Origin of the sequence: Streptomyces sp. NPDC086989 (genome assembly GCF_044745505.1) — a bacterium.
GTDB lineage: Bacteria > Actinomycetota > Actinomycetes > Streptomycetales > Streptomycetaceae > Streptomyces.
The window spans coordinates 50178-107271 of the sequence record NZ_JBIVAL010000004.1 but is presented as its reverse complement, the minus strand read 5'-3'; the positions used below and the strand labels follow the sequence as shown (position 1 = coordinate 107271).

Here is a 57094-nt window from a genome sequence, read left to right as displayed (position 1 = left end):
GTCGACTCCACCAGGTAGTGGTAGTTGTCGAGCGTCGGTTCCTTCACGAAGTCGGTGGAGATGGCGTACTTCGCGGGCTTGAGGGAGGTCAGCAGGACCCACAGCACCGGGAAGACGGCGATCACGGACGCGACGACGAGGGTGGCGTGCAGGCCGGTGGAGGCGAGCGGCGAACGCTGCCCCCGGGCGCGCGGGCTCCGCGGGGTTCGCGAGGTCGTCATGGTCACCACACCTCTCCCTGCTTGCGCAGCGAGCGCCGGTAGACCAGCGCAAAGATCATGAGCAGGGCGAGGATGAGCACGCCCCAGGTGGCCGAGCCGGCGAAGTCGCGCGGGCTGGACACGAAGGCCTCGCGGAAGGCCTGGGTCACGAGGATCTCGGTGGAGTCGCCCGGTCCGCCCCGCGTCAGCAGGAAGATCACCGGGAACATGTTGAAGGTCCAGATGGTGGAGAGCAGGATCACCGTCATGCTCACCGTGCGCAGCCCGGGCAGGGTGATGTGCCGGAACCGCTGCCAGGCCGTGGCGCCGTCCATCTCGGCGGCTTCGTAGAGCTCCGCGGGGATGGACTGCAGTCCGCCGAGCAGGGCCACCATCATGAAGGGGACGCCGAGCCAGACGTTGACGGCGATGACCGAGAACTTCGCCCAGGTCGGGTCGTCGAGCCACGGGACGGCGGAGATGCCGCCGCCGTCGAGGATCTTGTTGAGGATGCCGCTGTCGCGGTTGAACAGGAACCGCCAGGCGAAGACGGAGACGAAGCCGGGGACGGCCCAGGGCAGGATGAGCGCCATCCGGTAGGCGGCGCGGCCCCGGAAGTCCCGGTTGAGCATGTTGGCCAGGGCCAGTCCGAGCGTGAAGGTGATCGACACGCACAGGACGGTCCAGACGATGGTCCACACCAGCCGCTGCAGGAACACCGGGTCGGCCAGGACGTCGGCGTAGTTGTCGAGGCCGACGAACGTGTAGGTGGCCTCGATGTGGTTGGCGCCGATGGTCCGGGCGACGTTGCGCTCGTTGGCGTCGGTCAGCGACAGGTAGATACCGCGGAAGAGCGGCCAGCCGATGATCACGGCGAGGACGAGCACCACCGGGGCGACCATGGCCCAGGCGTACCAGTGGGTGGCGAGGGCGCGCCCCAGTCCACCCCTGCTCGCGCGGGGGGCCTTGCTGTCAGTCCTGCGGCTCCGGCCGCGGGCGGCGACGGTGTCTTCCCCGTCGCGGCCCGCGGCCTTCACCACCGACTGGCTGGTGTCAGCAGCCATTGTCTTGTCTACTTCCAGCCCTTGAGGATCTTGCGGAACTCGACGCCGGCCGACTTGGCCGCGTCCTCCGGGCTGGCCGCCCCGGTGATCGCCTTGGTGTATTCGACCTTCAGCGGCTCGAAGAGGGAGCCGTTCTCCGGGATCCAGGCGCGCTCGACGGCCTTGTCCACGGCCGGCTTGAAGAACTGGACCATCTCGTTCGACTTGACGTCCGGCTGCTCGTAGGCGGCGGTCCGGGTCGGGAGCAGGCTGAGGTCCTTGGTGGCCTGCACCTGCACGTCCTGCGAGGTCATGTACTCGACGAAGGCGTGCGCGGCGGCGCGGTTCTTGGAACCGGCGTAGACGGCGAGGTCGTGGCCGCCCTGCGGGGCACCGGCCTTGGCGGAGCCCGCCGGGACGGGGGCGACGCCGAGGTTGGCCTTGTCCTTGAACTGGTCGCCGGCGTAGGTGTCGGCGACGGCCCACGGACCGTTGATCATCATTGCGGCCTCGCCCGACTTGAAGGCGGTCTGCATGTTGGTCCAGCCGTCGGTGGCGTTGGTGATCGCCGCGCCGGAGGTGACCAGGTCGCGGGCGGTCTTGAACGCCTTGACACCGGCCGGGTTGTCGACGGTGACCGTCTTGCTCTTCGCGTCGACGAGGTCGCCGCCCTCGCCGTAGATGAGCGGCAGGAACCAGTAGGAGTCGTCGCCGCGCAGGTAGAGGCCGGCCTTGCCGGTCTTCGCCTTGATGGCGGCGGCGGCGGTCTTCACCTCTTCCAGCGTCTTGGGGGGCTGGACGCCGGCGTCGGCGAGCATCTTCTTGTTGTAGAAGAGGCCGAGGGTGTCGATGACCTGCGGGACGGCGTAGGTCTTGCCCTCGTACTTGCCGCTGGCCGCGGCCTGGGGCAGGAACTCGGCGTCGACCTTCTTGGCGGTCTCGGCCGGGACCTCGTCGAGGTAGCCGAGCGAGGCGAAGTCGGCGACCCAGCCGACGTCGGCACGGATCACGTCAGGGGCTTCGGAACCGCTGCTGAAGGCGTTCTTGACCTTGTTCTGCGCGTCGCCGTACGGGACGTTGACGTACTTGACGGTGACCTTCGGGTGCTTCGCGGTGAACGCCTCGGCGATCTTCTGGAAGCTGGCCTTCTCGGCGTCGTTCGAGGTGTCCCACCACGTGACCGTGCCGGAAAGCTCGCCGCCTGCCTTGGTCTCGCCGGCCGCGCCCTTGTCGTCCCCACCGCAAGCCGTCGCCGCGAGCGCCAGGGTCGCGACCAGCGCGGTGGCCGCTATGCCACGCCGCATATGAACTCCTTCGATGATCCCGGCCGCGCCCTCGCGGTCCCGAGTTGCTGGGAACGTAACAAGCCTGAAAGCTGACCGAAAGAGCTTGCGGCAATTTTCTGCAAGTCGGGCCGATCGTTACATCCGTGTGTCCTGACGGTTGCCGCCGCTTGCTGGTTGTTCGAACTTCCTTCGGGTCATCAGCCCCGCAACCAGGGGGCATGTACCCGCGTTGACACCGGTATGACCCATGAGCTGACCGCATCCCGGCTTGCAAGCGCTTCCAGCAAGGTGACCGTAAGCGGCGGCTGGTGGCGCGATGCCGTCATCTACCAGGTGTACGTACGGTCCTTCGCGGACAGCGACGGGGACGGCGTCGGCGACCTGCGCGGGGTGCGCGCGCGCCTGCCCCATCTGGCCCGGCTCGGGGTCGACGCCGTCTGGCTCACCCCCTTCTACGTCTCCCCGCAGGCCGACGGCGGCTACGACGTCGCCGACTACCGGGCCGTCGACCCGCTCTTCGGGGACCTCGCCGACGCCGACGATCTCGTCCGGGCGGCCCACGCGCTCGGGCTGCGGGTCATCGTCGACGTGGTCCCCAACCACACCTCCGAGCGGCACCCCTGGTTCCAGGAGGCCCTCGCCGCCCCCGCCGGCCACGCCGCCCGGGACCGGTACCACTTCCGCCGCGGGCGCGGAGCCGCCGGAGAGCTGCCACCGAACGACTGGGAGTCCGTCTTCGGCGGGCCCGCCTGGACCCGGACCGCGGACGGCTCCTGGTACCTGCACCTGTTCGCGCCCGAGCAGCCCGACCTGAACTGGGAGCATCCCGAGGTCGCGGAGGAGTTCGCCTCCGTCCTGCGCTTCTGGCTGGACCTCGGCGTCGACGGGTTCCGCATCGACGTCGCCCACGGCATGATCAAGGCCCCCGGCATGCCCGACATCGGCCGCGGCGCCCAGGCCACCCTGATCGGCACAGAACCGCTCCCCTTCTTCGACCAGGACGGCGTCCACGAGATCCACCGCGCGTGGCGGCGGCTGCTCGACTCCTACTCCTCCGGCCTTGGGCCGGGAGGTCCCCCCGGCCCGCGCATCGGCGTCGCGGAGGCCTGGGCGCCGACCTCGGAGCGGCTCGCCCTGTACGTCCGGCCCGACGAGATGCACCAGGCCTTCAATTTCCGCTTCCTGAACTGTCCCTGGGACACCCGCACGATGCGGACCGTGATCGACGAGTCCCTGGCCGCCACCGCCTCCGTCGGCGCCACCACCACCTGGGTGCTGTCCAACCACGACGTCGTGCGCCACGTGACGCGCTACGGCGGCGGGGCGCAGGGCCTGGCCCGGGCCCGGGCCGCCGCCCTGCTGATGCTGGCGCTGCCCGGATCCGCGTACCTCTACCAGGGCGAGGAGCTCGGCCTGCCCGAGGTCGTCGACCTGCCCGACGAGGTCCGCCAGGACCCCGCCTTCGTCCGCAGCGCCGGGCAGGACGGACTGCGCGACGGCTGCCGGATCCCGCTGCCCTGGTCCGGCGAGGAGCCCCCGTACGGTTTCGGGCCGGCCGGGACCTGGCTCCCCCAGCCGCGGGACTGGGCCCCGCTCAGCGTGGCCGCCCAGACCGGCGACCCCCATTCCACGCTGGAGCTGTACCGGGCCGCCCTGGAGCTACGCCGCGCGCTGCCCGGCCTCGGCTCCCCCGATGCCGGCCCGCTGACCTGGCTGTCCGCGCCCGACGGCGTCCTGCTGTTCACCCGGCCCGGCTTCGCCTGCACCCTCAACAGCCGCTCCGAGCCGCTCGAACTGCCCTCGCCGGGGCGCCCCGTACTGTCCAGCGCGCCGGTCGAGACGGACGGCCGGACCGTACTGCTGCCCTCGGATTCGTGCACGTGGTGGGCTTTGTGAGCCGGGGACCGGTACAGTCCAATCCCGTGACCGCACGGCTAGCCGACATCGCAGCCCAGGCGGGGGTCAGCGAAGCCACAGTCAGCCGCGTGCTCAACGGCAAGCCCGGTGTGGCCGCAGGCACCCGCGAATCCGTGCTGGCCGCGCTCGACGTCCTCGGTTACGAGCGTCCCGTCAAGCTGCGCCAGCGCAGCGCGGGCCTCGTCGGGCTGATAACCCCCGAGCTGGACAACCCCATCTTCCCGGCGCTCGCCCAGGTCATCGGCCAGGCCCTGACCCGGCAGGGGTACACCCCGGTGCTGGCGACGCAGACACCCGGCGGGTCCACGGAGGACGAGCTGACCGAGATGCTGGTCGACCGCGGGGTCTCCGGCATCATCTTCGTCTCCGGGCTGCACGCCGACACCACCGCCGACATGGGCCGCTACGACCAACTCCGCGGGCAGGGCGTTCCGTACGTCCTGATCAACGGGTTCTCCGACAAGGTCCAGGCCGCCTTCGTCTCCCCCGACGACCGGGCCGCGATGCAGCTCGCCGTGACCCACCTCACCGCGCTGGGGCACACCCGCATCGGGCTCGCCGTCGGCCCCAAGCGGTTCGTGCCCGTCCTGCGCAAGATCGAGGGCTTCCGGCTGGGGATGAGGGAACGGCTCGGCCTGGACGAGGCCGAGGTCGAGGAGCTCATCCAGCACTCGCTGTACAGCCTGGAGGGCGGGCAGGCAGCGGCGGCCGCGCTCATCGCCCGCGGCTGCACGGCCGTCGTCTGCGCCAGCGACATGATGGCGCTCGGGGCGATCCGGGCGGCCCGGCAGCAGGGGCTGCGGGTGCCGCAGGACGTCTCGGTCGTCGGCTTCGACGACTCCCCGCTCATAGCGTTCACGGATCCGCCGCTGACCACCATCCGGCAGCCGGTGCAGGCCATGGGACAGGCGGCCGTCCGCACGCTGCTGGAGGAGATCGGCGGTACGCCGGCTCCGCACGGCGAGTTCGTCTTCCTGCCCGAGCTCGTGGTCCGCGGCTCCACCGCCTCCGGCCCGCGGCAGGGTGCGTCTGCCGGCCGCCGGCCGGCGCAGTAGGGGACCGTCTCGTCCCCAGGGGTGAGCGGCTGCGCCGGAGACCCTACCGAGGGATGATCGAAGGCGGGAACGCATCTGGCAGACTCTGTCCCCATGGGTGAAGCGAGCGTGAAGACACTGGAAACCCGAACGGAAGTCTCGTCACCCCCCGTGACCGAGAGTGAGACCCGTCCGGGAGATCAGCGCGCTCTCCTGCCCCGGCTGCGGGCCCCGCGCCGGCCGCGGATCTGGTTCGAGATCCTGCTCATCGGGGTCAGCTACTGGACGTACTCGCTCATCCGCAACGCGGTGCCCGAGCAGAAGGCGGCCGCCCTCGCGAACGCCGACCGGCTGTGGGACCTCGAACGCACCCTCGGCATCGCCGTGGAGCAGTCCGTCAACCACGCCGTCGACTCGGTGACGTGGCTGATCGTCGGCATGAACTACTACTACGCCACGCTCCACTTCATCGTGACCATCGGTGTCCTGGTGTGGATCTACCGGTTCCATCCGGGGCGTTACGCGGCCACGCGCATGGTCCTCTTCGCCACCACGGGCGTGGCCCTGCTCGGCTACTACTTCTACCCGCTCGCCCCGCCGAGGCTGATGAACGGCGGGCACTTCGTCGACACCGTGCTCGTCCACCACACCTGGGGCTCCATGGCCTCCGGCAACCTCAAGCACATGTCGAACCAGTACGCGGCCATGCCCTCCATGCACATAGGGTGGTCGCTCTGGTGCGGGCTGACGATCTTCGCGGTCGCCTCGGCCCCCTGGGCCCGGATCCTGGGCCTGCTCTACCCGGTGGCGACCCTCGTGGTGATCGTGGCCACCGCCAACCACTTCTGGCTCGACGCCGCGGGCGGCATGCTCTGCCTGGCGTTCGGCTACACGGCCTCCCGCGCCTGGTACGGCTCGCTCCCCCACCGCCTGCCGCGCCACCCCGAGGCCACGGACCCCCACCCGGCGACCGCGGCGGTCCTGAACCGCTTCCGCGCCGCCCGCTGAACGGGTCCGGCACACCGGCCGGCCTTCCCGCACCGGGTCCGGCATACGGGCCCATTCCCGCACCGTGACCGGTCCACCACGTACGGTCCGCAGTTCTCCCGCACCCGCCTTCCACGCCCGCCGCCGATGTCAGTGGGCGTTGTTACCGTGCGCGTCGCAAGGTGAAACGATCAAGGAGGCGGCGTGCAGGACGTGAAGCGGCACGAGGTCAGCGAGCACCGGATGTCCCAGGCACTGGAGGACGTCACCGGTCGGGCCTACGACCACTGGCACGGGCTGCGGTACGGCGGGCTGTCCCTGAAGGGGCTCCACGAGACCCGCGACGACCTCCTCGACCACGTCGGCGCACAGACGCAGACGGATCCCGAGCTGAGCGGAGCCGTCGTACGCCGTGCGCTGCGGACGGCCGCCGAATGCGCGCTCGGCGAACTCTCCCTCGGCTGCTTCCCGGGCGGCGACTTCGAGGTGCCGTTCCCCCTGCTCCACGAGGAGCTCAGCAGCACGGACATCTCCTTCGGCGACGCCGTCGACCAGGCGCCCACCGCCCGGACCTGGCTGGACGCCTTCGCCCTGTGCGTGGCCAGCGGGGCGGTGCGGGAGCGCGACCGGGTCATCGGGCTGCTGCTGCGGGAGGACTACGCGCCCGCCCTCCGCGACGGCGTGCCCTACTCGCCGCTCGACTCGCACTCCGACCCGGCCGAGCTCGCCGAGATGGACGCGCTGTGCCTCTACCTCACCCGGGCAGCCGGGCACCTGCCGCGGGACTGGCCGGACGCGACCCTGTGCAAGCCGGACGCCGCCGAGCGCGCGGAGGCGGCCCGCCGGCTGGACGGCCTCGGCGTGCTCACGCCGGACCAGCGGCTGCTGCGCGTCCTGCTCGACGACGACCAGCCCGCCTTCGAGCGCGCCATGGCCGGGAACCTCGCCGGCATCCGCGAGGGCGCACGCCCCGACGCCGCCCCGCGGACCCTGTTCCCGGCCGCCACGATCGCCGTGGCCGCGCTCGCCGTCCAGGTCCACGGCTGGCGGCTCGGCGTCACCTCCGCGTACCTCCCGCAGAGCCTCCTGCACGCCTGACCGCCGCCCGGCCGCGAGCCGGCCCGCCACCGCTCCTCCCCGGCCGCGCCGAGCGGTCCGCCCCGGGCCACGCGGACACCGCGTTCGGCTGGGACCTGGCCACGTTCGCGGCGTACGCCCGCACTCTGTGGGGTGCGGGCGGGAGCGGTCAGCCGGTGCGCCCTCCGCGCGGGCCCCGCCATCGCTCCACCAGCCCGCGCCGGGCTCCGGGCACGGGCACGGCCCCCGGTATCGGTACCGGGCCGTCCGCGCTCGCGCCGATCCGCGCCATCGCCTCGGTGAGGGTGCGGACGTAGGCCTCGTCGGCCAGGATCCGGACGTGCTCGTACGGGTGGCTGAGCCGCTCGTCCGCCGCCAGGATCCGGCGCAGCAGGGGCGCCGCCGCGGCGGCGGGGGCGCCGATCTCACCGAGACGGCGCACGGCTTCCCGGACCGGCAGGGCGGGGTTCCCGGTCCAGTCGGGGTCCACCTCGGCCAGCAGCACCGGTACGGCGGGTTCGGCGTCCCCGGCGATCCGCCAGTACGCGTGCGCCGCGGCGACGCGGGTCCAGGCGCCGGGCGATTCCATCAGGCGGCGCACGGTGTCGGCGTGGGCGGCGGCCAGCGGGCCGAGATCGGCGAGGAAGGGCAGGCCGTGGCTCGCGCTGCCGGAGGCCGCGGCCGCCCCGCACACGTCGAGGGCGAGCGCCGGGTCGCCGGTGGCCCTCCAGTGCGCCCAAGCGGCCAGCCGCGGGTGGTGGCGCCGGGCCTGCGGGGCCCGGCCGGTGGCGAAGTCGGCCAGCCGGTCGGCGGCGACGGCCGCGGCCGGGCCGATCCGGCCGAGGACGCGCAGGGCGTCGTAGGCGTACGCGGTCTCCAGGTACGGCAGCACCTCGGGCACGGCGGGCGCGGAGGCCGGGCCCCAGAGCGCGAGGAGTTCGAGGGCGGCGGTGCTCGCGTGGTACTTCGGCGGATCCTGGCGCAGCACCGCCCGCATCGTCGGGAGCAGCTCCGCGGCGGGCAGCGCGGCCAGGTGCGGGACCCAGGGGACGTGAAGCGGGACCCAGTCGTCCTCCGCGATGCGCCGGAGGGCGGGCAGCGCACGGAGGTCCCCCATCCCGGCGAGGGCGACCGCGAGCTCCTCGACGTTCCCGAGCCGTGTGGCGAGGGCCCAGGCCAGCCGGTCGGCGTGCCCGGAGACGGCGGAGCCGGCCTGTGCCACCGCCTTGGCCGCGTCCCAGCTGCTGCCCAGGGGACTACAGGCGGCCCTGACGACGACTTCCCAGCACTTTGGATCCGGCCGCCGGTAGCGGATGACGGCCTTGACGGCCGAACCCGTGCTTCTCACGCGGTCGCGTAGGCGACGAACCCGTCCCAGGCGGCGGGGGCGACGGCCAGCCGGCCGTCGTCGGGCCGCTTGGAGTCCCGGACGAGGACGGTGCCGGGGGTCCGGGCGACCTCGACGCAGTCGGCTCCATCAGCGGTGCTGTAGCTGCTCTTGGTCCAGGCGACTTCGACGCAGTCGGGTCCGTCGTTGGTGCTGTAGCTGCTCTTGACCCACGTCAGTGTGGAGAGGCCCTCGGCCGACTGCTTGATGCTCATGTCTCCCCCAGTACCTTCTCGATGAACGTCAGAGATTCGCGAGGCGTCAGAGCCTGCGCTCGGATCATGCCATAGCGCATGTCCAGGACCTGGACCTCTTTGGGCTCAGTGATCAGGCGGCTGACCAGCTGAACTTCGTTGTGCCCAACCGTCGTTCCATCGTTGAGGCGCATGATCTTCAGTGATCCTGCGAGACCGGCGTGCTCCTCCACCGCAGTGGGCATCACCTGGATCTCCACGTTGCGCAACTGGCCGGCCTCCAGCAGGTGCTCCAGTTGGCGGCGCAGCACCATTTTGCCCCCGACGGGCCGTCGGAGCACAGCCTCTTCCTGCACGACGGTCAGCAGCGGGGCCGGATGTCGCCGGAGGATGTCATGGCGCGCCACCCTCGCCGCCACCAGACGCTCGATCTGATCCTCCGAGTAAGCCGGGCGCCTCACCGCGTAGAGGGCACGGATGTACTCCTCGGTCTGAAGCAGGCCCGGGATCACGCCGTTGTCGTAGGACCCGATCTCCACCGCCTCGGACTCCAACTTGGCCAGATCCCGGACCTTCTTGGGATAGCGGGCCTTTTCGACGTCCATCTTCATCGCGGCGATCTTCCCGCCCGCACCAAGAACCGCGTCTGCCTTGTCCAGGAACTCGGGGCGTGGAATGCGGGTGCCGCTTTCGATCTTGCGGGTCAGGTCCGCCCCGTAGCCCATCAGCTCAGCGAATGCAGAACGGTCAAGTCCGGCGGCCTCCCGCCACATTTTCAACTGGCGTCCCACCGCCGCGACGACCGCCCCGGATTCGTCCTCCGGGTCGAGTGCCCAGCTCGACTCGTCGGCGCCCTCTGTGCTCACTGCCACCTCCGTCGACCGTCAACTCCGTTCAGGCTACGCACGGATGGCCACACCAGGTCACGTGAACCGGAAAGTCCGATTTCACCGGATCGAGGTTGCCGCGACCCGGTGGGGCGATAACCGGTGACGCTCGACACCTAAAGACAAACAACCGGGGGAAATGACCTCTCCCCACCTCCCCCTCCCCCTCTCACCCGGACGGATGAATCACCCCAACCCGGCTGGCGCATATGCCAATCCATCGGGCACGCTTGCCCCCGACAACCCCATAACGCAATTCGGCCCTCGCTCGGGACGCCAATCCCGCCGAGGGCCTGACCAACGAGAAGGCAACACCCTTCCCATGGCTGATCAGCAGTTTAGCGCGCCTTCGCGCGTCTCGTCGGGCATCCGACACATCAATCAGGACCACCGCCGCGGCTACGTCAAGATCGGCAATCACCTGGCCCAGCACCGCGAGTTGAGCATGGGCGCGATCGGTCTGGCCACGCACATCCAGTCCCTCCCGGCGGGTGTGAAGGTCACCATCAAGGCCCTCGCGTCCCGCTTTCCCGAGGGCGAAGTGCGCATCGCCGCCGCGCTGAACGAGCTGGAGGCGCACGGGTACCTGGCCCGCTACCGCGAGCGGCTCCCCACCGGCCAGATCGTGACCTGCACGGTCTCGTACAACAACCCGCCCGCGAGGTGGACGGAGAAGCTCCGCGAGCCGTACGACCCGGCATCCGCCGCCCCCGCACCCGCCCCCGAGCCGCAGCCGCAGCCGGAACCGCCCGACGGCCCGGAACCGAGGCCTGACCCGGAACCGACGCCTGAACCGGAACCGGAGCCGGAGCCGGATGCCGTACCGGAAGTCATCGCCCAGGCGCGCGAATTGCTCGCCCGACTGCGGCTGCGGGATCCCCGGCTCGTGCTGTCCGAGCGGGACACCGTACGGCTGGCGCCCGCCGCGGCGGTGTGGCTGGAGCGCGGGCTGCCCCCGAGTGCCGTCATCGCCGCCCTGGCCCGCTCGCTCCCCGCGACGCCCATCCACTCACCGGCGGCACTGCTCGCCCACCGCCTGCGAGAGCTGCTCCCGCCCCGGCTGCCCGACCCCGGCGAGGCCCGCCCCGTACCGCCCGACCGCGAAATCCACCCGCTGCGCACCTGCGACGGCTGCGACCGCGCCTTCCGCTCCCCGGTACCGGGCCGCTGCCGCGACTGCCGACCCCCGGACGCGCGGGCGGCGTAGCCGGACCGGCTCAGCCCACCCGGGCGAGGAAGAGATCGCTGAACAGGGTCATGGGGATGCCTCCCCCGTGGGCATCCAGGACCCGGCCGGTCGCGGCGAGGACCTGCTCGCGCCGGTCGGCGGGCAGGACGCGGTAGGCCGAGAGCGAGGCCAGACATCCCAGGTAACGGGCGGTGTCGTAGTACAGGTCCTGCCGGTACCGGACGGAGCGCAGGCCCGTGAACCGGCCGTCGCGGCGGCACTCGTCCTGCGGCCAGCCGGCCGACGGGCCGCCGCCCCAGTCGCCGGGCACCTCGCCGAAGGCGGACGCCGTGCGGCCGTGCGGTGCACCGGTGATCCCGTGCCGGGCGTCGACCTCGGACAGCGCGGAGTGCAGGTCTGCGTCACGGACCCCCTGCGGGTTCCAGAACAACGCCAGCGCGCCGCCCGGTGCGAGGGCCTCGTGCACCAGGTCCCAGCGCCGCTGCGGATCCGTCCAGTGCCAGGAGGTCGCGGCGAAGACCAGCCCGAAGCCGCGTCCGGCGGGCCGCCAGTCCTCGAAGGCGCCGACGTGCACCCGCACCCCGGGACGGTGCGCGGTGTTGCGGCGCAGCACCTGCGCCATCCGCGGGTCGGGCTCGATGCACACCAGCTCCGTGCCCGCCTCGGCGAACGCCGCCGTGGCCTTGCCGGTGCCCGCGCCGATCTCCACCGCCGCGCGGCCGCCCAGGGCCGCGTACGCCAGCACCTCCGCGACCAGCTCCCGCGCGTATCCCGGGCGTGCGGCGTCGTAGACCTCGGCCACCTCGCCGAACACGCGGCTGCGCGCCATGTCGACCTCTCCCCCCTGGGTCATGTGCGCGCTACGCCCCGTAGAACAGGTCGTCCACGACCGCCCGGGCCCGGCGGGTGATGCGGCGGTAGTCGTCGAGGAGCTCGCCGACCGTGCCCTCCGCGTAGCCGAGGTAGCGTCCGACGGCCCCCAGTTCGCGGGCCTCCGAGGGGAAGGTGTCCCCGGCGCGGCCGCGGACCAGCATCACCGCGTTGCGGACCCGGGTGGCGAGCACCCAGGCCTCGTCCAGGATCTGCGCCTCCTCGGCCGGGATCAGCCCGGCCGCACGGGCGGCGGCCAGGGCCTCGCGGGTCCGGGTGGTGCGCAGAGCCGGCTCCGACCAGGCGTGCTGCATCTGGATCAGCTGGACGGTCCACTCGACGTCGCTGAGGCCGCCGCGGCCGAGCTTGGTGTGCAGGGTCGGGTCGGCGCCGCGCGGGAGCCGCTCGGACTCCATGCGGGCCTTGAGGCGGCGGATCTCCCGTACCGCGTCCTCGCCGAGGCCCTCCGCCGGGTAGCGCAGCGGGTCGATCAGCTCGATGAACCGGGCGCCGAGGTCGGCGTCGCCCGCGACCGGTTCGGCGCGCAGCAGGGCCTGACTCTCCCACGTCAGGGACCAGCGCCGGTAGTACGCGGCGTACGAGGCCAGGGTGCGCACCAGCGGTCCGGAGCGGCCCTCGGGGCGCAGGTCGGCGTCGATGAGCAGCGGCGGGTCGGCGGTGGGCAGCTGGAGCAGCCGGCGCATTTCGGCGATGACGGTCTGGGCGGCCTTCGCGGCCTCCTGCTCGTCGACGCCGTCGCGGGGTTCGTGGACGAACAGGACGTCGGCGTCGGAGCCGTAGCCGAGCTCGTGGCCGCCGAAGCGGCCGACACCGATGATCGCGAAGCGGGTGGGCAGGGTCTCGCCCCAGTGGTTGCTGACGGCGGCGCGCAGGGCTCCGGCGATGGTGGCGGCGGTGAGGTCGGAGACGGCGCCGCCGACCCGGTCGACGAGGGCTCCCGGGTCCTCCTCGGCCGGGCTGTCCTCCGTACCGTACGAGCGGATGATGTCGGCGGCGGCGGTGCGGAACAGCTCGCGGCGGCGGACCCCGCGGGCCGCGGCGACGCCTGCCTCGGCGCTGTCGGCGCGGCCGACGGCGGCGAGCACCTCCTGCTCCAGGGCCTCGTGCGTACGGGGTTGCAGTCCTTCGGGGTCGCCGAGCAGGGCGACGGCCTCGGGGGCGCGCATCAGCAGGTCGGGGGTGAGCCGCCCGGCGGACAGGACGCGGGCCAGGTTCTCGGCGGCGGCGCCCTCGTCGCGCAGCAGCCGCAGGTACCAGGGGGTCTTGCCGAGGGCGTCGGAGACCTTTCGGAAGTTCAGCAGGCCGGCGTCCGGGTCGGCGGAGTCGGCGAACCAGCCGAGCATGACCGGGAGCAGCGTGCGCTGGATGGCGGCCTTGCGGGTGACGCCGGAGGCGAGGGCTTCGAGGTGGCGCAGGGCCGAGGCCGGGTCGGCGTAGCCGAGGGCTTCGAGGCGCTGGCCGGCGGCGCGCGGGGAGAGCCGGGTCTCGCCGGGGGCGAGCTGGGCGACGGCGTCGAGCAGGGGCCGGTAGAAGAGCTTCTCGTGCAGGCGCCGGACCACGGAGGCGTGGCGGCGCCAGGCCTTGTTGAGTTCGGCGACGGGTTCGGTGCGCAGGCCGAGGGAGCGGCCGAGGCGGCGCAGGTCGGCCTCGTCCTCGGGGACGAGGTGGGTGCGGCGCAGCCGGTAGAGCTGGATGCGGTGCTCCATGGCGCGCAGGAACCGGTACGCGTCCCCCAGCTGGGCGGCGTCGGCGCGGCCGACGTAGCCGCCGGCGGCGAGGGCCTGCAGGGCGACGAGCGTGCTGCCGGAGTGCAGGCCGGCGTCGCTGCGGCCGTGGACGAGCTGGAGCAGCTGGACGGCGAACTCGACGTCGCGCAGACCTCCGGGGCCGAGTTTGAGTTCGCGGTCGACCTGGGAGGCGGGGATGTTGTCGACGACGCGGCGGCGCATCTTCTGGACGTCGGCGACGAAGTTCTCGCGTTCGGCGGCCTGCCAGACCATGGGCGTTATGGCGTCGATGTACTGCGCGCCGAGGTCCGGGTCGCCGGCGACGGCGCGGGCCTTGAGCAGGGCCTGGAACTCCCATGTCTTGGCCCAGCGCTGGTAGTAGGCGAGGTGGGAGGCGAGGGTGCGGACGAGGGGGCCGTTGCGGCCTTCGGGGCGCAGGTTCGCGTCGACGGGCCAGATGGTGCCCTCGATGGTGGTCTCGGAGCAGATCCGCATGAGGTGGGAGGCGAGGCGGGAGGCGGCCTGGACGGCCTGGCCCTCGTCCCCTCCGTTGCGGGCGTCCCCGACGAAGATGACGTCGACGTCGGAGACGTAGTTCAGCTCGTTGCCCCCGCACTTGCCCATGGCGATGACGGCGAGCCGGCAGGCGGCGGCGTCCTCGGGGGCGGCGGCGCTCGCGATCCGCAGGGCGGCGCGGAGGGTGGCGGTGGCGAGGTCGGCGAGCTCGGCGGCGGTCTGGGCGACGTCGATGGTGCCGCAGACGTCCCGGGCGGCGATGGAGAGCAGGCACCGGCGGTAGGCGACGCGCAGGGCGACGGGGTCGTGCGCGCCGGCCAGCCCGCGCTCGAACTCGGGCAGCCCCGGGTGCAGGTCGACGGCCTCGTACGTGACGAGGGCGTGCCAGTCGCGGGGGTGGCGGGCGAGGTGGTCGGCGAGCGCCTCGGACGCGCCGAGCACGCCGAGGAGGCGGTCGCGCAGCGGTTTCGCGCTGACGAGGGTGTCGAGGAGCACGGGCCGCTCGTCGTCGGACTGCGCCTCGGCGAGCCGGACGAGCCCGAGGAGGGCGAGGTCGGGGTCGGCGGTGGCCCCGAGGGCGTCGAGGAGCACCGGATCGGTGCGTACGGAGGCCAGCGCATCGGAATCGAGCAGCCGGGCTGCGGCCGAGGGGTCGGTGAACCCGCTGCGCAGCAGCCGGATGAAGGTACTGCTCCTGCGTCCCGGGACCGTCATCCCGCCGCCTCCCGCGTGCGTCGCCGCCGGCCACCGGCCGGGCGTCCTGGGGGGAGCCTAGCCGGAGCAGGCGTTCGACTCACCGGCGTGTCCCGGCACATACCTGACGCAGATTGTCTGATTATCTTGATACTTAATCCGAACAACCTCCCGAACACGTGCCCTTGCTGCGGGCCGCTACCCGCCCGAGGACGCACATGCCCGACGGACTCCCCGCCCCGGGCCCTTGGCACGCCCCGGGCACCCCGGACCCGACCCGGCCACAACCGCAGCCGCAGCCAGGCCACCCGGCCCCGCCGTGGGACCGGGTGCAGCCGGCACCGGCCGGCCCGGCCACGGGCCCGGCCGCCCAGCCGTGGCGGCCCCACCCCGGCCCGGCCGCGGGCCCGGCTCCCGCGCCGTACGCGCAGGCCTGGGGTCCGGCGACCGGCCCGGACACGGACACGGGCCCGGCGCAGCCGTGGGCTGACGCAATGCCGGGCCACTCGCCGCACCCCGGGGCCGGCGGTCCGGGTCCGACCCCGCCGCACCCGGGCCACCCCGGTCGGCCGTGGCCGCAGCTCCACCCCGGACACGACGTCCCCGGCACGGGCCCGGCGCAGCCACGGCCTGACGGGGCGTCGGGACGTCCGCCGCACCCCGCTGCGGGCGGGATCCCGGCCGCCGCGCCGTACGAGGGGGCGAGCGTCCCCGCCCCCCGCCGGGCCGGCGACGCCGAAGCCCCGGCCCCCGACTCCCGCCGCGCCGCGCGGCGTACGCGGGCCGACGGCGGGCGTGGGGGTGCGCGCCGGAGCCGGGCGCGGGCCCGGGTCGTCAAGGGCGTGGCCTTCTGCGCGGCCACCGCCGCCACCTGCATGCTCGTCCTGCGCGGCAACGAAGCCCTCAGCGGCATCGGCCACCGCCCCGCGGCGGCCCCGGCGGCCGCCGTCGACGCACCCGACCCCGGCCGCGTGCTGCAGATCGTCGCCCACCCCGACGACGACCTGTACTTCATGAACCCGGACCTGCGCTATTCCATAGCCGCCGGCCACCCCGTCACCACCGTCTACCTCACCGCCGGCGAGGCGGACGGCATCAACGCCACCGAAGGCAGACAGGCCACCACCGCGCCCAACAAACCCGCCTACGCCGAGGCCCGCCAGAACGGCATCCGCGCCGCCTACGCCAAGATGGCCACCGGCGACCGCGCCAGCGCCTGGAAGCGCACCGTCGTCCCCACCAAGGGCGGCGGCCACGCCGAGGTCGACGTCCTCGTCGCCAAGCCCGAGGTCAACCTCGTCTGGCTGCAGATGCGCGAGGCCGGCACCGTCTACGACAGCGCCCCCGACAGCCTGCACGGCCTGTGGGACGGCAAGGTGGCCCGGCTCGAATCGGTCCTCGCCTCCGGCTCCCCCGTCAAACAGCGGTTCTCGTACTCGAAGGAACAGGTCGTCCAGACCGTCACCGGCGTCCTGGAGCAGTACAGGCCGACCACGGTCCGCGCCCAGGACCCCACCCCCGGCCGGTTCCCCGACACCAAGCGGTACACCGACCACCAGGACCACTTCTACGGCGCCCGCTTCGTCCAGGCCGCGCTGGCCGCGTACGCGAAGGACGTCGGCGCCGGGCAGCGCCCGCACTTCGCCGTGCAGAACTACGTCGGCTACTTCAACGGCTCCCTGCCGAGCGCCCTGGACCCCGACGAGGCCAAGGAGAAGCTGGACATCCTGGGCACCTACGCCTGGCTCGACAAGCAGAACCACTGCGGCAGCGACGCCGGCTGCGGCGACCTCAAGGTCGCCGACCACCCCGCCGGCAACGGCTGGACCTCCACCGTCAACTACGCCCGCGGCACCAGCACCTCCTGGCTGGTCTCCGACAAGGAGCACGGCCTGTGGGCGTTCAAGGTGCTCGACGGCCAGGTCGCCGTCTGGCACCGCTCCGGCCCCATCGGCGCGTGGAGCGGGCCCCGCCTGCTGCCCGGCACCGGGATGGACCCGGGCGTGGCCACGGTCACGCTGCCGGACGGGCGGATAGCCGCCTTCGGCACCCGTACGTCCTTCGGCGCGCGGCCCGCGGACTACCGGCGCGAGGTCGTGTACGCCGTCCAGAAGGGCCCGGGCGCGCAGGAGTTCGGCGACTGGCAGTCCCTGGGCACGCCCGAGACCGCCGACGAGAACTGGACCTCCGACATCAGCGCCCCCGCCGTCTCGGTCGACGGCACGGGACAGCTGGCGGCGTACGTCCGCGACGGCGCGGGCACCCTGCGCGGGCGGGTGCAGAGCGCGAACGGCGGCTGGGGCCCGTGGGCGCAGTACGGTGGCACCGGCCTGCACGGCACCCCGGCCACCGCCACCGACGGCGCCGGGCGGCGCATGGTGTTCGCGGCCACCACCAAGTCGGTGCTGGGCTGGGTGCAGCCGAAGCCGGGCGCGCCGCTCGGTCCGGCCACGGCCACGGGGCTGCCGGACACGACGCTGCCGCTGACCGCGGAGGGGCGCGAGGGCGGGGTGCGGCTGTGGTTCCGGAAGCCGGGCTCGGGCAATGTCCGTACCGCCCTGGTGACGGCGGACGGCGGACTGAAGACGAGCGGCCCGACCGATCTCGGCGGCCTCCAGGGCTTCGGCCCGGTGACGGCGAGCGGGCACGTGCTGGCCGGCCGCTCGGCGGGCGGCCGGCTGGGCTCGGACCTCGGGGCGGGGCGGCCCTGGGAGCGCTCGCCGCTGATGTTCGTCGGGGCCCCGTCGTCCACGATGACGGGCAAGGACATGGTCAGCCTGGCGGTGGTGGGGCTCGACGCACGGCTGTACGTGACCTCGTCGGCGGACGGTGCGCACGCGTACCTGGCGCCGTGGCTGCCGGTGGGCCCGCGCAACGCGGGCCCCTGAAACCCGGGCCCGGGCCGGCCCGAGCCGGTCGGGCTTTGACCGCCGGTCCGGTCGGGCCCGGTCCGGCGGTCAAGTGCGTCCACATCCCGGGCGCATGTCACCGGATCAGAAACCCACGTGCACAATCACGTCCGGTCGTTTCCGGAAAGCATGAGTCATCGAGCGCATCGGTGAACCAAGTCTCCCGATTTGGCCTCTCACTCACTGCAACGACCGTCCGGAACGACCCAAGGCGTGACCGATGCCGATTGCCCGTCGCCGCTTCCTCCTCGCAGCCCTCCTTCCCGTCCTCACCGTCGGTGCCACCGGCGTGCTCGCGGTCGCGACCGGCCAGCAGACGTCGGCCGAGGCCACCCAGGAGAAGAACCCGGCCGTCGCGCTTCCGGTGAGCACCACGTCCGGATCGGTCGTCCAGATCGTCGCCCACCCCGACGACGACCTGTTCTTCATGAACCCGGACCTCAGCCGCTCGCTGGCCGCCGGCCTCCAACTCACCACCGTGTACCTGACCTCGGGCGAGGCCGACGGCCGCAACGAGGCCAACGGCGCGGGCGCCAAGGACCCGGAGCAGCCCGCCGACCGCGCCCACTACGCGGAGGCCCGGCAGAACGGCATCCGCTCCGCGTACGCCCAGATGGCCACCGGGGACCGCGCCAGCCCCTGGAAGCGCACGGTCATACCCACCGCGGGCGGCGGACGGGCGGAGCTCGACGTCCTGATCGCCCGGCCGCAGATCAACCTGGTCTGGCTGCAGCTGCGCGAGGCCCGCAACCCCACCGCCGAGAACCCGGACAGCCTGCGCGGCCTGTGGAACGGGAAGATACCGGCGCTCGAAGCCCAGCTGACCTCCGGAACCCCGGTCAAGCAGCCGTACTCGTACACCAAGGACCAGCTGGTCCAGGCGATATCCGGACTGCTCTCGCTGTACCGGCCGACGACGATACGCATGCAGGACCCGACGCCGGGCCGCTACCAGGACACCGGCAAGTACACCGACCACCAGGACCACATGTACGGCGCCCGCTTCGTGCAGGCCGCCACCGCCGCGTACGCCGCCCAGGCCGGGGAGCGCCCGCGGTTCTCGGTGCAGAACTACCTCGGCTACCACAACGGCACCCTGCCGCACGCGCTCGATCCGCAGACGGCCGAGACGAAGATCGGCTACCTCAAGACGTACGCCTGGGCCGACCACCAGAACTACTGCGGCAGCCCCTCGGGCTGTGGCGACCGCAAGGTCGCCAGCAGCCCCACCGGCCGCAACTGGGCCCAGTCGCTGCGCTACGCCCGCGCCGACAACACGTCCTGGCTGGCGGCGAGCGGCACCGGCCGGCTGTACGCCTTCGCGGCGCTGGACGGGCAGATGGCCGTCTGGACCCGGCAGACCGGCCCGGCCGGCTGGACCGGCCCGGCGCTGCTCCCCGGCACCGGCATCGACCCGGGCGCGAGCACCGCCCGCCTCCCCGACGGCCGCATCGCGGTCCTGGCCACCCGTACGCACCTCGGGCCCGCGCCGGCGGACTACCGGCGCGAGATCGTGTACGCCGTCCAGTCCGCGCCGGACGGCCCGTTCGGGCCGTGGCAGGCGCTCGGCACCCCCGAAGGGGGCGACGACGAGGGCACCTCCGCGATCAGCGCCCCCGTGGCCGCCGTGGCCCCGGACGGCCGGCTGACCGTCTACGTCCGCGACGCCCACCGCAGCCTGCGCTCCCGCGAGCAGCAGCCGGACGGCGGCTTCGGCCCGTGGCAGCGCCTCGGCGGCGAGGACCTCCAGAGCGACCCGGTGACGTCGGTCGACGCCGCGGGACGGCGCCAGGTGTACGCCGCGACCACCAAGTCGGTGCTGGCCTGGACCCAGCCCACCCCGGGCGCCCCGCTCCAGGGGCCGTTCCCGACGGGCCTGCCGGCCACCACGGTCCCGCTCTCGGCGGCCCCGGAGGGCGCGGGCATCCGGCTGTACTTCCGCCGCCCCGACTCGGGGGTCGTCCGTACGGCCCTGGTCACCGCGGGCTCCGGCAAGCCGCAGGTCTCCAGCGTCTCGGAGACCGGCGGCCGGGCGGGCTACGGCGCGATCGCCGTAGCGGGCCGCCTCCTGGCGGGCCGGGCGGAGACGGGCACGGTCGGCACGACGGGCCTCGGCGGCCCTCCCGCGTGGACGGAGTCGAAGCTGCTCTTCGCGGGCGCCCCGGCCGGCGTCCTCGAACTGGCGGGCGCGACGACGACGGCGGTCCTGGGCCTGGACGCCGAACTCCACATCACCACCACCCCACCCGCCACCCCGGACCCCAGCCAACCCACCCGCACCACCTGGCACCCGGCCGTCCCCCGCACGTGACCTCCGGTGCCCCGGGTCCCGACGCCCGTGCGTTAACGTCGCGCGGTACGAAGTCACTCCGAACAGGGGGCAATCGGGATGACGGACCCGGGGAGCCACCCCTCGCGCGCGTCCGGCCGGCCACGGCCGCCCGCGTCCCGCCGGGCGCTGGCCACGGTGAGGACCGCCGTCCGCCGCCGCGCCGTCGACTGGTGGTCGAGCACCCACCCCGACGACCCTCCGCCGCAGCGCACGAGCGAAGTCGCCGACCTCTGGTACGGGGAACGGATCGCGGCGTTCGAGGCGTTGACCGAGAGGCGCACCGAGCAATTGGGGGCGCACGCCGACGCCCGCGCCCGCGGGGTCGACGCTCTGGAGGACCTTTCGCCCGAAGACGCGGCGGCGGTGAGGCGCGCCGTGCGGTCGGCGCACTGGAGCACCCGTTCCAGGGCGAGCTGGGCGATGGTGGTGGACGAAATCCGCTACACCTACCCGGGTTTCGTGCTGCCGGCGCTCTTCGTCACCTGCGCGCTGCCGATGTGGATCATCTGGCCCTGGGTGTTCGCGATATCCGACTTCACCGGCTTCCCCGCCACGGGCGTCATCACCATCGGCCTGCTGTGCGCCCTCCTCCTCTTCGTCCACCGTCTGGCGCTGGCCGCCGCGCGGCGCATCGCCCCCTGGGCGGAGGCCCTCTGGCGCCTCGTCGCCGCCGCTTGCGCGGTCGGCCTGACGCTCCGCCAGGAGTGGCGGCCCTGGATCCTGGAATGGGCCACCACCCCGCAGAGCGCGTACCAGGACCTGCCTCTGGACAATGCGGCCCACGCGGACGTGTGCACCCTCTACGCACTGAAGGCGTTCGCCGTGGTGGTCGTGTGGCGGCTGGTCACGTCCGCCGCGGGGGCGGTGCCTTCGAGAATGGGCCCCCGGGAACCGGCCGGCGCTCTCGCGTCCTCACTGATCCTGCTGGAACTGTTCGACCTGGCACTCCTCGCCCGGTCCGCGGCGGCGCAGTCGGCGCCGGAGGGCGAAGAGGGGTTCCGCCCCTACCTGGCGAGCCCCGACCGGCTGCGGATCCTGGGCGGACTGGAGCGGCTGGCCGCACTGGCGGAGGGGCGCTGGAAGAGGAGCCTGCGCACCGGGGACGGAGCCGCGGACGCGGCGGTCTTCGCCCTGTGCGACGGGGTGGCGGCCGCCGCACGCGCATGGAAGGCCAAAGCCGCCTCGGGCGAAGGCCTGGACGAGATGAGCCACGCCTTCACCCTCGGTCTCGTCGACGCCGCTCACGGGAACTGGGGGAATCTCGCCATCGAGGTCTCCGAAAAGGAGCTGACCCGCAGGAGGGTCGCCCGGGGCCTGCGCCAGGTGACGGGGATCCTCTTCATCCTCGGCTCGGCTTGGGCCATCCTCGCCGACCCGCTCTCCTGGTTCGGAAAGTCCCCGAATCCCGCCGTCGAGACGTTCCTCTTCCTGCTCGTCGGACTCGTGGCGACCACCATCGACCCCACCCTCGTGGACCGCTTCGGAAACGCCGCCAAACTCAGCGGCCACTTCGGCGCCCGAAGCAAGTAGGCGACTCCCCCCGACAAGCCCCCGGACCGGCGGCCGAAGACCCCCGGCCCGGAGCGCAGCCACCCGTGGGTTACAGCACCGGGAGGTTCTTCCGCAGCTCGAAGGCGGTGACCTCGCTGCGGTACTCCTCCCACTCCTGCTTCTTGTTGCGCAGGAAGTCATGACCCACACTGCCCACCAGCCAAAACCCGCACCACCCGCCCGCCAACCAGCACCGGAGAGGCCGTCATTGGTCGTCGCCGGCCACCCCCGACCCCCTCCGACGGCCCAGAGACGGCCCGAGGAGTCAGCTCGTTCGGCAGCGAGGCCGTACGCACCTCCGCTTCAATGTCCGCCATGGAACTCCGCGAGAAGTACCCGTGGGCAGCCGACCACCACAGGGTCGGCACGGCTTCCGCGCGGGGCGAGTGCACCTGGGGAGCTCCGTGCTCCCACCCCGCGGCATGGAGTGTGCGGGTCAGCGACGCTGGCGGCGACAGCTGGTGGGCCGCCTGCCAGGATCACGCCGCCGCATCCACGGTGCTTTCGCCCGACACCACCAGCTGAGCAGTACACGGATCCGGAGGCCCTGTGCATCCCACCGGTATCTGCCGGTCCGCGAGACGGGCCGTGCCCTTGGAATCCTTCAGTCCACGCATAGGCCGCGAGCCTCAACCCCCCATCAGGGGGCGCGGTGGCCCTACAAAACGGTGCTGCGGGCCCAGTACTGACTGGGCAGGGCGAAGGACTCGCGGTAACGCCAGAAGCGCCTGCTTGGTCAGCAGGGAACCAGGTACCTGCTGAGGCTGAGACGGTCCGGCGTAGGACCGAACCGTCTCCCCTTGCTGTGACCGTCTGATCCGTAGCTCTAGCCAGATCGGTCAGCTGCGATCATTCCGGTCGCGTCACGGCCCTGGAGGGACGCTACCGGACAGGGTCGGTTCCTGGGGTTGCGGTACCGCGCTGCTGTACGGCACGGGCATCACCAGTCGCGCCAGCGGTCCGTGATCTCCGACCGATCGATGCCCCGCCTCGCCGCCAGAGCGGCCACGTCCACACCGTGCTCGCTCAGGGTGAGGTCGATGTACTCGCACAGCTGCTCCCGCTCCTCCGTGCAGAAGCCGGCGTCGCCATGCTGGCCGTCCCCGTCGATCCCGTTGAGTGCGAGAACCACCCTCTCAACAGTCCCGAAGACAGCTTCGTCGGCCGGCTCCCGCAGCACGCGCACCTCGGCTTCGAAGGCCTCCAAGGCGGCGCCTGTCGCCCGCAGCAACGACTCGGGGTAGAGATCCGCCACACCGGCGCACTCGGGGGCCAAGGTCCCGGCCGACACATCGCGGGCTGTCTCGGCCATCCAGGCACGCCAGTTGTCAGGGGGTCTGTTCACCATGGGCCAGACGGTATGTCCAGGCACTGACAGCCCGCCGTCCCGCGCGCTTTCCAACTGTGTTGGTGGGATGTTGGGCTGCGTGCGGGGGCGTTCACCTGCGTTCATGTACGGCCCGTGATGGGAGCGGCTGCCCTCCTCGGTCTCGCCTGAACGGCCGTGAACGGCGCTGAATGAGACGGAAACTGAGACGGACGGCGGGGCTGGGTTCGCTAGCACCCTCGCTGTTGACTGTCGTCGCGCAAACAGCCGACCAGCGGAACCCCCTGCAGCGCCCTCCAGTTGCGGCATATGGGTGACCGACGTTGACTGGAATTACCTTGATGACTAGCGAGAGTCGAGTGTGATTTTCGCCGCCCACTCTTCAGCGCGTCGTCGTCAACTCTCCCGTGCTGCGCTAGTCGTACCTCCCACCAAGGGACAAGACCAGCTGGACGTGTCGTGCGACCACGGAATGCTCATGCTGGTACCCGCCATCGGAGGCTCGCAATGCCACACATCGGTTCTGCCCGCAGCCCAATATCCCGGACCATGGCCCTGCTCGTCACGGCCGCTTTGACGCTCTCCCTCGCGGTCACGTTCACGCTCACCTCAGCGAAACAGGCAGCCGCCTGCCTAATCGCAAGTAAGCTTCCAGGCAAGTGGTATTCAAGCAATGACAGGCTGAGCCGCATCGACGTATGGGTTTCAGACAGCTGCGGCCTTTACATGAGGGCCTATTCCACGTGCGACTACGACGCGACGAAGGACTGCCCCTGGGACGGCGGCCGGTCGATGAAGCTGTCCCCCAGCAGGTACGTCGCGGACGCCCAGTACGCCAAGTACACATGGAACAACGCGAGCGAGCAGCTGCGCCTGGCCCGGGATTCGGCCTACTTGTCGGTTCAGGACATCATCAAATGGCAGTCCGGCAAGGAAGAAAACTTCACCGTACGCATGCACAAGTGATCGCCGAAAGTGAATCCGTAGAAGCAAACGACCTGCGAAGGGCCGGAGTCTCTCAGGGTTCTGGGGAGCAGGGCTGATGCGTTCTCAGGTGGCGAGATGAGGGTTCCGCTCCGGTGTGGTGCGCTGTGGTCGATGTGCCCGGCTGAAAATGACCAACGCGACTCCTGATGATCACGGTACCCGAAGCCGCGCTTGGCATCGTGTCGCCCCCGGTGGCTCCCCATCTGGCTCCCTGCTCCCAACTCCGAGCGCCGACCATGCCCCCCGGTTGCCCGTGATACCGAGGGCTCGGCAACGGCGCCGTCAGAGACCGAGACCCGGGCCGGCGGCCTGCCCGGCTTCGCGCGCCAGGAAGAGCGACTAGAGGGGTCAAGTCGCGGTGATCGACCCATTCGGCCCGCATGCGCCCGACGCGCCTCACAGGCAAACTGTCCGATAATACCCGATATGAGAAGCGGAGAGATCCCTAGCTCCGGTGGTTCCGACACAGGCAGCGGCACTCCGGGTGGAACCAACGGACAGGGCAATGACACACGAAGTCGTTGGCTGCGTTTCCGGAGCTGGTTAGCCGAGAACGTAAAAAAGCTGATCGGCGTTGCCATTGTGGCATTCGTAGGAATCGCTGTTCAGCAAGCTGTGACTCAGTGCACCGCATCAGAGCCGGGCTTGGGGCCCACAAAAGTGCACTATCTCCGCTTGTTCGACGAACAAGGCCGGCTACTGCCGCCCTTCAAAGAAGGCCGTCGATACAAAAATGCGAAATGCTTTACGGGTGCGGCTGGCACCCTGGACCCGAATGCCTGGCGCTGCACCGCAGGCAACCAGATCCTCGATCCCTGTTGGTACAAGCCATATGCGGCGCCCGACAACAATGTCGTTGCGTGCATGTCGGCACCTTGGGATCGAAATCCAGTAATCCTAGAGACTCCAGAATGGAGCGGGCCATCGTTCGATCCACGCCCAACCAACAAGCTCACCCAGCCTTGGGCAATCGAAATCAGAGACCCTGTCAAACATAAGCAGACTCTGCACTGCGTTTGGGTTCAGGGTACTGGCGTACAGGAAATCAATGGCATGAGGCTTGACTGGGCGTGTCACACAGATGACCAATCACCTACACATGTCATCGGATACGCTCTAGGCCTTCTCAACAGATCTCACCCTCTCAATACCGTACCTTTCGCTCCTGCCGGGAGTAGCGAAGTACGGGATGCTGAGGTCACCGCCATTTGGCCCTAGAGACTCCCTCGCACGTGCGGCAAGGGCGTGCGTTAGCGCTCTCGGCACAGGGGATCACGGCATCGACGGCCCAGGGACGGCCCAGGAGCTGTGAGACGCCGCGAGGCCGACGGTCCACAACCGCCGACCCCACGGAATCGATTCGTCGGTAACCCTCTCTGACCTGCCGTTACAGGACCGGGAGGTTCTTGCGCAGCTCGAAGGCCGTGACCTCCGAGCGGTACTCCTCCCACTCCTGCTTCTTGTTGCGCAGGAAGAAGTCGAAGACGTGCTCGCCGAGGGTTTCGGCGACCAGTTCGCTGCGTTCCATCAGGGAGATGGCCTCGCCGAGGTTCTGCGGGAGGGGTTCGATGCCCATCGCGCGGCGTTCCGCGTCGGAGAGGGCCCAGACGTCGTCGTCGGCGCCCGCCGGGAGTTCGTAGCCCTCCTCGATGCCCTTGAGGCCGGCCGCCAGGAGGACCGCGTACGTGAGGTACGGGTTGGCGCCGGAGTCGATCGAGCGGACCTCGACCCGCGCGGAGCCCGTCTTGCCCGGCTTGTACATCGGGACGCGGATCAGGGCCGAGCGGTTGTTGTGACCCCAGCAGATGTACGAGGGGGCCTCGCCGCCCGAGCCGGCCGTGCGGGAGGAGCCGCCCCAGATGCGCTTGTACGAGTTGACCCACTGGTTGGTGACCGCCGCGGTTTCCGCCGCGTGGCGCAGCAGGCCCGCGATGAAGGAGCGACCGACCTTGGAGAGCTGGTACTCGGCGCCCGACTCGTAGAAGGCGTTGCGGTCCCCCTCGAAGAGGGAGAGGTGGGTGTGCATGCCCGAGCCCGGGTACTCCGAGAACGGCTTCGGCATGAAGGTGGCCTGGACGCCCTGTTCCAGCGCGACCTGCTTCATGACGAGGCGGAAGGTCATGATGTTGTCCGCCGTGGACAGCGCGTCGGCGTAGCGGAGGTCGATCTCCTGCTGGCCCGGGGCGCCCTCGTGGTGGCTGAACTCGACCGAGATGCCCATCGATTCGAGCATGGTGATCGCCTGGCGGCGGAAGTCCATGCCGACGTTCTGCGGAGTGTGGTCGAAGTATCCGGAGTTGTCGGCGGGCACCGGGCGGGTCCCGTCCAGCGGCTTGTCCTTCAGCAGGAAGAACTCGATCTCGGGGTGGGTGTAGAAGGTGAAGCCCAGGTCGGAGGTCTTGTTCAGGATGCGCTTGAGCACGTAGCGCGGGTCCGCGAAGGAGGGGGAGCCGTCCGGCATCAGGATGTCGCAGAACATCCGGGCGGTCCCGGGGGCCTCGGCGCGCCACGGCAGTATCTGGAACGTGCTGGGGTCCGGCTTGGCGATCATGTCGGACTCGTAGACCCGCGCGAAGCCCTCGATGGCCGAGCCGTCGAAACCGATGCCCTCGTCGAAGGCCTGCTCCAGCTCGGCGGGGGCGACCGCGACGGACTTCAGGAAGCCCAGTACGTCGGTGAACCACAGGCGCACGAAGCGGATGTCGCGCTCCTCAAGCGTCCGGAGGACGAATTCCTGCTGCTTGTCCATGCCTTCATCCTCGCAGTTCAGACGGCCTGTGTACCACCTCCCCCGAGGGCGGGGGCACACTCGGGCGGGCCCAGTATCGCCAGCCGCGGTTTCCGCCACATTACGCACCCTTGAAAGCTGGTGGCACCCCCGCACTGACCTCAGGCCCGTCATGAGCATTACCATCTGCGCCCATGGGGGGCCGGGAGCACACACGACACGCGCGCATCGGGCGTCACGTACGTCGGCGCGCCGTCATCGTGGTCGCCCTTTCCGTGCTGTTCGGAGCGCTGTTCCTGTGCGTCCGGCCGGGCGAGCCGCACCCCGTGGCGGGCGGCGCGTCCGTGGCGGGCGCGTCCGGGGCGGGCGGGCCGGCCGCGGCGGGTGCCGTACGCGGGCACGGGGCGCACGCCGTCTGCGTGTCCCCGGGCGAGCTGCCTGGCTGCTCCCCGTTCTCGCACGTGGCCCGAGGCGTACTGCCCGCGCCGCCGCCCGCCGTGACCGTGCCGGGCTCGGCCCCACCGCCCGCCGCGCGCACGACCGGCGCCGGGCCGGCCCGGCCGTCCGGGACGCTCGCCCGGGCCCCCGACCTCCATGCCCTCCAGGTACTGCGGACCTGACGGGTCCGGGCGCCGTACCGCGCTCCACCGGATCCATCCCTCCACCCCCCTCAGCAGAAGGATTCAGGGCACATGGCCAGCAGGACCCCGTACGACGGCAACTCCCCCCAGGCCCGCATAGCCGAGATGCGCCGCGCCGAACGCTCCCGTGAGCGGCGCAACGCGGCCCTCGCGGTCACGGCCGCGGCGGCCGTCACCGCCGGGCTCATCGGTTTCGGCGCGTGGGTGATGATCGACAAGAAGGACAAGGCGAACACCGCGGCGGCGGCCCGCAAGGCCCCGGTGACCGGTGAGCAGAGCTGGGACGCGAAGACGCTGGGCCGCAACCACGTCGAGACCCCCGTGACGTACCCGATGAACCCGCCGGTCGGCGGCGACCACAGCCCCCGCTGGATGAACTGCAACGGCGACGTCTACAAGAACCCGGTCCCCGAGGTGAACGCCGTGCACTCGCTGGAGCACGGCGCGGTCTGGGTGACGTACAACGAGAAGGCGTCCAAGGGGGACGTGGACACCCTCGCGGGGACCGTGTCCAAGACCCCGTACACGCTGATGAGCCCGGACAAGGAGCAGGCCGGCACGATCATGCTGAGTGCCTGGGGCAAGCAGCTGACCGTGGACAAGGCGGACGACCCCCGCGTCGCCCAGTTCTTCACCAAGTACGTGCAGGGCCCGCAGACCCCCGAGCCGGGCGCGGCCTGCACCAGCGGGCTGGGCGAGAAGTGACCCGTACGGCCCGAACGACCCGTACGGCCCGTACGTACTGGGTGGCCGGGACGGGCGTCCTGATCGCGCTGCTGTTCGCGGTCGCGGCCACGGTCGCCTCCGCGAGCGGCGGCGACGACGGGGACCCCGGTACGTCGGCCCGCGCACCCGGCCTGTACTCGCCGGACGCGGGCTTCGCCCGGGACATGGCCGTGCACCACCAGCAGGCGGTGGAGATGTCGTTCGTCGTGCGGGACCGCACCAAGGACGAGGCGGTCCGCGGGCTGGCGTACGACATCGCCAACACGCAGGCGAACCAGCGGGGCATGCTGCTGGGCTGGCTGGACCTGTGGGGACTGCCGAAGGTGGTGGCCGGCGAGCCGCCGATGTCCTGGATGGCCTCCACGGAGCAGCAGAGCGGGGGGCACGCCGGGCACGACATGAGCGGGCAGGACATGGCCGGGCACGACATGGGCGGCCACGACATGGGCGGCGCCGTCACCAAACCCGGTGCGCTGATGCCCGGCATGGCCACCAAGGAGGAGCTGGCGCAGCTCGGCGCCGCCGAGGGCCGGGACGCGGAGGTGCTCTTCCTCCAGCTGATGACCGACCACCACAAGGGCGGTGTCGCGATGGCCCGGGGCTGTGCGGCGCAGTGCAAGACCCCCGCCGAGCGGGCGCTGGCCCAGGGCATGGTCGAGGCGCAGCAGTCGGAGATCACCCTCATGGCGGACATGCTGAAACAGCGCGGAGCTGCACCTCGCGGGTGAGGGGCCACGCCCGTACGGTGGTGGGAGGCGCCCTCATCAGGCCCTCCCCCCAACCGGCCTCCCGAGGGTGCCGGGACGGGCGCGTCCGCGTCCGGCCGCACCGGCGTGCTCAGGAGGCGGCAATGACCACCGCGGCAGACATCATGCACCCCGGGGCCCAGTGGCTCCCGGCCACCGCGACCCTGGAGGAGGCCGCCCGGCTGATGAGCCGGCTCAATGTGGGCGCCCTGCCCATCAGCGATGCCGACGAGCGGCTGTGCGGCATCATCACCGACCGCGACATCGTCGTGAACTGTGTGGCCCAGGGGCTGAACCCGGCCGAGATGACCTGCGGTGACATGGCTCAGGGCACCCCGCGCTGGATCGACGCGGGCGCCGACGTCACCGATGTGCTGGACGAGATGGAGAGCCACCGGATCAAGCGGCTTCCGGTCATCAGGGACAAGAAGCTGGTCGGCATGATCAGCGAGGCCGACCTGGCCCAGCACCTCGACGAGCACCAGCTGGCGGGCTTCGTCGAGAAGGTCTACGCCAGGCGCTGACCCAGACCGCACGAGCACGACGACCGCCGCACAGCGACACGGCGACGGTCACCGGCCCCGCGACGGCCACCCCCACGGCCACGGCAGCGTGACGGACGGGACCGTGACGGCCACGTGACGGCTACGGCTACGTGACGGCAACGGGGCCGTGACGGCTAAGGCACGGCGGCGTCCAGGACCGCCTGGGCCACCCGGTCCGGGCGGTCCAGCATGACCAGGTGCCCCGCCGGTTCGGCGACCTCGAAGCGGGCGCCGAGCCGGTCGGCCAGTTCCGCCTGGCGCGCGAGCCAGCGCAGCGCCCTCCGCCCCGCCGAGCCGTCGTACCCGGCCAGGACGGTGGCGGGCACGGCCAGCGGGCGCCCGGTCCGCAGCGCGAGGACCTCGGCGGCGGTCTCGGGGTAGCGGGAGTTCTCCAGCAGGGCGCCGCGCCAGACCCGGCCGGTGCGGTAGCAGCGGCGTACGAGGTCCGCCGCCGCCGCTGGAGGTCCCCCCGCCGAGGGTGGGGGACGGTCGCCGCCGCCGGTGCGGGAGGCCCGTACGGCGGCGCGGCGCGCGAGCGGGCCCAGCGCGGCGGGCAGCCCGGCGGCGGTCAGGGCCCGGCCGAACACCCGGGCGGCGCCGGTGCGCACCGCGGCGGGCAGGACGCTCCGGGGGTCCTCCTCGATGCTGGTGTCGACCAGGACCAGGGCGGTGGTGCGGCCGGGGTACAGGCGGGCGAAGGCCTCGGCGTGGAACCCGGCGATCGAGTGCCCGGCGACGGTGACGGGCCCGGTCAGAGCGAGCGCGTCGAGGAGCCCGGCGATCCGGCGGGCCTCCCCGGCGGCGGTCGACGGGGCGGTGGCCGGGGCGCTCAGGCCGTGTCCGGGGCGGTCGAAGCGGACCACGGTGCGGCCCTGCGCGACGAGCAGCTCGGCGACGGGGTCCCAGTCGAACCAGGCCATGGCGAGCCCGGCGCTCAGCACCACGGGAGCCCCGCCGCCCTCCACGACGACGTGCAGCGGGACGCCGTCCACCCGGACGAAACAGCCGGTCGTCATGTGCGGCGCTCCTTGTGGACGGAGTGGGCGAGCAGGCCCAGCCAGAGCGCGACGAACAGCACCTGGAGCCGCTGCCCGGCGCCCAGTGCCCAGGTCCCGCGCCCGGCGGTGAACAGGGCGATGGCGGACAGGGTCCAGACGGTGGCCAGCAGTTCCAGGACGACCAGGGCGGGTCCGCGGCGGGCGAGCGGGGCGTGCCGGCCGTACCGGCGGGCGGCGAAGGTGAGGGCGACGATCCCGACTAGGGCGCCGGTCATGGCGAGGCTGCTGCTGATGGCATGGGCCTGATGGGTGGCCGGGACGAGGCCGGCGGTCTCCCGGGCGGCGCAGCCGGGGTCCACGGTGGGCGTGCAGCTCAGCGGGAGCCAGGCGTCGGCGGCGGTGGCGGCCCCGAAGAGGGTGACGCCGGCCCAGCCGGCGACCGACCACGGGCGCGGCCCGGGGCGCCGGTCCCCGGCGCGGCGCAGCAGTCCGGCCAGGGCGAGCAGGCCGCCGGCGAAGGCGAGCACGCCGGCCGTGAAATCGGTGGCCCGGAACAGCCCGCCGAGCGGCTGGTCCTGGGCCGCGAGCTCGCTGACGTACGTCTCTATGGGGTTCAGGCCGGTCGAGAGGACGACTTCGAGCACCCACGCGGTGTACGCGGCGGCGCCCAGGCCGATGAGGAGGGCGACGGCCCCTGCGCTCCTCGCGGAGAACCCCTTCTCGGGCTCGGTGGACATACTGCGCATCATCCTCAACACGGCGGACCCGGTCCTACGATCAGATACCCACCCGGGGTAGGGTTCCGCGCATGACGCGCTCTGCCCCGCGCACCGACCGGCGAGCAGCCCGGTGGCCCCGGCTGCTGCTGCTCGCCGCGCTGCTCCTGGGCATCGTCACCATGCACACCCTGGGCCATCCGAGTCGGTCCCACGTCATGGAGGACGCGACGACGGCCGCCGCCGTTGCCCCGGCCGTGCGTGCCCCCGCCCACACGACGGCCGCGCCGGACGACCACCCCGCGCCCCCCACCGCCGACCACCCCGCGCCCCTCACCGCCGACCACACCGCGGCCGCCGCCCCGGGCTCCGCCGCGGACCGCGCGCCGCAGGGCGACGTCGGGGCCGCCGGGCGGGGGCCCGCCGTCGAGGCTCCGCCGCACGGCACCGGCATGGACCCCATGTCGGTGTGCCTGGCCGTGCTCGGCGGATTCACCCTGCTGGTCCTGGGCGCCGGACCGGCCGTCCGCCGCGAGGCCGCGCCGCTCGGGGGCGCGGCCCGCGCGCCGGGCCGGTCCGGTGGACCGGACCCGCCCTCACCCCGCGAACTCCTCACCCGGCTGGCGGTACTGCGCGTATAGGGACGGGCCCGCTGCCGCCCCCGCATGCCCGTGACCGCGCGCGCAGACCGGCGGCGGCAGCAGACGGCGCCCTTCCACTCGTTCGACCACACCACACGAGGTGCTTCCATGCGCTCTCTTCCCACCCGCCGCGCCGTTCTCGGCGCCACCGCCGCCCTCGCCGGTTCGGGGCTGCTCGCCGCCTGCTCCGACGGCTCCGGCGGTTCCGGCACGTCCGGCGCGGACCACGCCGCCATGGGTCACGGCTCCATGAACCACGACGGCTCCTCCCCGGCCGCGACGCCGGGCGGCTACGTCGATCCCGCCGGGCCCGAAGTGCAGGCAGCCGAAGCCGCCCGCAAGGCCACCGGACCGGTCTCCGAAGTCAGGCTGACCGCCACCGCCACCCCGCTCGACCTCGGCGGCGGGCTCACCGTCCGCTCCTGGGCGTACGGGGACAAGCTGCCCGGCCAGGAGGTCCGGGTCACCGCGGGCGGCACCCTCGCCCTGACCCTGGCCAACAACCTTCCGCAGGCCACCTCGCTGCACTGGCACGGCCTCGCCCTGCGCAACGACATGGACGGGGTGCCGGGCCTGACCCAGCGGGACATCGCGCCGGGCGCGTCCTTCACGTACCGGTTCGCCGTCCCGCACCCGGGCACGTACTGGTTCCACCCGCACTCGGGGGTCCAGCAGGACCGGGGCCTGTACGCGCCGCTCATCGTCGAGGACCCGAAGGAGCCCCTCTCCTACGACAGGGAGTGGGTGGTGGTACTGGACGACTGGCTCGACGGAGTGGACGGTTCCACCCCGGACGCCGTCCTCGCCGAACTCCGCAAGGGCATGGACGGGGGACCGGGCACCGGCACCGGCTCCGGCTCGGCCCCGGCAGCGGGTGGGCACGCCGGCCACCACGGCGCCGCCGCCTCCCCGCCCCCCGCCGGGGGCGCGCCCGCGCGGATGCTCATGGGCGGGGAGAGCGACGTCCTCGGCAAGGACCCGGGCGACATCGCGTACCCGTACTACCTGGTCAACGGCCGGACGGCGCAGGACCCGTCGGTGTTCACCGCCAAGCCGGGCGACCGGATCCGGCTGCGGATCGTCAACGCCGGCGGGGACACCGCCTTCCGGATCGCCCTCGGCGGCCACGAACTGACGGTCACCCACACCGACGGCTACCCGGTCGAGCACGCGAAGGCCGCCTCCCTGCTGCTCGGGATGGGCGAGCGGTACGACGTCCTGGTCACCGCGCAGGACGGGGTGTTCCCGCTGACCGCGCTCGCCGAGGGCAAGGGCGCGTCGGCCTCGGCACTCGCCCTGCTGCGGACCGGGCAGGGGACGGCGCCCACCGCGGAGACCCGGCCCGCCGAGCTGTCCGGCAGGCCGCTGACGGCGGCGGGGTTGCGTGCGGCGCCGTCGGCCGCCCTGGCGCCCCGTACGCCGGACCGCACGATCGGGCTCAAGCTGACCGGAGGGATGGCGAAGTACGACTGGGCCTTCGACGGCAAGCCGTACACCCCTGACCAGCGGCACCCGGTGAAGGCGGGCGAGCGGGTCCGGCTGGTGTTCGACAACTCGACGACGATGTTCCACCCGCTGCACCTGCACGGGCACACCTTCGCCCTCGCCGGTGACGCGGGCGGCGCCCGCAAGGACACCGCCCTGGTCCTGCCGGGCGAGAAGCTGACGGTGGACTTCGACGCCGACAACCCCGGGCTGTGGATGACGCACTGCCACAACGTGTACCACTCGGAGGCCGGGATGATGACGGTGCTCGGCTACCTGCGGTAGCCCCCGGAGCGGGTGCGGCTCCCGGTCCACGGGCCGGGAGCCAATCCCCTTGGAGCTGTCCGGGGCGCATGGCAGGCTTGGTGATCACCGAGCACACCACCCCCGTGAGGACTTCCGCCAGGTATGAGCACGCCCCCGAACCCGCCCAGCAGCCCGTCCGGCCCGCCGACGGAACCCGAGGGCGCGCCCATACCGGAGCCGGCTTCCGGGCCGGCCCAGCCACTGTCGCTCCACAAGTCCCCGCAGCCCGCGCCCGCGCCGACGCCGGGGTCCGAAGCCCGGCCCGAGCCGGAGCCCGAGCCGGAGCCGACCTCCACGCCCGCACCCGAGGCCGAGCCGGAGCCCGAGCCGACCCCCACGCCTGCACCCGAGCCGGCGGCCACCCCCGGACCCGCCGCGGCCCCCGAGCCGGTCACGGCCCTGGCGCCCGGCCCCGGACCGGCCCCGGCCGACCCGCCGCAGCCCGCACCGGCCGCCGTCGGCCCGTCGCAGCCCGCGCCCGGCCCGGCGCCCGCGCCCGCCCCGGCCCCGGGGCCCGTCGACGCCTTCGCGCCGCCCGCGCCCGGGTCCGTTCCCGCCGGGTCCTTCGCGCCGCCGACCGCACCCGTGCCCGCGGCCCCCTCCTTCGGCGCGCCCGTTCCGCCCCCGAACCCGTGGGGCGCCCACGCCGCGCCCGGTCACCCGTGGGGCGTCGCGCCCGCCAAGCCCACCAACGGCCTGGCCGTCGCCGCCCTGGTCCTCGGCATCGCGGGCATCGTCATTGGCATCCTGCCGATCCTCTTCTGGGCCGGCGGCCTCATGGCGCTCGTCGCCATCGGCCTGGGCATCGGCGGCATCGTCCGCGCCGGGAACGGAGCCCCGCGCAAGACGATGGCGATCGTCGGCGCGGTCCTCGGCCTCCTGGGCCTCGGCGCCTCCGCCGGCGGCCTCGTCCTGACCGCCACCGTCATGGACAAGGTGGCCGAGCACCGCCGCGACGAGGGCCGGGACCTGCCGGCCGACCTCGGCCCGACCAGGCCGCCGTTCGCCAGGCCCACGCCCTCCCCCTCCCCCTCGCCCTCGCAGGTCCCCGGCATGACGACGCCGCTGCCGTTCGGCGAGACGTTCACGTACCCGAACGGCATCAAGGTGACCCTCTCGACGCCGAAGAAGTACGTCACGAAGAACAAGTACTCCGACGTGGGCAACGCCGTGGAGATGACGCTCACCATCACCAACGGCTCGTCCGCCGCGCACAACGTCATCTACGCGATGCCCAACGTCCGTGACGAGAAGGGCATGACCGCCAAGCTCGTCTTCGACGGCGAGGTCCCGAAGATGATCAGGGGCGACATCCTGCCGGGCGAGTCCGCGAGCGGAGTCGTGGCCTTCGAGGTCCCCGAGGGCACCGAGCGCATCAGCGCCGACATCTCGCCCGGAGTCCTGATGCCCAACGCAAAGTTCAGCGGCTCCATCGGCTGATCCGGCCACGATCGGAGCCCGGCGGGAGCCGGCCGGAGCACCGCGGGAGCACACCGGAAGCACGGGATCCAGGACATCGCGTCAGAAAGACGATTAGACTGGGTCCCGTGCCTCAACTTCGCCTCGCTCTGAATCAGATCGACTCGCAGGTCGGCAACATCGCCGCCAACGCCGACTCGGTCGTCCACTGGACCCGGCACTCCGCCGAGCAGGGCGCCCACCTGGTGGCGTTCCCGGAGATGGTGCTGACCGGGTACCCCGTCGAGGACCTCGCCCTGCGCGGCTCGTTCGTCGAGGCCTCCCGCTCCGCGCTGCGCGAGCTCGCGCAGCGGCTGGCGGCCGAGGGCCTCGGCGAACTGCCGGTCGTCGTGGGCTACCTCGACCGTACGGAGAAGGCCGCCCCGCGCCTCGGCCGCCCGGCCGGCTCCCCGGAGAACGCGGCCGCCGTCCTCCACGGCGGGCAGGTCGTCCTCCGGTTCGCCAAGCACCACCTGCCCAACTACGGCGTGTTCGACGAGTTCCGGTACTTCGTGCCGGGCGGCACCCAGCCGGTCATCCGGGTGCGCGGTGTCGACGTGGCGCTGGCGATCTGCGAGGACCTCTGGCAGGAGGGCGGCCGCGTCCCGGCCACCCGATCCGCCGGGGCCGGCCTGCTGATCTCCGTCAACGCCTCCCCGTACGAGCGCAACAAGGACGACCTGCGCCTCGAACTGGTCCGCAAACGCGCCCAGGAGGCCGGCTGCACCCTCGCCTACCTGGCGATGATCGGCGGCCAGGACGAGCTGGTCTTCGACGGCGACTCCATCGTCGTCGACGCCTCCGGCGAAGTCGTCGTGCGCGCCCCCCAGTTCTCCGAGGGCTGCGTCCTGGTGGACCTCGACCTGCCGGCCGCACGCCCCGACGCCCCGGAGGGCGTTGTCGACGACGGGCTGCGGATCGACCGCGTGATCCTCTCCGAGGAGCCGGTGGAACCGTACGAGCCGGTGGTCACCGGCGGGTACGCCGACCGCCTGGACGACGACGAGGAGGTCTACGACGCGCTGGTCGTGGGCCTGCGCGCGTACGTCAGGAAGAACGGGTTCCGCTCCGTCCTGATCGGGCTGTCCGGCGGTATCGACTCCGCGCTCGTCGCCGCCATCGCCTGCGACGCGATCGGCGCGCAGAACGTGTACGGCATCTCCATGCCCTCCAAGTACTCCTCGGACCACTCGAAGGGCGATGCGGCCGACCTGGCCGAGCGGACCGGCCTGAACTTCCGGACCGTGTCGATCGAGCCGATGTTCGACGCGTACATGGGCTCCCTCGGCCTGACCGGCCTGGCGGAGGAGAACCTCCAGTCCCGGCTGCGCGGCACGATGCTGATGGCCGTGTCCAACCAGGAGGGCCACATCGTGCTGGCCCCGGGCAACAAGTCGGAGCTGGCCGTCGGCTACTCCACCCTGTACGGCGACTCGGTGGGCGCGTACGGCCCGATCAAGGACGTCTACAAGTCGGACGTGTTCCGGCTCGCGCAGTACCGCAACCGGGCCGCGGCCGAGCGCGGCGAGACCCCGCCCATCCCGGAGAACTCCATCGTCAAGCCGCCGAGCGCCGAGCTGCGCCCGGACCAGGTGGACACGGACTCGCTGCCGGACTACCCGGTGCTCGACGCGATCCTGGCACTGTACGTGGACCGCGACCAGGGCCTGGACGAGATCGTCGCGGCCGGTTTCGACGCGGAGCTCGTCGCGAAGATCCTGCGGATGGTCGACACGGCGGAGTACAAGCGCCGCCAGTACCCGCCGGGCACGAAGATCTCCGCGAAGGGCTTCGGCAAGGACCGCCGCCTGCCCATCACGAACGGCTGGCGCGAACAGGCCTAGCCGCCGGGCCCGGCCCGGACGGGGAAGGGCCGCGCCGCTCCGGCGGCCCGGCCCTTCCGTCCGTCCCGGGGCGGGCCTACGCGCGTACGGTCAGGCGGGCCGCGACCGGGAGGTGGTCGCTGCCCGTGCGCGGGAGGGTCCAGGAGGCCTCCGGCGTGATCCCGCGGACCATGATCTGGTCGATCCGGGCCATCGGGAACTGGGCCGGCCAGCTGAATCCGAAGCCGTCGCCCGCCGCGCCCTGCGTGGAGCGCATCTGCGAGGTGACCTCGGACAGCGAGCGGTCGTTCATGGTGCCGTTGAGGTCGCCGAGCAGGATGACCTTCTTCAGCGGTTCGGCGGCGAGCGCGGCGCCCAGGGCCCCGGCGCTGTTGTCGCGCTGGTTGGCGGTGAAGCCCGCGTTCAGCTTGACCCGTACGGAGGGCAGGTGGGCCGCGAAGACCGCGATGGGGCCGTGCGGGCTGTCCACGGTGGTGCGCATGGCGCGGGTCCAGCCCATCTTGATGTCGACGGGCGAGCTGGAGCTCAGCGGGTACTTGCTCCACACGCCGACCGTGCCCTCGACGGCGTGGTACTTGTACGTGCCGGACAGGGCCCGCTCGTAGACGGGGACGACACCGCCCTTGAGCTCGGTCAGGGCCAGGACGTCGGCCCCGGACTTCGCGACCTGGGCGGCGGTGCCGCGCGGGTCGGGGTTGTCCGCGTCGACGTTGTGGGTGGCGACCACCAGGTTGCCGCCGGAGCCGGACTTGCCGAGGACGAGGCCGCCGAACAGGTTCACCCAGACGACGGCCGTCAGCAGTATCGCGATCAGCGCGGTCGCCGACTTGCGGACGACGGCCGCGGCGAGCAGGAGCGGCACGGCCAGGCCCAGCCAGGGCAGGAAGGTCTCGGTGAGGCTGCCGAGGTTGCCGACGTCGTTCGGCAGCTCGGCGTGGAAGATCATGATCAGCGAGACCAGGGCGGCCAGGGCCGCCGTCACGATCCCGCGCCGCCAGACGCCCCGGTCATGGCGCAGCCCGGCCAGTCGGCGCCGGAGGCGGGATCCGGAGGGCTCGGGCTCCGAGCCGCCGTTCCCCGTCTCCGTCATGTACGCCTGTGCCATGCCACTGCCCTCGCTGCCGTGCTTGCGCTCCGTCCCCGCATGTTGACCCTAGGCGATCGACGAAGCCTTCCGTGCCGTCATCCGGCCGTACGTCCGCAAGGACGAACGGCCGTGTGGCCGAGGTTCCGCTTGTCACGAAACGCGCACATTCGCTCTCGCGCGCGCTGAACGCCCCGGGAAGGGACCATGAGGGGGCCATGAGTGGGCCATGAGGGGACCATGAGCGGGCCTCGCGAGGGCCGGGAGTGTGACGCACCGGTCCCCGCACCACTTTCGCCACGGCCCGGGCAGGTGCCACCATGGTGGGTGAGTCCGGGGACGCCGTGAGGGCGCCTCGAGATGACACAAGGAGCAGTTGCAATGACGCATGCCGTTTCGCCTGCCCGCGAAGCCGCCTCCCCCACCCTGTACGGAGGCTCGGGCACCCGGCGGATCACCGTCCGCGACCTCACCCTCGCCAAGGAGCGCGGCGAGAAGTGGCCCATGCTCACCGCCTACGACGCGATGACCGCGTCCGTCTTCGACGAGGCCGGCATCCCGGTCATCCTCGTGGGTGACTCCATGGGCAACTGTCACCTGGGCTACGAAACCACCGTCCCCGTGACGATGGAGGAGATGACGCTGCTGTCGGCGGCCGTCGTACGGGGCACCGGCCGGGCCCTGGTCGTCGGCGACCTGCCGTTCGGCTCGTACCAGGAAGGCGCCGTGCAGGCGCTGCGCAGCGCCACCCGCCTCGTGAAGGAGGCCGGTGTCGGGGCCGTGAAGCTGGAGGGCGGCGAGCGCTCGCTGCACCAGACCGAGCTGATCGTGCAGTCCGGCATCCCCGTCATGTCCCACCTGGGCCTGACCCCGCAGTCCGTGAACGCCATGGGCTACCGGGTGCAGGGCCGCGGCGACGAGGCCGCGCACCAGCTGCTGCGCGACGCCAAGGCGGCGCAGGACGCGGGCGCCTTCGCCGTGGTGCTGGAGCTGGTCCCCGCCGAGCTGGCCGCCGAGGTCACCCGGTCCCTGCACATTCCGACGGTCGGCATCGGCGCCGGCGCGGAGTGCGACGCGCAGGTGCTGGTGTGGACCGACATGATGGGCCTGACCGGCGGGAAGATGCCGAAGTTCGTGAAGCAGTACGCGAACCTCCGCGCGACCATGACCGACGCGGCGAAGGCCTTCGCGGAGGACGTCGTCGGCGGAGCGTTCCCGCAGGCCGAGCACAGCTTCCACTGATCGGACGGGCACCCGCCCGACAGCCCGCCGACGTGTCGTCGGCGGGCTGTCGGCGCCCTGTCGGTCGCCTGTCGGTGCGTTGTCGGTGGCGGATGGTCCCATGAGGGACATGACGCGAAACGACAAGAATCCCGTGAACGGCTCGCACGCCGTCGAGGTGCGGGGACTGGTCAAGCACTACGGCGAGACCAAAGCCCTGGACGGTGTCGACCTGGACGTGCGCGAGGGCACGGTCCTCGGGGTCCTCGGGCCCAACGGCGCCGGCAAGACGACCCTCGTACGCTGCCTGTCCACCCTGATCGTCCCGGACGCCGGGACCGCGACCGTCGCCGGCTACGACGTGGTCCGCCAGCCGCGGCAGCTGCGCCGCACCATAGGCCTGACCGGCCAGTACGCCTCGGTCGACGAGAAGCTCTCCGGCTGGGAGAACCTCTACATGATCGGCCGGCTGCTGGACCTGTCCCGCAAGGAGGCCCGTTCCCGCGCCGACGAGCTGCTGGAGCGGTTCTCGCTCACCGAGGCCGCGAAGAAGGCCGCGATGAACTACTCCGGCGGCATGCGCCGCCGGCTCGACCTGGCCGCCTCGATGATCGGCCGGCCGGCCGTGCTGTACCTGGACGAGCCGACCACCGGCCTCGACCCCCGTACCCGCAACGAGGTGTGGGACGAGGTGCAGCGGATGGTCGCCGAGGGGGCCACCGTCCTGCTCACCACCCAGTACATGGAGGAGGCCGAGCAGCTCGCGAGCGAGCTGACGGTCATCGACCGGGGCAAGGTCATCGCCAACGGCAAGGTCGACGAGCTGAAGGCCCGCGTCGGCGGCCGGACCCTGAAGATCCGCCCCGCCGACGCCTCCGACCTGCCGGGCATGGCCCGTGCGCTGGCGGAGGCCGGGCTCGACGGCGTCGCCGGTTCGCAGGCCGTCCCGGACGAGGGCGTGCTGCTGGTCCCGATCCTGAGCGACGAGCAACTGACCGCCGTGGTCGGCCTGCTGGCCGCCCGCGGGTACGGGATCGCCGATCTCGGCACCTACCTTCCCAGCCTCGACGAGGTGTTCCTGGCCATCACCGGCCAGCGGCCCACCCTGGCCGAGGAGTCCCTTCCCACCGAGCAGACCGAGGAGGTCGCGGCATGAGCACCGTCACCACCACCAAGCCCGCGACCGCCACGGCGGCCACGGCGTCCGCCCCGGCCGAGGACGGCCGGATCGGGCTGCGCGCCAACCTGCGCCACATCGGCGCCCTGGTGCGGCGCAACGCCCTCCAGATCAAGCAGGACCCGGAGTCGATGTTCGACGTCCTGTTCATGCCGATCATCTTCACGCTGCTGTTCGTGTTCGTCTTCGGCGGCGCGATCTCCGGCAAGGGCCAGCAGGAGGCGTACGTCAACTACGTCGTCCCGGGCCTGATGGCCATGATGGGCATGAACATCGCCATGGGCGTCGGCACCGGCGTCAACGACGACTTCAAGAAGGGTGTGATGGACCGCTTCCGGTCCATGCCGATCGCCCGGTCGTCCGTACTGATCGCCAAGATCGTCGTCGAACTCGGCCGCATGATGGTGGCCATCGCGATCCTGCTCACCGTGGGCTTCCTGCTCGGCCTGTCGATCAAGACCTCGGTGTTCGACCTGTTCCTGTCCATCGGCCTGTCGGCGGTCTTCGGCGCCTCGCTGATGTGGATCTTCATCCTGCTCGGTCTCACCATGAAGACCGCGCAGGCCGTCCAGGGCATGGCGATGCTCGTCCTGATGCCGCTGCAGTTCGGCAGCTCGATCTTCGCACCGCCGTCGACGATGCCCGGCTGGCTGCAGACCTTCACGGACTACAACCCGCTGTCCAACCTGGCCGACGCGGCCCGTGGCCTGATCAACGGCGGGGCGGTCGCCCACCCCGTGACGGTGACCCTGATCTGGTCGGTGGCCATCACGGCGGTCACGATGCCGCTGGCGGTCCGGAAGTTCCGCCAGAAGACCTGATCCGGGACGTCGGTCCGTTCCGGATCGCGTCCCGGACGGGCCCCGCACGGGGGGCCGGGTCAGATGAGGGCGGTGGCCTCCTCCAGGGTGAGGCCGCCGCCTTCGGCGTACGCCGCCTCGTACGCGGCGTCGCCAAGCGCGGCGCGCGTCAGCTCCTCGGCGCGGGCCGCGTCCTCGCGTTCCGTTCTGACCGGGAAGTGCTGGGCCGGCAGGAGCGCCCGGTACGCGCCGAGCAGCCGCGCGGCGGCGTGCGAGTGCCGCCCGCCGCCGAGGCCGGCGTGCGAGCGGGCCGCCGTCAGCAGGTACACGGCGGGCATCTGCGGAGCGACCATGACGGCGAGGGGGTCCAGGGCGAGCCCCGCGGCCTTCCGGAGGTGGTCGAGGGCGTCCGCGTACGCGCCGTCCTCGTTGTCCAGCCAGGCCATCATGCCGAGCAGGAACCCGTCGAAGACGGCGAAGGCGCCGAACGCGAACTCCTCGCGCAGTGTCCGGAGTTGCAGGTGTGCCTCGGGGATGCGCCCGGTGCGGCCGTAGACGCTCGCGAGGAACATCCGGGCGGCCGGCAGCGCTTCGTTGCCGTAGGTGAGGGGGGTGTCCAGGATCTCGGTGAGGATCTCCTCCGCCTCGGCGATCGCGCCGTCCTCGACGAGGGTGCCGGCCATCCGCGCGCGCAGGACCGCGACCTGGGACAGGGCGCCGAGCCGCTCGGCGTGCTCGATCGCGGCCCGGAAGTCCTCGGCGGCCGCCGCGTACTCGCCCCGCTTCTCGCGGGATTCGGCGCGGGCGGACAGGGCCTCGGCGCAGCCCCAGTCGTCGCCCAGCGACTCGAAGAGGGCGTGGCTCTCGTCCGCGTCGCGGGCCGCGTCCCCGGACCAGGCGGCGCGGTTGGCGAGCCAGTTGGCCCGCACCTGGAGGGCGGCGGCCAGTTCCCAGCGGTAGTCCAGCTCCCGGGCGGTGTCCACGGAGGCGTCGAGGACCTGCTGGAGCAGTTCCGACTCCCCGGCGATGATCACCGCGAAGACCCACAGGCCTGCGGGGTTCCGGCAGGTCTGCGGCAGGCCCGGCCGGTAGGCGGAGACGATCCCCTCGATCTGTTCCCGGACCTCCGGATCGGCCCAGTGCGCGTTGGTCTGGTCGCGGGAGGCGAGCTGGATCAGCCGGATGCCGCGCCAGGCCTCGGCGAGCAGTTCCCCGCTGTACGGCGGGGGCGTGTCCACGATCTGTGCGTACACCGGCTCGGCGGGGACGACGGGCGCGCGGAAGGGGTCGGGGCCGAGCGCGGCGGCGGCGGTGGACCAGTGCCGGGACTCGGTGCGCAGGTCGTGCATCGTCCAGTACCAGGCGAGGGAGTGGACGAGGCAGAGCACCTCGTCGGTGTCGCGGGCGGCGATGGCGCGGCGCAGCGCGGTACGCAGGTTCTCGTACTCGGCGGCGAACCGCCGCGTGGCCTCCCGCTGGCTCCGGCCGCGCAGCAGCGGCTCGGTGGTGCGGGCGAGTTCGCGGTAGTACGTGAGGTGGCGGCGCTCGGCGGCGGCGCGGTCCCCGTCGGCCTCGGCGAGGCGCTCGGCGGCGTACTCGGCGACGGTCTCCAGGAGCCGGTAGCGCATGCCGGTGTCGTCGGGGCCGGGGGCCGCCACGACGACGAGGGACTTGTCGACGAGGGAGCCGAGGACGCCGAGGGTGTCGGGGTCGTCGCACACGGCTTCGGCGGCGGGGAGGTCGCAGCCGCCGGCGAAGACGGACAGGCGGCGCAGCACGGTGCGTTCGCGGTCGTCGAGGAGCTCCCAGGACCAGTCGACGACGGCGCGCAGGGTCTGCTGGCGGGGCAGTACGGTACGGGCGCCGCCGGTCAGGAGCCGGAAGCGGTCGTCGAGCCGGTCGGCGATCTGGCGCGGGGTGAGCAGCCGCAGCCGGGCCGCGGCCAGCTCGATGGCGAGCGGCAGCCCGTCGAGGCGGCGGCAGATCTCGGCGGCGGCCCCGGGGTCGTCGTCGGTGCGGAAGCCGGGCCGGGCGGCGGCCCCCCGCTCGCCCAGCAGCCGGAGCGCGACGGGGTCGGGCAGCGGCTCCACCGGGCGCAGGAACTCGCCGGGCACGGCGAGGGGTTCGCGGCTGGTGGCCAGGATCCGCACGCCGGGGCAGCGGGCGAGGAGTTCCTCGGCGAGTTCGGCGGCGGCGCCGATGACGTGCTCGCAGTTGTCGAGGATCAGCAGCATGCGGCGGCGGGCGCAGTGTTCCGCGAGCCGTTCGAGGGGCTCGTCCCCGGCCCGCTCGGTCAGCGCCCGCAGTTCCTCGGCGGCGCCGCCGCGCAGCTTGGTCTCGCGCGCGCCGAGCGCGGTGAGGGCGGCCTCGGCGACGTCCTCGGGATCGTCGACGGGGGCCAGTTCCACGAACCACACGCCGTCGGGCCATGCCTGGGCGGCGTGCTCGGCGGCTTCCTGGGACAGCCGGGTCTTCCCGGCCCCGCCGGGCCCGAGCAGGGTGACGAGCCGGGCCCGCCCGAGGTCCTCGCCGATGACCCGGATGTCGTCCTCGCGCCCGACGAAGCTGGTCAGCCGCACCCGCAGGTTCCCCGGCCCGGAGAACGGGCTCCGGCCCCCGTCCCCCGAACCGGCCGGACCGGAAACCGGGACGAAGGGCGAACCGGAGACGGGACCGGGGATCGGCACGAGGTGTGAGCCGGAGACAGGACCGGGGGGCGGGACGAAGTGTGCGCCCAGCGCCGGACCGGAATGCGAGCCGGAGGCCGGACCGGAATGCGAGCCGGAGACCGGGCCGGGGTACGGGCCCCCGGCCGGGGCGGAATGCGGGCCGGCGGCCGGGGCGGAGTACACACCGGAAGCGGGGCCGGAGTGCGGGTCCGGAGCCGGGGCGGGGGCCGGGGCGGGGGCCGGGGCGAGGAGTTGGGTGTGGAGGGCGCGCAGGGCCGGCCCCGGGTCGGTGCCCAGGCGGGTGGCGAGGTGCCGCCGGACGGTGTCGTAGGCGGCCAGTGCCTCCGCCGCCCGGCCCGTGTCCCGCAGCGCCCGGATCCGCAGGACCTGCAGCGGCTCGTCCAGCGGGCGCTCCCCGCACAGGGCGGTGAGCTCCGGCAGGGCCCGCTCGGCCTGGCCCAGGGCCAGGGCCGCCGCGAGCCGGCCCCGGCGCGCGTCCATGCGTACGGCCTCCCAGCGGGCGGACTCGGCCGCCGATTCGGGCAGGTCCGCCAGTGCCGGTCCGCGCCACAGCGCCAGGGCCTCGTCGTAGCGGGCGGCCGCCTCGGCGGGGTCCTGCGCCGCGGCTGCGGACCGGACGAGCCGCTCGAAGCGGTACAGGTCGACGTCCTCGCTCGCGGCGACGAGGAGGTAGCCGCCCTCCACCGAGCGCACCGCCCCGTGTCCCAGCGCCCTGCGGAGCCTGCCCACCAGGGCCTGGAGGGCGGCGGGGGCGTCCGCCGGGCGGTCGCCGTCCCACACCTGCTCCACGAGGAGGTGCACCGGCACCGCCCGTCCCGGGCGCAGCGCGAGCGCGGTCAGCAGCGCCCGCAGGCGTGTTCCGCCGACGGCGACGGGGGTTCCGTCGTCGCCGCTTGCCTGGGCCGTACCGAGAATCGCGTAACGCACCGGCCCATTGTCCCCGGCCCCGCCCCCGGACCCGTACTCCTTTTGGCTCCGTGCCCGGGGTAGGTTTCGCCGCATGGGTCATCAGGGCAGCCGCGGCGAGCGGCGGATCAGTTCCGTATTCCTCGGCATCGTCGCCGTCATGGCGGTCACGGGGTGGGCGGTGTGGACGGGGTACTCGACGAGCACCGGGCTCGCGGTGTTCCTGTTCGTGACCTCGGCCTGGGTCGTGTCCCTGTGCCTGCACGAGTACGCGCACGCGCGCACGGCCCTGCACAGCGGGGACCTCACGGTCGGCACCAAGGGCTACCTGACGCTGAACCCGCTGAAGTACACGCACGCGCTGCTCAGCATCGTCCTGCCGGTGATCTTCGTGATCATGGGCGGGCTGGGTCTGCCCGGCGGCGCCGTGTACATCGAGCGCGACCGCATCCAGGGCCGCTGGAAGCACAGCCTCATCTCGGCGGCGGGCCCGCTGACCAACGTGGCGTTCGCGGTCGTGTGCACGGCGCCGTTCTGGCTGAACGCCCTCGACGGGGTCCCAATGCCGTTCCGCTTCGCGCTCGCGTTCCTGGCGCTGCTCCAGGTGTCGGCGGCGATCTTGAACTTCCTGCCGGTCCCGGGGCTGGACGGCTACGGGATCATCGAGCCGTGGCTGTCGTACCGGATCCGCCGCGAGGTGGCGCCGCTGGCGCCGTTCGGGCTGATCGCGGTGTTCGCGCTGCTGTGGATCCCGGAGGTCAACACGTACTTCTTCGACGTGGTGCGCAATCTGCTGTCCGCGCTGGGCGTGTCCGACCTGGAGACGTTCTGCGGCCGCGACCTCTACCGCTTCTGGCAGGACGCGAACGGCTTCTGCGCCGTCCCGCAGCCGTGAGCGGGCGCTGCTAGCCGGCGGAGCGGGAGGCCTTCTCCGCCTTGGCCTTGCGCAGGTAGAACCAGGCCATGTTGGACGTGAGCCCGGCGAGGAGCACCCACACGATCCCCAGGAAGCTGCCCTCCACGAAGGCGACCACGGCCGCGGCCACGGACAGGACGCAGACGACGATGGCGAACACGGCAAGGCGGGGCATGGGGCACAGCTCCTCGGCGACACGGAACGGGGTCGAGCCCCACCAGTGTCCCCCATGCCCCGCAGTGCTCCCGTAAGGCCGCCCCGCGCTTCCGCTTCCGCCCCCGCCGCCGACCCGTTTCCGGCTTTCGCCGATCTCCGGCCCCGCACGCGGCTACGGTTTCGCCGGGAACGGAAGAACGACGGTCCGGCCTGCCCGGTCCGCCTCGGACGACGGGCCGGGCGACTGGGGGGCAGGGACATGCAGGAGATCTCCAAGGGTGCCAACGTCAGCCTGACGGCCCTCAGCGAGGACGCCGGGGCCGTGGTCGTGAGCCTGAGCTGGAGCAGCGCTTCGGGCGCCGGTGACGCCGACGTGTCGGTGCTCCTCGTCGACGAGAACGGCAAGGTCCGCAGCGAGAACGACTTCTACTTCTACAACAACCCGGCGGCCGCCGACGGGAGCGTGCAGCTGCTGGGCAAGACGCCCACCGGGAACGGAGACGAGGACCGCATCAGCGTCGACCTCACCGCCGTGCCCGAGGGGGTGGCCCGCATCGTGGTGGCGGCCAGCCAGTACGGCGGCGCCCGCTTCGGCGACCTGGACGACCTGCGGATGACGGTCGCCGACAGGTCCGGCGAACCGCTGGTCGGGTTCTCCATCCACGACGCGGGCGTGGAGAGCGCGTTCATCTTCGGCGAGCTGTACCGGCGCGGCGAGGAGTGGAAGTTCCGCGCGGTCGGGCAGGGCTACGAGACGGGGCTGGCCGGCCTGGCCACGGATTTCGGCATCGTCGTCCTCGAGGACGGCGATGAGACCGAGGGAGCCGATGAGGCCGAGGGGGCCAGGGCGCCGGGTGAGGCCGAGGGGACCGCGGAGGCCGGGGCTGCGCAAGCCGCGGGGGCTGCGCAGGGCGCCGGGGCCGCCGGGACCTCGGGGGCCGCGCCCACGGCCGGCGACACCGCCGCAGCGGCCGCGGACGGGCCGGCCTCGGCAGCAGCCGCGCCGGCCGGAGGCACCCCCGGCGTGCCGGCCCAGACCCGGGGACGAGGACCCCGTACGACCAGGAAGAAGGTCACCCTCCCCAAGGTGGCCAGGAACTCGCTGGCCGAGAACGACTCCTGGCGCCCCGCCCGACTGTTCCCCGTACCGACGCTGAAGAGCGACAGGGAGCGGGAGGTGCGCGCCACCTCCGTGCTGCTGTCCGTCATGGCGCAGGTACCGGAGTTCGGCCGCCGCCTCACGGCCGCGTTCGGCGCCCCCGCCGGGCGGATGCAGACGTTCACCGAGGTGTCCCTCCCGCACGGCGACACCCCCCGCCGCCCGGACGGTGTGATCCGCGTCGAACGTGCCGGAAAGCTCTGGACGGCCCTGGTCGAGACGAAGACGAACGGCAACCCGCTCAAGGCGGAGCAGGTGCAGCAGTACATGGACATCGCGGCCCGGCGCGGCTACGAGGCCGTGATCACGCTCTCCAACGACGTCGCCCTGGACGGCGCCGCCATGGTCGACGTCAAGATCGACGGGCGTCGCAAGCACAAGGTGAGCCTGTGGCACCTGTCCTGGGCCGAGGTGGCCCACCAGGCCCAGATGCTGATCCGGCACGAGGGCGTGGGCAACGCCGCGCACGCCTGGCTGCTCCAGGAGCTGCTGGAGTACCTCCAGCACGAGCAGTCGGGCTGCCACGGCTTCCAGAACATGGGCGCCGCCTGGGTGCCCGTGCGCAAGGGCATCGAGGACGAGACCCTCGCCCCGGACGACGCCCGCGCCGTCGAGGTCGTCGAGAGCTGGGAGCGGCTGATCCGCCAGGTCTGCCTGCGCCTGGGCGGGGAGCTCGGCCAGAAGGCGCTCCCGGTGCAGCGCGCCCGGCGCGGCGGCGATCCGCAGGCGCGCCGTACGGCGGCGGCGGAGAGGCTGTGCCGGGACGGGCGGCTGACGGCGGAGCTGCGCATCGACGGGACGAGCAGCGTCCTCGCGGTGACCGCCGACCTGCGGACGGGGAAGGTCCGCACCTCGGTCGACGTCCCCGCGCCGGAGGGCTCGTACCCGCTGACCACGGTGAAGCGGCTGGTACGGCTGCTCGCCGAGGCGCCGGCGGACCTGCACGTGGAGAGCCTCGTCGAGGAGGGGAACGGGCCGCGCGGCACCCTGGAGCGGCTGCGTCCCGAGCCGGGCGACCTGCTGCCCAGGGGCGGCGCGCCCCTCACCGGGTTCCGGCTGTCGCTGATCAAGGGCATGGGCAACACCCGCGGGAACACGGAGTCCGGCTTCATCCGCAGCGTCGACGAGGCCGTGGACCGCTTCTACCAAGGGGTCGTGGCGCATCTGGGGCCCGTCGAGGTGCGCGGCGGGCGGCGGGGCTGACGGCCTCCCGGGGCCGCTGCGCCCGGTGGGCGCCGGGCGCAGCGGCGGGGGCTCAGATGTCCGTGACGCGCAGGCCCGTGTGGGCCTTGTAGCGGCGGTTCGTGGAGATCAGGTTGGCGACCAGGGACTCCACCTGGTGGGCGTTGCGCAGGCGGCCCGCGAAGACTCCGCGCATGCCCGGGATGCGGGCGGCCAGCGCCTGGACGATGTCGGTGTCGGCGCGGGATTCGCCGAGGACCATCACGTCGGTGTCGATCTCATCGACCGAGGTGTCCTGGAGCAGGACCGCCGACAGGTGGTGGAAGGCCGCCGTGACGCGGGAGTCGGGGAGCAGGGCCGCGGCCTGCTGGGCGGCGCTGCCCTCTTCGACGGGGAGGGCGTACGCGCCCTGCTTGTCGAAGCCGAGCGGGTTGACGCAGTCCACCACGAGCTTGCCCGCGAGGTCCTCGCGGAGGGCTTCGAGGGTCTTGGCGTGGCCCTCCCACGGCACCGCGATGATCACGATGTCGCTGCGGCGCGCGCACTCGGCGTTGTCCGCGCCCTCCACACCGAGGCCCAGCTCGTCGGCGGCGCTCTGCGCGCGGTCGGCGGCGCGCGAGCCGATGATCACCTTCTGGCCGGCCCGGGCGAGCCGGTAGGCCAGGCCCCGGCCCTGGTCACCGGTGCCGCCGAGGACGCCGACGACGAGGCCCGACACGTCCGGCAGGTCCCACGGGTCCTTGGCGGGGGCCTTGGCCGGTGCGGCGGCGGGCGGGTTCTGAGTGCTGTCTGAGGAGGTCATGGGGGCGAGGGTAATGCCGTGATCCGCAGGTTCGAACGGACACGGGGCCCCACTCTCGGGCGAAGGGGGGCGAAGTGGCCCCGTATGCCCGTTCCGTGCGGCAGGATGCCGCCATGGACGCCGTGAGGGTCGCGCTGCTGCGCGAGGTGCTCGCCGGTACGCAGTGGCCCGCCGACGCGCGCCGCTTCGCCGGGTCGCTGCGCCGCTCCGTGGCTGCGGCCGGCGGGAGCCTGCTGCTGGTGGGCACCGAGCAGTACGAGCCCTGGCACCTGGCTGCGCACCTGGTGGACGAGGCCGCCTGGTCGGGGCTGCCGGAGCTGGCGCCGACGCTGGTGCGCCACCGCGTGCTGCCGGGGGCGCCGCCGCACCTGTCGGTGGGACTGGGCCGGCTGGAGGGGGCCCGGCGCGGGCACACCCTGCTGGTGGTGGCACCGGATCAGCCCGGGGCGGGGCTGCTGGAGCGGGTGCACGACGCCCGGCTCGCGGGGGCGACCGTACTGTCCCTGGACGGCGGTGACGCGGATCTCGCCGCGCTCGCGCACGACGCCCTGTCCGTCCGGGAGGGCGCCGGCGAACTGGACCTGGACACGGTGCAGCACCTGGTCAGCGCGGCGGCCGGGGAGAACAGCCTGCCGGAGCGGCGCGGGCCGCGGCGGCTGCGGGACCGGCTGGCGCGGCTGGCCGACCAGCTGACCGCCCCGCCGCCGAGCCGCTGGTAGGTCCGCCCCCGGCCGGTGGGACTACGGCGCGGCCGTGCCCTCGTCCTCGTCGGGCGTCCTGTCGTTCCACTTGGGGTCGTTCTGCCATTCGAGGTTGCGCTCCTGCGCCGTCTCCATGGCGTGGTTGGCCTCCTCCGGCGTCGCGTACGGTCCGAACCGGTCCTTCGCCGGGCACTCCGGGCCTTCCTCGACCTTGTGGTGGACCAGGCAGTAGTACCACTCGCCGGGTTTGCCCACCTGGCGCTTCTTGAACAGGGCCATCGTCCTCGGGCTCCTCTCGTTACCGCTCTCTGCCCGCCATGCTGCCCCATCCCCGCTGGATACACTCGCTTGCATGTCTGGCCAGTCGCTGCTCGTACCAGGCGAGCTCTCTCCCGCCCGTTCCGTTCCCGGAAACATCCGCCGGCCCGAGTACGTGGGCAGGCCCGCGCCCACTCCGTACACCGGACCGGAGGTGCAGTCGGCCGCGACCATCGAGGCCATGCGCATCGCCGGCCGGATCGCCGCCCAGGCGATGGAGGAGGCCGCCAAGCTGATCGCGCCGGGGGTGACCACCGACGAGCTGGACCGGGTCGCGCACGAGTACATGTGCGACCACGGCGCCTACCCGTCGACGCTGGGCTACCGGGGCTTCCCGAAGTCCCTGTGCTCCTCGGTCAACGAGGTCATCTGCCACGGCATCCCCGACTCCACCGTCCTGCGCGACGGCGACATCGTGAACCTCGACGTCACCGCGTTCATCGGCGGCGTGCACGGCGACAACAACGCCACGTACCTGTGCGGGGACGTGGACGAGGAGTCGCGGCTGCTGGTGGAGCGCACCCGCGAGGCCCTGAACCGGGCCATCAAGGCCGTCAAGCCGGGCCGCCAGATCAACGTGATCGGCCGGGTCATCGAGTCGTACGCGAAGCGCTTCGGCTACGGCGTGGTCCGGGACTTCACCGGGCACGGCATCAACACGTCCTTCCACTCCGGCCTGATCATCCCGCACTACGACAGCCCGCACGCCACGACGGTCATCGAGCCCGGCATGACCTTCACGATCGAGCCGATGCTGACCCTGGGCACGCACGAGTACGACATGTGGGCGGACGGCTGGACCGTCGTCACGAAGGACCGCAAGCGCACCGCGCAGTTCGAGCACACACTGGTGGTGACCGACACGGGGGCGGAGATCCTCACCCTGCCCTAGGTCGTGTCGTCAAAGTCCCGTCTGGCCGGCGGGGCCTGGTACGCACGCTCGCCGCGTTGTCGTCGGTCACCGACGCTCCGCGTCGATTCCCTCCTCCGCCTTGCGATCGCACGCACCAGGCCCCGCCGGCCCCGCCCTTCGGGCGGCCGACGCTACTTTGACGACACTCCATAGGGGCGACGGGGCGGCCGAGGGACGGGGCGAGCGAGGGGCCGGGCGACCGGAAAACCCCGGCCGGGGATGTTTTACCGACAGCGCGTCGGGAACACATCGACTTAGGTGCACCTAAGTCCGAAGTCAGGGGATCGGGCGTGGCGGCCTCACCGTCACGCCCGACGGACCCGTCCCCCTCGTCCCCCCCCCCGTCCCGCCTCCGGAGGAATGTCTTGGACGCCTTCTCCACGGTCATCCGCGTCGCGTCGCACGAGCAGCACACCGCGGCAGAGACCTCGACGTTCATGAGCGACCTGCTCGGCGGCCGGCTCGGGGTGGACGCGTACGCGCGCTACACCGAGCAGCTGTGGTTCGTGTACCGGGCCCTCGAAGACGGGGCCGAGTCCCTGAGGGACGACCCGGTGGCCGGCCCGTTCATACGGCCCGAGCTGATGCGCGTCACCGAGATCGAACGCGACCTGGCGCACCTGCGCGGGCCGTCCTGGCGCGAGACGCTGATCGCGCTGCCCGCGACCGAGGCCTACGCGGCCCGCGTGGCGCAGTGCGCGGCCACCTGGCCCGGCGGGTACGTCGCCCACCACTACACCCGTTACCTGGGCGACCTCTCGGGCGGCCAGATCATCCGCGACAAGGCGGAGCGGACGTGGGGCTTCACGCGCAAGGGCGACGGCGTGCGCTTCTACGTCTTCGCGGACATCTCCAACCCCGCGGCCTTCAAGCGGACCTACCGCGAGCTGCTGGACGCGATCGCCGCCGACGACCTGGAGAAGCAGCGCATCATCGACGAGTGCAAGCGCGCCTTCGACCTCAACGGCGCGGTCTTCCGCCAGCTGGGCGAGGAGTTCCCGCTCAGCGCCTGAACTCCGGCCCGCCCCGGCGTACGGAGCCCCGCACCCGGTGGTGCCGGGGGCTCCGGTGCCGGGGGGCTCCGGTGCCGGGGGGGCTCCGGTGCCGGGCGCGGCGTCAGTCGCCCTGGACCAGCCAGACGACCAGCCCGATGAGGAACAGCGCGGCCTCGACGCCCTTGGCGTAGAAGAGGGCCAGCGCGGCGCCGATGCTGCCCGCCAGGATGCGGTGCGTACGCTGCTCCCGGGTCCGGGGCCGCAGCCAGGTGACGGCCGCCAGACCCAGCGGCACCAGGTACGGGAGCGAGAGCCACAGCGGGGAGCGCGGCAGGTCGGAGGCCGCGTAGCTCAGGCCGCCGGCCACCAGCGTCCCCGCCGTGAAGAGCGCGGGGACCAGCAGCCACTCCTGTGTTCCGGCGGGACGCGGTGCGGCACTCGAAGTCGTGTTCATACCGCCATTCCAGCGCCGGACGGCGTCCTGGCCCAGGGCGCACCTACTCAATCGCGGCTGAGTACCCGCTCGGTCCCGGTGTGCGCCTGCGGGGGCCTGGCGAAGCGGACGCGGCCGCCGATCTCGACGGTGCCGTCCGGGCCGGGGGCGGTGAGGATCTGCGAGCCGGCTCCCTGGGTGATGTTCAGGGCGCGGTTCAGCTCTGCGGTCAGCAGGATCGCGGCCGAGCCGGTGGCCTCGTCCTCGGCGATGACCCCGTCGGGGCGGCGCGGGAAGCCACGGGCCCGGATCCGGCCCGCGGTCTCGTCCTCCCAGGCCCAGGCGTACAGCCAGCCCTCACCGGGCGGCGGCGCGGGCAGGGCGTCGACCTCGGCGGGGCTCGCGTACTGCTGGGTGCGCTTGCCCTCGACCCACTCGGGGAGGGCCGTGATCCAGGTGAACTCGCCGTCGTCGCGGGCCCATACGGAGCCGGCCGGCGGCTGGAGCTCCTCGATGTCGAGCAGCCAGGCGACGCCGACCAGCGGATGGCCCGCGAAGGGCATCCGCGTGCCGGGGGTGCGGATGTCGACGACCCCGCGCTCGGGGTCGTCGACGAACACCGTCTCGCTGTAGCCGAGTTCAGCGGCCAGGGCCTGCCTCGACGCGTCGTCGGGGCAGGACCGGCCGTCGCGCACGACGCCGAGCAGGTTGCCGAACCGCCCGTCGCCCGCGCAGAAGACGCTGAGCACATCGAGATCGTTCACGCTGGAATTGAAGCACGGGTGGTCCGACGGCCCCTAGACGAGCGCACCGCACCCCGGCGCATGCGCGCCACCGGGGGGGCCGGCGCCGAGTACCGGGGTTCCGCTTGTGGTCCCGGGCGGGACGACGACCGCTGCGCCCCTGGGAGCGGCCGCATCGACTTGACCTCCGCTTGACCTTCCCTTGGGGCAGCCCTGGAGCTGCCGTGACGGGCCCGTGTCCGTCGGTCGTATGTGTGGGCTGAATCACTGGACGCGCGGGCATGGGTCAGGTAAGCCTCGGTTAAGTTAGGTCCGCCTCACCGGCTGCCCTCCTGATCGGGGCGGCCGTCTGCCGAACGCCAGACAGCCAGGAGCCCGCCCATGCGCCCCGCCCGCCTCACCGTCCTCACTGCGGCCGCCGCCGTGGCCGCGATCACCGCCGTCACCGGCTGCGCCGAGAAGGGCGGCGCCGGCGACGGGGCCATCAAGGTCGCCGCCTCCGACAGTGCGTGCGAGGTCTCCAAGACGGAGTTCCCGGCCGGCAAGGTCACCATCGAGGTCGAGAACAAGGGCTCCAAGGTCACCGAGGTCTACGTCCTCTTCCCGGACGACCGCATCGTCGCCGAGCGCGAGAACATCGGCCCCGGCACCAAGGCCTCCATCACCGCCGAGATCAAGGCCGGCGACTACGCCATCACCTGCAAGCCCGGCATGAAGGGCGACGGCATCCGCCAGAAGGTCAAGGCCACGGGCAACGGCGCCGCCGAGAAGCGCAGCCCGGAGCTGGACGCCGCGGTCGCCGAGTACCGCAAGTACGTGCAGGAGCAGGCCGACGAGACCCTCCCCAAGGCCCAGGCCTTCGCGGACGCCGTCAAGGCCGGTGACATCGACGCCGCCAAGAAGGCGTACGCCGTGTCCCGCATCGGCTGGGAGCGCACGGAGCCCGTCGCCGAGTCCTTCGGCGACATCGACCCCAAGGTCGACGTCCGCGAGGACGGCCTGGAGGCCGGTCAGGACCCGGCGAAGGACTGGACCGGCTGGCACCGCCTGGAGAAGGCCCTGTTCGCCGACAACAAGATCGGCGACGACGAGAAGAAGCTCGCCGACCAGCTGATGACCGACCTCACCGACTGGCAGAAGAAGGTCGGCCAGGCCGAGATCACCCCGACCTCGATGGCGAACGGTGCCAAGGAGCTGCTGGACGAGGTCGCCAGCGGCAAGGTGACCGGTGAGGAAGAGCGCTACAGCCACACCGACCTGGTCGACTTCAAGGGCAACGTCGAAGGCGCCCAGAAGGCGTACGAACTGCTCAAGCCGGCCGCCGCGAAGAACGACCCGGCCCTGTCCGCGGAGCTGGACAAGCAGTTCGCCGCGATGAACACGCTGCTCGACAAGTACCGCGCCGACAAGAACAGCTACGACTTCACCTCGTACGAGACCGTCTCCCAGGAGCAGCGCAAGGAACTCGCGGACGCCGTCAGCGCGCTCGGGGAGCCGCTGTCGAAGCTCGCCGCCGCCGTCGCCAAGTAACGCGTATCAGGGGTAACGGACCATGTCTGAGGACACCAGCACCACCGACTCGGCCGCCGAGGCCGCCACGTCCGCCACGTCCGCCGAAACCGTGGCGTCCGCCGGCGGCGATGTCGCCGGCGGGCCGTCCCGCCGCTCCGTGCTCGGCTGGGGCGGTGCCGGGCTCGCGCTCGGCGCCGCCGCGGCCGGCGGCACGGTCGCCGCGCTCTCCGTCGGCGGCGACACCGTGCCGGCCGCGCTCAGCGGCTCCGCGGTGCCCTTCCACGGCACCCACCAGGCCGGGATCGCCTCCGCCGTCCAGGACCGGCTGCACTTCGCGGCGTTCGACGTGAAGACGAAGGACCGCGCGGAGCTCGTCCAGCTCCTCAAGGACTGGACGCGGGCCGCCGAGCGGATGACCGCCGGCCTCCCCGTCGGCGAGGGCGCGGTCGGCGGCCTGCCCGAGGCCCCGCCGGACGACACCGGTGAGGCCCTCGGCCTCAAGCCGTCCCGGCTGACGCTGACCATCGGCTTCGGCCCCTCGCTCTTCGCCAAGGACCGGTTCGGCCTGGAGGACAGGCGCCCCGAGGCCCTGGTCGACCTGGAGCAGTTCCCCGGCGACAACCTGGACCCCGCCAAGAGCGGCGGCGACCTCTGCGTGCAGGCCTGCGCGGACGACCCGCAGGTCGCGGTGCACGCGATCCGCCAGCTCGCCCGCATCGGCTTCGGCAAGGCGGCGGTGCGCTGGTCGCAGCTCGGCTTCGGCAAGACCTCGTCCACCACCCCGGACGAGCAGACCCCGCGCAACATGATGGGCTTCAAGGACGGCACCCGGAACATCGCGGGCACCGACACCGCCGCCCTCGACAAGCACGTGTGGGTCGCGGACGAGGCCAAGGGCGCCTCGGCGTGGATGACCGGCGGCTCGTACCTGGTCGCCCGCCGGATCCGCATGCACATCGAGACCTGGGACCGCACTCCGCTCCAGGAGCAGGAGGACATCTTCGGCCGGGACAAGGCCGAGGGCGCCCCGGTCGGCAAGTCCAAGGAGCGCGACGAGCCGTTCCTCAAGGCGATGAAGCCGCAGGCGCACGTCCGCCTCGCGCACCCCGACAGCAACAACGGCGTGACGATCCTGCGCCGCGGCTACTCGTTCACCGACGGGACCGACGGACTGGGCCGGCTCGACGCGGGCCTGTTCTTCCTCGCCTACCAGCGCGACGTCCGCAAGGGCTTCATCCCGCTCCAGCGCAACCTGTCCAAGAACGACGCGCTGAACGAGTACATCCAGCACGTGGGCTCGGCCGTCTTCGCCGTCCCGCCGGGCGTCCGTGACAAGGACGACTGGTGGGGCCGGGCGCTGTTCGCGTAGTTCCCCGGAACGGAAAGGAACCGACGTGTTCAGCAACTACCTGATCGGCCTGCGTGAGGGGCTGGAGGCCAGCCTGGTCGTCTGCATCCTCATCGCGTACCTGGTGAAGACCGGGCACAAGGACAAGCTGGGACCCCTGTGGCTCGGCGTCGGCCTCGCGGCCGCGCTCAGCCTGGCCTTCGGCGCGGCCCTCGAATTCGGCACCTCGGAGTTGACGTTCCAGGGGCAGGAGGCGATCGGCGGCAGCCTGTCGATCGTCTCGGTCGGCCTGGTGACGTGGATGGTCTTCTGGATGAAGCGCACCGCGCGGCACCTGAAGACCGAGCTGCACGGCAAGCTCGACGCGGCGCTCGCGATGGGCACCGGCGCCCTGGTGACGACGGCGTTCCTGGCCGTCGGCCGGGAGGGCCTGGAGACCTCGCTGTTCGTGTGGCGGTCGGTCCACGCGGCCGGCGACGGCGCGGGGCCGCTGGCGGGCGTGCTGCTCGGCATCGGATCGTCGATCCTGCTGGGCTGGCTGTTCTACCGCGGCGCACTCAAGATCAACCTGTCCAGGTTCTTCACCTGGACCGGCGGGATGCTGGTCGTGGTCGCCGCGGGCGTGCTCGCGTACGGGGTGCACGACCTCCAGGAGGCCGAGTTCCTGCCCGGCCTCATGAACAAGGCCTTCGACGTCACCGCGGCGATCCCGCCGGACAGCTGGTACGGGACCCTGCTGAAGGGGACGTTCAACTTCCAGCCCGACCCGACCTGGCTCCAGGTCGCGGTGTGGCTGGTGTACCTGATCCCGACGCTGCTCCTGTTCCTCGGGGTGTTCGCCCGTACGGCCCCCACGGCTCCGGCGGCGGCCCCCGCGGCCCCGGCGGCGGCTCCGGCGGCGGGCGTTCCCGCGCCGGCGGAGGGCAACGGCCCTTAAGGCACCGGCGGCGGGGGGGGGGGGGGGGGGGGGGGGGGGGGGGGGGGGGGGCCGGGGGCGCGGGGCGGCGACGGCGGCGGGGGGCCGGGGGCGCGCGCGGGGCGGGGGGCGCGCCCGCCGCCGCGGGCCGCGG

47 protein-coding genes and 1 pseudogene (1 of these 48 running past the window's edge) are annotated in these 57094 nt (G+C 72.5%); 28 read left to right on the top strand and 20 right to left on the bottom strand.

Annotated elements, in window-relative coordinates:
* The 3 genes in view from ACIPK4_RS10200 to ACIPK4_RS10190 are tightly spaced (at most 8 nt apart) and all read right to left on the bottom strand, a layout consistent with a single transcriptional unit that may run on beyond the window.
* Nucleotides 1-221, bottom strand: the beginning of a protein-coding gene (locus tag ACIPK4_RS10200; RefSeq protein WP_054226351.1) for a sugar ABC transporter permease. 640 nt of this gene lie to the left of the window's left edge; 221 of the gene's 861 nt are visible here — the first part of the coding sequence; it begins with the start codon at nt 219-221; its stop codon lies off the left edge, out of view.
* A 2-nt stretch (nt 222-223) separates the two neighbouring features.
* The gene (locus ACIPK4_RS10195) at nt 224-1264 is read right to left on the bottom strand and encodes a carbohydrate ABC transporter permease (protein WP_376196878.1); all 1041 of its coding nucleotides are present in this window, start codon (nt 1262-1264) and stop codon (nt 224-226) included.
* A gap of 8 nt (nt 1265-1272) precedes the next feature.
* Nucleotides 1273-2547 (bottom strand): extracellular solute-binding protein, encoded by a 1275-nt coding sequence (locus ACIPK4_RS10190; protein WP_054226349.1) that lies wholly within the window; start codon nt 2545-2547, stop codon nt 1273-1275.
* 222 nt (nt 2548-2769) lie between these two features.
* Here ACIPK4_RS10190 and ACIPK4_RS10185 point away from each other — a divergent pair, with 222 nt between their 5' ends.
* From ACIPK4_RS10185 to ACIPK4_RS10170, 4 genes are all read left to right on the top strand, one after another.
* Nucleotides 2770-4425: an alpha-amylase family glycosyl hydrolase gene (locus ACIPK4_RS10185; protein WP_402310840.1), complete on the top strand. Its 1656-nt coding sequence runs from the start codon at nt 2770-2772 to the stop codon at nt 4423-4425.
* A 26-nt stretch (nt 4426-4451) separates the two neighbouring features.
* The gene (locus ACIPK4_RS10180) at nt 4452-5501 is read left to right on the top strand and encodes a LacI family DNA-binding transcriptional regulator (RefSeq protein ID WP_402310838.1); all 1050 of its coding nucleotides are present in this window, start codon (nt 4452-4454) and stop codon (nt 5499-5501) included.
* 93 nt (nt 5502-5594) lie between these two features.
* Nucleotides 5595-6488 (top strand): phosphatase PAP2 family protein, encoded by an 894-nt coding sequence (locus tag ACIPK4_RS10175; RefSeq protein ID WP_082410946.1) that lies wholly within the window; start codon nt 5595-5597, stop codon nt 6486-6488.
* A gap of 183 nt (nt 6489-6671) precedes the next feature.
* Nucleotides 6672-7565: an immunity 49 family protein gene (locus ACIPK4_RS10170; protein ID WP_402310835.1), complete on the top strand. Its 894-nt coding sequence runs from the start codon at nt 6672-6674 to the stop codon at nt 7563-7565.
* A gap of 148 nt (nt 7566-7713) precedes the next feature.
* On the opposite strand, the gene ACIPK4_RS10165 is transcribed toward ACIPK4_RS10170, so the two are convergent.
* From ACIPK4_RS10165 to ACIPK4_RS10155, 3 genes are read right to left on the bottom strand one after another with little or no spacing between them, the layout of a single operon-like run.
* Nucleotides 7714-8892 carry a hypothetical protein gene (locus tag ACIPK4_RS10165; RefSeq protein WP_402310833.1) on the bottom strand — a complete coding sequence of 393 codons (1179 nt, stop codon included), beginning with the start codon at nt 8890-8892 and terminating at the stop codon, nt 7714-7716.
* Nucleotides 8889-9146 carry a DUF397 domain-containing protein gene (locus tag ACIPK4_RS10160; RefSeq protein ID WP_054226343.1) on the bottom strand — a complete coding sequence of 86 codons (258 nt, stop codon included), beginning with the start codon at nt 9144-9146 and terminating at the stop codon, nt 8889-8891. Before ACIPK4_RS10160 ends, ACIPK4_RS10165 begins: the two co-directional genes overlap by 4 nt.
* Complete coding sequence (locus ACIPK4_RS10155) at nt 9143-9991, bottom strand: helix-turn-helix domain-containing protein (protein ID WP_402310830.1); 849 nt, start codon at nt 9989-9991, stop codon at nt 9143-9145. Before ACIPK4_RS10155 ends, ACIPK4_RS10160 begins: the two co-directional genes overlap by 4 nt.
* Nucleotides 9992-10334: 343 nt before the next feature.
* Between ACIPK4_RS10155 and ACIPK4_RS10150 the strand changes: the two genes are divergently transcribed.
* The gene (locus tag ACIPK4_RS10150) at nt 10335-11219 is read left to right on the top strand and encodes a helix-turn-helix domain-containing protein (RefSeq protein WP_402310828.1); all 885 of its coding nucleotides are present in this window, start codon (nt 10335-10337) and stop codon (nt 11217-11219) included.
* A 10-nt stretch (nt 11220-11229) separates the two neighbouring features.
* On the opposite strand, the gene ACIPK4_RS10145 is transcribed toward ACIPK4_RS10150, so the two are convergent.
* Nucleotides 11230-12030, bottom strand: a complete 801-nt coding sequence (locus tag ACIPK4_RS10145; protein ID WP_402310826.1) for a class I SAM-dependent methyltransferase — start codon at nt 12028-12030, stop codon at nt 11230-11232.
* 31 nt (nt 12031-12061) lie between these two features.
* Complete coding sequence (locus ACIPK4_RS10140; RefSeq protein WP_402310823.1) at nt 12062-15049, bottom strand: bifunctional [glutamine synthetase] adenylyltransferase/[glutamine synthetase]-adenylyl-L-tyrosine phosphorylase; 2988 nt, start codon at nt 15047-15049, stop codon at nt 12062-12064.
* Nucleotides 15050-15870: 821 nt separating this feature from the next.
* On the opposite strand from ACIPK4_RS10140, the gene ACIPK4_RS10135 reads away from it, so the two are divergent.
* The 3 genes from ACIPK4_RS10135 (at nt 15871) to ACIPK4_RS10125 (ending at nt 21799) form a co-directional block, all read left to right on the top strand.
* Nucleotides 15871-17916: a PIG-L family deacetylase gene (locus ACIPK4_RS10135; protein ID WP_402310820.1), complete on the top strand. Its 2046-nt coding sequence runs from the start codon at nt 15871-15873 to the stop codon at nt 17914-17916.
* Between the two features lie 241 nt (nt 17917-18157).
* Complete coding sequence (locus ACIPK4_RS10130) at nt 18158-20248, top strand: PIG-L family deacetylase (protein ID WP_402310817.1); 2091 nt, start codon at nt 18158-18160, stop codon at nt 20246-20248.
* 156 nt (nt 20249-20404) lie between these two features.
* A complete protein-coding gene (locus ACIPK4_RS10125) occupies nt 20405-21799 on the top strand; it encodes a hypothetical protein (RefSeq protein WP_402310814.1) in 1395 nt (464 codons plus the stop codon).
* Between the two features lie 70 nt (nt 21800-21869).
* Here ACIPK4_RS10125 and ACIPK4_RS10120 read toward each other — a convergent pair.
* Nucleotides 21870-21956 (bottom strand): annotated as a pseudogene (locus ACIPK4_RS10120) (glutamine synthetase); the annotation flags it as partial.
* A gap of 804 nt (nt 21957-22760) precedes the next feature.
* The gene (locus ACIPK4_RS10115) at nt 22761-23168 is read right to left on the bottom strand and encodes a hypothetical protein (RefSeq protein ID WP_402310811.1); all 408 of its coding nucleotides are present in this window, start codon (nt 23166-23168) and stop codon (nt 22761-22763) included.
* Nucleotides 23169-23696: 528 nt separating this feature from the next.
* Here ACIPK4_RS10115 and ACIPK4_RS10110 point away from each other — a divergent pair.
* Nucleotides 23697-24113 carry a hypothetical protein gene (locus ACIPK4_RS10110; RefSeq protein ID WP_402310808.1) on the top strand — a complete coding sequence of 139 codons (417 nt, stop codon included), beginning with the start codon at nt 23697-23699 and terminating at the stop codon, nt 24111-24113.
* A gap of 1408 nt (nt 24114-25521) precedes the next feature.
* Here the strand turns inward: ACIPK4_RS10110 and ACIPK4_RS10105 are convergent.
* Entirely contained in the window at nt 25522-26883 is a 1362-nt protein-coding gene (locus ACIPK4_RS10105; RefSeq protein ID WP_054223036.1) for a glutamine synthetase family protein, read from the bottom strand.
* A 173-nt stretch (nt 26884-27056) separates the two neighbouring features.
* Here ACIPK4_RS10105 and ACIPK4_RS10100 point away from each other — a divergent pair, with 173 nt between their 5' ends.
* From ACIPK4_RS10100 to ACIPK4_RS10085, 4 genes are all read left to right on the top strand, one after another.
* Nucleotides 27057-27482, top strand: coding sequence for a hypothetical protein (locus tag ACIPK4_RS10100; RefSeq protein WP_402310804.1), 426 nt, complete (start codon nt 27057-27059; stop codon nt 27480-27482).
* Between the two features lie 72 nt (nt 27483-27554).
* Nucleotides 27555-28208 carry a DUF3105 domain-containing protein gene (locus ACIPK4_RS10095; protein WP_376196918.1) on the top strand — a complete coding sequence of 218 codons (654 nt, stop codon included), beginning with the start codon at nt 27555-27557 and terminating at the stop codon, nt 28206-28208.
* Nucleotides 28205-28957 (top strand): DUF305 domain-containing protein, encoded by a 753-nt coding sequence (locus tag ACIPK4_RS10090; RefSeq protein ID WP_402310803.1) that lies wholly within the window; start codon nt 28205-28207, stop codon nt 28955-28957. The genes ACIPK4_RS10095 and ACIPK4_RS10090 overlap by 4 nt, the downstream gene beginning before the upstream one ends.
* A gap of 122 nt (nt 28958-29079) precedes the next feature.
* A complete protein-coding gene (locus ACIPK4_RS10085) occupies nt 29080-29499 on the top strand; it encodes a CBS domain-containing protein (protein WP_402310800.1) in 420 nt (139 codons plus the stop codon).
* A 155-nt stretch (nt 29500-29654) separates the two neighbouring features.
* Here the strand turns inward: ACIPK4_RS10085 and ACIPK4_RS10080 are convergent, their stop codons facing one another.
* Nucleotides 29655-30536 (bottom strand): alpha/beta fold hydrolase, encoded by an 882-nt coding sequence (locus ACIPK4_RS10080; RefSeq protein ID WP_402310797.1) that lies wholly within the window; start codon nt 30534-30536, stop codon nt 29655-29657.
* The gene (locus tag ACIPK4_RS10075; RefSeq protein ID WP_402310794.1) at nt 30533-31255 is read right to left on the bottom strand and encodes a DUF998 domain-containing protein; all 723 of its coding nucleotides are present in this window, start codon (nt 31253-31255) and stop codon (nt 30533-30535) included. Before ACIPK4_RS10075 ends, ACIPK4_RS10080 begins: the two co-directional genes overlap by 4 nt.
* Before the next feature lie 71 nt (nt 31256-31326).
* On the opposite strand from ACIPK4_RS10075, the gene ACIPK4_RS10070 reads away from it, so the two are divergent.
* The 4 genes from ACIPK4_RS10070 (at nt 31327) to ACIPK4_RS10055 (ending at nt 36968) form a co-directional block, all read left to right on the top strand.
* Nucleotides 31327-31875, top strand: coding sequence for a hypothetical protein (locus tag ACIPK4_RS10070; RefSeq protein WP_402310791.1), 549 nt, complete (start codon nt 31327-31329; stop codon nt 31873-31875).
* Nucleotides 31876-31983: 108 nt separating this feature from the next.
* Nucleotides 31984-33645 (top strand): multicopper oxidase family protein, encoded by a 1662-nt coding sequence (locus ACIPK4_RS10065; protein WP_402310789.1) that lies wholly within the window; start codon nt 31984-31986, stop codon nt 33643-33645.
* A 123-nt stretch (nt 33646-33768) separates the two neighbouring features.
* Entirely contained in the window at nt 33769-35106 is a 1338-nt protein-coding gene (locus ACIPK4_RS10060; protein WP_402310787.1) for a hypothetical protein, read from the top strand.
* 107 nt (nt 35107-35213) lie between these two features.
* A complete protein-coding gene (locus ACIPK4_RS10055) occupies nt 35214-36968 on the top strand; it encodes an NAD+ synthase (RefSeq protein WP_402310784.1) in 1755 nt (584 codons plus the stop codon).
* 76 nt (nt 36969-37044) lie between these two features.
* Here ACIPK4_RS10055 and ACIPK4_RS10050 read toward each other — a convergent pair whose 3' ends face one another.
* Nucleotides 37045-38073 (bottom strand): endonuclease/exonuclease/phosphatase family protein, encoded by a 1029-nt coding sequence (locus ACIPK4_RS10050; RefSeq protein WP_402310782.1) that lies wholly within the window; start codon nt 38071-38073, stop codon nt 37045-37047.
* Between the two features lie 360 nt (nt 38074-38433).
* Between ACIPK4_RS10050 and panB the strand changes: the two genes are divergently transcribed.
* From panB to ACIPK4_RS10035, 3 genes are all read left to right on the top strand, one after another.
* Nucleotides 38434-39294 (top strand): 3-methyl-2-oxobutanoate hydroxymethyltransferase, encoded by an 861-nt coding sequence (panB, locus tag ACIPK4_RS10045; RefSeq protein WP_385189449.1) that lies wholly within the window; start codon nt 38434-38436, stop codon nt 39292-39294.
* A 100-nt stretch (nt 39295-39394) separates the two neighbouring features.
* Complete coding sequence (locus tag ACIPK4_RS10040; RefSeq protein ID WP_376196101.1) at nt 39395-40429, top strand: ATP-binding cassette domain-containing protein; 1035 nt, start codon at nt 39395-39397, stop codon at nt 40427-40429.
* The gene (locus ACIPK4_RS10035; protein WP_402310778.1) at nt 40426-41271 is read left to right on the top strand and encodes an ABC transporter permease; all 846 of its coding nucleotides are present in this window, start codon (nt 40426-40428) and stop codon (nt 41269-41271) included. Before ACIPK4_RS10040 ends, ACIPK4_RS10035 begins: the two co-directional genes overlap by 4 nt.
* A gap of 59 nt (nt 41272-41330) precedes the next feature.
* On the opposite strand, the gene ACIPK4_RS10030 is transcribed toward ACIPK4_RS10035, so the two are convergent.
* Nucleotides 41331-44867 (bottom strand): AfsR/SARP family transcriptional regulator, encoded by a 3537-nt coding sequence (locus ACIPK4_RS10030; RefSeq protein ID WP_402310775.1) that lies wholly within the window; start codon nt 44865-44867, stop codon nt 41331-41333.
* 73 nt (nt 44868-44940) lie between these two features.
* Between ACIPK4_RS10030 and ACIPK4_RS10025 the strand changes: the two genes are divergently transcribed.
* Nucleotides 44941-45741, top strand: a complete 801-nt coding sequence (locus ACIPK4_RS10025) for a site-2 protease family protein (RefSeq protein WP_402310773.1) — start codon at nt 44941-44943, stop codon at nt 45739-45741.
* A gap of 10 nt (nt 45742-45751) precedes the next feature.
* Here the strand turns inward: ACIPK4_RS10025 and ACIPK4_RS10020 are convergent, their stop codons facing one another.
* Nucleotides 45752-45937, bottom strand: coding sequence for a hypothetical protein (locus ACIPK4_RS10020; RefSeq protein ID WP_054221878.1), 186 nt, complete (start codon nt 45935-45937; stop codon nt 45752-45754).
* Between the two features lie 240 nt (nt 45938-46177).
* Between ACIPK4_RS10020 and ACIPK4_RS10015 the strand changes: the two genes are divergently transcribed.
* The gene (locus tag ACIPK4_RS10015; RefSeq protein ID WP_402310770.1) at nt 46178-48280 is read left to right on the top strand and encodes a TerD family protein; all 2103 of its coding nucleotides are present in this window, start codon (nt 46178-46180) and stop codon (nt 48278-48280) included.
* A 52-nt stretch (nt 48281-48332) separates the two neighbouring features.
* On the opposite strand, the gene npdG is transcribed toward ACIPK4_RS10015, so the two are convergent.
* Complete coding sequence (gene npdG, locus ACIPK4_RS10010; RefSeq protein ID WP_402310768.1) at nt 48333-49061, bottom strand: NADPH-dependent F420 reductase; 729 nt, start codon at nt 49059-49061, stop codon at nt 48333-48335.
* Between the two features lie 113 nt (nt 49062-49174).
* Here npdG and ACIPK4_RS10005 point away from each other — a divergent pair, with 113 nt between their 5' ends.
* Nucleotides 49175-49780 carry a hypothetical protein gene (locus ACIPK4_RS10005; RefSeq protein ID WP_402310766.1) on the top strand — a complete coding sequence of 202 codons (606 nt, stop codon included), beginning with the start codon at nt 49175-49177 and terminating at the stop codon, nt 49778-49780.
* Nucleotides 49781-49801: 21 nt separating this feature from the next.
* Here ACIPK4_RS10005 and ACIPK4_RS10000 read toward each other — a convergent pair whose 3' ends face one another.
* On the bottom strand, nt 49802-50041 hold the full coding sequence (locus ACIPK4_RS10000) for a hypothetical protein (RefSeq protein ID WP_402310763.1): 240 nt from the start codon (nt 50039-50041) through the stop codon (nt 49802-49804).
* Nucleotides 50042-50114: 73 nt separating this feature from the next.
* Between ACIPK4_RS10000 and map the strand changes: the two genes are divergently transcribed.
* Both map and ACIPK4_RS09990 read left to right on the top strand, forming a co-directional pair.
* Entirely contained in the window at nt 50115-50972 is an 858-nt protein-coding gene (gene map, locus ACIPK4_RS09995; protein ID WP_054221882.1) for a type I methionyl aminopeptidase, read from the top strand.
* 386 nt (nt 50973-51358) lie between these two features.
* Nucleotides 51359-52006 (top strand): heme oxygenase (biliverdin-producing), encoded by a 648-nt coding sequence (locus tag ACIPK4_RS09990; RefSeq protein WP_402310761.1) that lies wholly within the window; start codon nt 51359-51361, stop codon nt 52004-52006.
* Between the two features lie 103 nt (nt 52007-52109).
* On the opposite strand, the gene ACIPK4_RS09985 is transcribed toward ACIPK4_RS09990, so the two are convergent.
* A complete protein-coding gene (locus ACIPK4_RS09985) occupies nt 52110-52442 on the bottom strand; it encodes a hypothetical protein (protein ID WP_402310758.1) in 333 nt (110 codons plus the stop codon).
* Nucleotides 52443-52489: 47 nt separating this feature from the next.
* Complete coding sequence (locus ACIPK4_RS09980) at nt 52490-53185, bottom strand: PhzF family phenazine biosynthesis protein (RefSeq protein WP_054221885.1); 696 nt, start codon at nt 53183-53185, stop codon at nt 52490-52492.
* A 360-nt stretch (nt 53186-53545) separates the two neighbouring features.
* Between ACIPK4_RS09980 and efeO the strand changes: the two genes are divergently transcribed.
* Genes efeO through efeU form a run of 3 tightly spaced genes read left to right on the top strand, consistent with a single transcriptional unit; the run spans nt 53546 to nt 56961 of the window.
* Nucleotides 53546-54694: an iron uptake system protein EfeO gene (gene efeO / locus ACIPK4_RS09975; RefSeq protein WP_402310755.1), complete on the top strand. Its 1149-nt coding sequence runs from the start codon at nt 53546-53548 to the stop codon at nt 54692-54694.
* A 22-nt stretch (nt 54695-54716) separates the two neighbouring features.
* Nucleotides 54717-56045: an iron uptake transporter deferrochelatase/peroxidase subunit gene (efeB, locus tag ACIPK4_RS09970; RefSeq protein ID WP_402310752.1), complete on the top strand. Its 1329-nt coding sequence runs from the start codon at nt 54717-54719 to the stop codon at nt 56043-56045.
* A 25-nt stretch (nt 56046-56070) separates the two neighbouring features.
* Nucleotides 56071-56961: an iron uptake transporter permease EfeU gene (gene efeU, locus ACIPK4_RS09965; protein WP_402310749.1), complete on the top strand. Its 891-nt coding sequence runs from the start codon at nt 56071-56073 to the stop codon at nt 56959-56961.
* The last annotated feature ends 133 nt before the right edge of the window (nt 56962-57094 follow it).

Bases quoted from the DNA above. Each gene is read 5' to 3' on its own strand.
- ACIPK4_RS10195 (WP_376196878.1), bottom strand. From the start codon at position 1,264: ATGGCTGCTGACACCAGCCAGTCGGTGGTGAAGGCCGCGGGCCGCGAC.
- ACIPK4_RS10190 (WP_054226349.1), bottom strand. From the start codon at position 2,547: ATGCGGCGTGGCATAGCGGCCACCGCGCTGGTCGCGACCCTGGCGCTC.
- ACIPK4_RS10185 (WP_402310840.1), top strand. From the start codon at position 2,770: ATGACCCATGAGCTGACCGCATCCCGGCTTGCAAGCGCTTCCAGCAAG.
- ACIPK4_RS10175 (WP_082410946.1), top strand. From the start codon at position 5,595: ATGGGTGAAGCGAGCGTGAAGACACTGGAAACCCGAACGGAAGTCTCG.
- ACIPK4_RS10160 (WP_054226343.1), bottom strand. From the start codon at position 9,146: ATGAGCATCAAGCAGTCGGCCGAGGGCCTCTCCACACTGACGTGGGTC.
- ACIPK4_RS10150 (WP_402310828.1), top strand. From the start codon at position 10,335: ATGGCTGATCAGCAGTTTAGCGCGCCTTCGCGCGTCTCGTCGGGCATC.
- ACIPK4_RS10145 (WP_402310826.1), bottom strand. From the start codon at position 12,030: ATGGCGCGCAGCCGCGTGTTCGGCGAGGTGGCCGAGGTCTACGACGCC.
- ACIPK4_RS10140 (WP_402310823.1), bottom strand. From the start codon at position 15,049: ATGACGGTCCCGGGACGCAGGAGCAGTACCTTCATCCGGCTGCTGCGC.
- ACIPK4_RS10130 (WP_402310817.1), top strand. From the start codon at position 18,158: ATGCCGATTGCCCGTCGCCGCTTCCTCCTCGCAGCCCTCCTTCCCGTC.
- ACIPK4_RS10115 (WP_402310811.1), bottom strand. From the start codon at position 23,168: ATGGTGAACAGACCCCCTGACAACTGGCGTGCCTGGATGGCCGAGACA.
- ACIPK4_RS10110 (WP_402310808.1), top strand. From the start codon at position 23,697: ATGGCCCTGCTCGTCACGGCCGCTTTGACGCTCTCCCTCGCGGTCACG.
- ACIPK4_RS10105 (WP_054223036.1), bottom strand. From the start codon at position 26,883: ATGGACAAGCAGCAGGAATTCGTCCTCCGGACGCTTGAGGAGCGCGAC.
- ACIPK4_RS10100 (WP_402310804.1), top strand. From the start codon at position 27,057: ATGGGGGGCCGGGAGCACACACGACACGCGCGCATCGGGCGTCACGTA.
- ACIPK4_RS10095 (WP_376196918.1), top strand. From the start codon at position 27,555: ATGGCCAGCAGGACCCCGTACGACGGCAACTCCCCCCAGGCCCGCATA.
- ACIPK4_RS10085 (WP_402310800.1), top strand. From the start codon at position 29,080: ATGACCACCGCGGCAGACATCATGCACCCCGGGGCCCAGTGGCTCCCG.
- ACIPK4_RS10080 (WP_402310797.1), bottom strand. From the start codon at position 30,536: ATGACGACCGGCTGTTTCGTCCGGGTGGACGGCGTCCCGCTGCACGTC.
- ACIPK4_RS10075 (WP_402310794.1), bottom strand. From the start codon at position 31,255: ATGTCCACCGAGCCCGAGAAGGGGTTCTCCGCGAGGAGCGCAGGGGCC.
- ACIPK4_RS10070 (WP_402310791.1), top strand. From the start codon at position 31,327: ATGACGCGCTCTGCCCCGCGCACCGACCGGCGAGCAGCCCGGTGGCCC.
- ACIPK4_RS10065 (WP_402310789.1), top strand. From the start codon at position 31,984: ATGCGCTCTCTTCCCACCCGCCGCGCCGTTCTCGGCGCCACCGCCGCC.
- ACIPK4_RS10060 (WP_402310787.1), top strand. From the start codon at position 33,769: ATGAGCACGCCCCCGAACCCGCCCAGCAGCCCGTCCGGCCCGCCGACG.
- ACIPK4_RS10050 (WP_402310782.1), bottom strand. From the start codon at position 38,073: ATGGCACAGGCGTACATGACGGAGACGGGGAACGGCGGCTCGGAGCCC.
- panB (WP_385189449.1), top strand. From the start codon at position 38,434: ATGACGCATGCCGTTTCGCCTGCCCGCGAAGCCGCCTCCCCCACCCTG.
- ACIPK4_RS10040 (WP_376196101.1), top strand. From the start codon at position 39,395: ATGAGGGACATGACGCGAAACGACAAGAATCCCGTGAACGGCTCGCAC.
- ACIPK4_RS10035 (WP_402310778.1), top strand. From the start codon at position 40,426: ATGAGCACCGTCACCACCACCAAGCCCGCGACCGCCACGGCGGCCACG.
- ACIPK4_RS10025 (WP_402310773.1), top strand. From the start codon at position 44,941: ATGGGTCATCAGGGCAGCCGCGGCGAGCGGCGGATCAGTTCCGTATTC.
- ACIPK4_RS10020 (WP_054221878.1), bottom strand. From the start codon at position 45,937: ATGCCCCGCCTTGCCGTGTTCGCCATCGTCGTCTGCGTCCTGTCCGTG.
- ACIPK4_RS10015 (WP_402310770.1), top strand. From the start codon at position 46,178: ATGCAGGAGATCTCCAAGGGTGCCAACGTCAGCCTGACGGCCCTCAGC.
- npdG (WP_402310768.1), bottom strand. From the start codon at position 49,061: ATGACCTCCTCAGACAGCACTCAGAACCCGCCCGCCGCCGCACCGGCC.
- ACIPK4_RS10005 (WP_402310766.1), top strand. From the start codon at position 49,175: ATGGACGCCGTGAGGGTCGCGCTGCTGCGCGAGGTGCTCGCCGGTACG.
- ACIPK4_RS10000 (WP_402310763.1), bottom strand. From the start codon at position 50,041: ATGGCCCTGTTCAAGAAGCGCCAGGTGGGCAAACCCGGCGAGTGGTAC.
- map (WP_054221882.1), top strand. From the start codon at position 50,115: ATGTCTGGCCAGTCGCTGCTCGTACCAGGCGAGCTCTCTCCCGCCCGT.
- ACIPK4_RS09985 (WP_402310758.1), bottom strand. From the start codon at position 52,442: ATGAACACGACTTCGAGTGCCGCACCGCGTCCCGCCGGAACACAGGAG.
- efeO (WP_402310755.1), top strand. From the start codon at position 53,546: ATGCGCCCCGCCCGCCTCACCGTCCTCACTGCGGCCGCCGCCGTGGCC.
- efeB (WP_402310752.1), top strand. From the start codon at position 54,717: ATGTCTGAGGACACCAGCACCACCGACTCGGCCGCCGAGGCCGCCACG.